Source organism: Amycolatopsis sp. lyj-108 (assembly GCF_046549005.1).
Taxonomy (GTDB): domain Bacteria; phylum Actinomycetota; class Actinomycetes; order Mycobacteriales; family Pseudonocardiaceae; genus Amycolatopsis.
Genome location: NZ_JAJPWQ010000011.1, coordinates 115,009 through 172,679, shown reverse-complemented (window position 1 = coordinate 172,679; position 57,671 = coordinate 115,009). Strand labels below are relative to the sequence as shown.

Sequence of the window (57,671 nt, the reverse complement as noted above, 5' to 3'; positions counted from 1 at the left end):
AGATCTCCCAGGTGGAGACGCTGATCAACGCCAAGGTCAACGTGCTGGTGATCCTGCCGTTCGACGGCAAGGCGCTGACCGCGGTCGGCCAGCAGGCGATGGACGCCGGTATCCAGGTGATCAACCTGGACCGCGTCTTCGACACCCCGCTCGCGTACCGCACCTGGATCGGTGGCGACAACTACCGCATGGGCGTCAACGCCGGGAACTACATCGCCCAGCAGATGAAGGCGAAGAACGTCGCGAGCCCCGTCATCGGCGAGGTCGCGGGCATCGACTCCCTGCCGCTGACCCAGGAACGCAGCAAGGGTTTCAAGGACGCCTTGGCGCGTCAGGGTTTCCAGGTCGGACCGCGGGTATCGGCGCAGTTCACCCCGGAGTCCGGCGAGCAGCAGACCTCGAACCTGCTGCAGTCCGCGCCGAAGCTGGACGCCCTCTGGAACCACGACGACGACCAGGGCGTCGGCGTCATCGCGGCGATCAACAACGCCAACCGCAAGGACTTCCTGATGGTCGGCGGCGCGGGTTCGAAGAACGCGATGAACCTGATCAAGTCCGACGCCGAGCCGCTGAAGGCGACGGTGCTCTACAGCCCGTCGATGGCGTCTTCGGCGATCTCGCTCGCGCGGCTTCTCGGCCAGGGCAAGGGGGCAGGCGACTTCGCCGAGCACGAGATCCCCGCCGAGATCACCACGTACTCCGCGGTGGTCACCAAGGAGAACGTCGACAAGTACATGGACGTCGGCTTCGACTCGTAAACCCGCGTACCCGACAGACGCAAGCGGAGACATAGGAGGGGCATGAGCACGGCAAAGGAAACGATCGGGATCGGCATGGTGGGCCACGCGTTCATGGGTGCGGTGCATTCGCACGCGTGGCGCAGTGTGCACCGGTTCTTCGCGCCACCGCTGATCCCGAGACTCGCCGTGCTCGGCGGCCGTGACGAGGTGCGGACGAAGGCCGCGGCGGAACGGTTCGGCTGGGAAGACGTCGAGACGGACTGGCGCGCGCTGATCGCCCGTGACGACGTCGACCTCGTCGACATCTGCACGCCGGGCGACAGTCACGCCGAGATCGCGATCGCCGCGCTCGAGGCGGGCAAGCACGTGCTGTGCGAGAAGCCGTTGGCCAACACCCTCGCCGAGGCCGAAGCGATGGCCGAGGCGGCGGCGAAGGCGCGGGCGAACGGCGTCCGGTCGATGGTGGCCTTCAACTACCGCCGGGTGCCCGCGCTCGCGCACGCCAGGAAACTGGTCGCGAGCGGGGCGCTCGGCGAGCTCCGCCACGTGCGGTCGGTGTATCTGCAGGACTGGCTGTCCGACGCTCAGGCGCCGATGACCTGGCGGCTGCACAAGGACAAGGCGGGCTCGGGTGCGCTGGGCGATCTCGGCGCGCACATCGTCGACGCCGCCCAGTTCGTCACCGGCGAGACGATCACCGGGGTGTCGGCGCTGACCAACACCTTCGTCAAGGAGCGGCCGGACGGCGACGGCGGCACGGGCCAGGTCACCGTCGACGACACCGCGTTGTTCCTCGGCCGGTTCACCGGCGGCGCGGTGGCGAGTTTCGAGGCGACCCGGTTCGCGCTGGGCCGCAAGAACGCGATGCGGCTGGAGATCAACGGGTCGAAGGCGAGCCTCGCGTTCGACTTCGAGTCGATGAACGAACTGTCCTTCTTCGACGGCGGCCAGCCTGCCACCGAAGCGGGGTTCCGCCGGATCCTGGTCACCGAACCCGAGCACCCGTACGTCGGGGTCTGGTGGCCGCCGGGGCATCTCCTCGGCTACGAGCACACCTTCACCAACGAGGTCGCCGACCTGCTCACCGCGATCGGCGACGGCACGGATCCCGAACCGTCCTTCGAGGACGGGTTGAGGGTTCAGCAGGTCTTGGCGGCGGTCGAGCGCAGCGCCTCCGAAGAGGCGCGCTGGACGGCTGTGCCCGGCGTCACCACGAAGGGAAGTAACTGAGGGAGAGATTCAGCCGAAAGTCGCATGACGGCTATCACTGCGACTTGGTTCGATCCGGAAACGTCCGACCATCCGATGGTGAACACAGTTGGCGTTTTCGGGTTTTGGGAAAGGTGGAGAAATGCCTGCTCACGAGCGTACGGGCATCTGGTTGATCGGGGCGAGGGGGTCTGTGGCCACCACGGCCGCGGTAGGGCTCCTCGCCCTCCGCGCGGGGGTGACGGGCGGTGGCGGCTGCGTCACCGATCTGCCCGCGTTCGCCGGGGTTCCGTTGCCGGGCTGGGACGATCTGGTCCTCGGCGGGCACGACATCGCGCATACACCGCTGGAGAAGCGGGCCGAGCAGCTGGCGCACGCCGGTGTGTTCGGGCACGCGGTGTTCTCCGCGGTCCGGTCCGGGCTGGCCGAGGTGGACGCCGAGATCCGCGACGGCTACCACCCGGCGGCACACACCGGTGCCCAGGCCGACGCGGCCGCCCGGCTGACGGCGGACATCCGAGCTTTCGCCGACCGGCACGACCTCGCGCGGGTCGTCGTGGTCAACGTGTCCTCCACCGAGGCCCCCTGTCCCCACCTGCCCGAACACGACGACCTCGACGCGCTCGAAGCGGCCTTGGCGGACCCGACGCGGGCCGTGCTCCCGTCGAGTTCCCTCTCGGCCTACGCGGCACTGAAGGCGGGAAGCCCGTACGTCGAGTTCACGCCGTCGGCCGGGATCACCCTGCCCGCGCTGCGGCAGCTCGCCGAGCGGGAAGGCCTGCCGTACGCGGGTTGCGACGGCAAGACCGGTGAGACGCTGCTGCGCACGGTCCTCGCGCCGATGTTCAGCGCGCGGGCGTTGAAGGTCCGCTCCTGGGCGGGCACCAACCTGCTCGGCGGCGGCGACGGAGAGACCCTGGCCGACCCGGTGACCGCGAACAGCAAGCTGGAATCGAAGGCCCGCGGGCTCGCGGCGCTGCTCGGCGAGGACGTCACCGCGCCGCTGCACATCGACAACGTGCCCGACCTCGGCGAGATCAAGACCGCGTGGGACCACGTGTCGTTCGAGGGTTTCCTCGGCGCGCGCATGAGCCTGCAGTTCACCTGGACCGGCTACGACTCCGCGCTCGCGGCGCCGCTGATCCTCGACCTCGCTCGCCTGGTCACCACCGCGCACGCCGCGGGCCAGACCGGCGCGCTGACCGAACTCGGCTTCTTCTTCAAGGATCCGCTGGGCAGCGACGAACACCGGTTCGCCGAGCAGACCGCCCGCCTGATCAGCTGGGCGGGAACCCTGTGAAGGCTTACGTGGAACTCGTGCGGGCGCCCGCCGCGCTGACGGTGCTCGGCGACACGGTCGCCGGATCCGCCGCGGCGGGGCTCAAGATGACCGGGCGACGGCTGCTGCTGCCGCTGTCCTCGGTCGCCTTCTACTGGGCCGGGATGGCCCTCAACGACTGGGCGGACCGGAAGCTCGACGCCGTGGAGCGTCCCGAGCGGCCGATCCCGTCCGGGCGGGTGAGTGCCGGCGCGGCGCTCACCACCGGGGCCGCGCTGACCGCTGCCGGACTTGGCCTGGCAGCGCTCGGCGGCGGCCGGCAGGCGATGCGGGTCGCGGTCCCGCTCGCGGGCGCGGTGTGGGCCTACGACACCGTGCTCAAACCGACCCCGGCCGGACCGGTGGCGATGGCGGCCTGCCGCACCCTCGACGTCCTGCTGGGCGCCGGCGACTCTCCGAAGAAGGCTCTCACCGCCGCGGCGGCGGTCGGCGTCCACACGCTCGGTGTCACGGCGTTGTCCACCGGGGAAGTGCACGGCGCGAAACCGGGGACGGCTCGTGCCGCACTGGCCACCAGCTGCGCGGCGACAACGTTGGCATTGACCGGACCGGCACGGGGCGGCTGGCATCGCGCGGCCTCGATGGCGGCGGGTTCGGGTTACGCGGGCCTGGTCGGGAGGGCACAGGCGGACGCCGTCCGTGACCCGTCGGCGAAGTCCGTGCGCTCGGCGACGAAGTCCGGCATCCACGGCATGGTCCCGCTCCAGGCGGCGATCACGGCCAAGGGCTCGGTACTGGGGGCCGTGCTGGTCGCGGCCGCGCTGCCGATCGCCCGCAAGCTGTCGCGGAAGGTGAGCCCCACATGACGTTCTCGCTGGGATACGGCACCAACGGCTTCTCCAACCACCGCCTCGACGACGCCCTCGCGATCATCGCCGACCTCGGGTACACCGGGGTGGCGCTGACGCTGGACCACGACCACCTCGACCCGTTCGCCGACGATCTGGCGCGACAGGTCGACCACGTGGCCTCGCGGCTTTCGGCGCTCGGCCTGAACCGCGTCGTCGTCGAAACCGGCGCGCGGTACCTGCTCGACCCGTGGCGCAAGCACTCGCCGACCCTGCTGTCGGACGACCCCGCGCTCCGGATCGACTTCCTGGAACGGGCCATGCGGATCGCCGGGGACCTCGGTGCCGACTGCGTTTCGTTCTGGTCCGGTGTGTCGATTTTGGACAGCACAGGGGACAAGGATGTCGCTTGGTCCCGGTTGCGCGAGGGGGTCGCGGCGGTACTGGAGCACGCCGCGCGGCTGAACGTGCGGCTGGCGATGGAACCCGAACCCGGCCACCTCGTACAGCATCTGAGCCAGGTCCTCGACCTGCGCAAGGAACTCGGCGAGCCGGAGCTGTTCGGCGTCACGCTCGACGTCGGGCACTGCGTCGCCGTCGAGCCGGTGAACGCGGCCGAGTGCGTCCGCCTCGCCGGTCCGCTGCTGTGGAACGTGCAGCTGGACGACATGCTGCCGAGAGTCCACGAGCATCTGGAGTTCGGCGACGGGCACCTGGATCTGCCAGGGACGCTCGCCGCGCTGGCGGAGATCGGCTACACCGGGCTGGCCGCGGTCGAACTGCCCCGGCACAGCCACGCGGCGCCGGACACCGCGCGGCGGGCTTTCGAGGCGCTCACCGAGGCGATGCCGCAGACGTGGTCGGCCAAGGCGGAACGCCGGATCCGGGAGAAGCCGTCGGTGATCGGCTCGATCTTCCCTGCCGTCGGCCGCGAGGTCGGCCGTGCCGCGCTGCGGCCGGACAGCGATCCGCAGGGCCTGGTCCACGGCACCGTCGACGACCGGGCACGGGTCCGGCTCGTGACTGTCTTGGCGGACGTCCTCGGCGACGCCGCGCTGGCCGCGGAACTGCGCGATCTCTACCGCTACGGCGACGACGCCGAGCGGCGCGGGGTCCTGCGGGCGCTCAACTCACTGGAGTCGCCGGGCGCCGAAGTCACCGATGCCGGGATCAAACTGGTCGAGGACGCCTTGCGCGCCAACGACATCAGGTTGGTCGCCGCCGCCATGGGTGCCTTCGCCCGGTTCCTGGACGACCACACCTGGCGCCACGGCGTCCTCAAATGCGTCTTCGTCGGTGTGCCGCTGGCCGCCGTCGCGGATCTCGAATCCCGCGCGGACGCCGAGCTGAGGCGCATGCTCGCCGACTTCGCCGACGAACGCAGGGCGGCCGGACGTGACGTACCCGCCGACGCCCTCGAACTCCTCAAGGAGAACTAGCCAGTGCGCATCTTCGATCCCCACATCCACATGTCCTCCCGGACCACCGACGACTACGAAGCCATGTACGCGGCCGGTGTCCGCGCGCTGGTCGAGCCGGCGTTCTGGCTGGGGCAGCCGCGCACCAGCGTCGGCTCGTACACCGACTACTTCGACGCGCTCATCGGCTGGGAACGGTTCCGCGCCGCCCAGTTCGGCATCCGGCACCACTGCACGATCGCGCTGAACCCCAAGGAGGCCAACGACCCCCGCTGCCGCGAGGTGCTCGACGTGCTCCCGAGGTACCTGGCCAAGGACGGCGTGGTCGCGGTCGGCGAGGTCGGCTACGACTCGATGACCAAGGAAGAGGACGAGGTCTTCTCGCTGCAGCTCGCGATGGCGCTGGAGCACGACCTCCCCGTCCTGGTGCACACCCCGCACCGGGACAAGCTGGAAGGCACCAAGCGCACCCTCGACGTCGTCCGTGAGGCCGGTGTCGCGCCGGAGCGTGTGGTCGTCGACCACCTCAACGAGGTCACCGTCAAGCTGGTCAAGGATTCCGGTGCCTGGATGGGCTTCTCCATCTACCCGGACACCAAGATGGACGAGCACCGGATGGTCGAGATCCTGCGCCAGTACGGGCTGGACAACATGATCGTCAACTCGGCCGCCGACTGGGGCCGCTCCGATCCGCTGAAGACCGCCAAGACCGGCCAGGCGATGCTCGACGGCGGGTTCACCGAGGCCGACGTCGACAAGGTGCTGTGGCAGAACCCGGTCGACTTCTACGGCCTGAGCGGCAGGCTCACCCTCGACCCGTTGCCCGGTTTCACCGGCGAGGCGGCGACGTTCGAGGGCAACTCGGTCCTGCGAGGTGCCCGCAAATGATCTCCTACTGTACGAACGTCCATCCCGCCGAAGACGTCGACGGCATCGTCGCGCAGCTGGAGCGGTACGCGCTCCCGGTGCGTGAGCGGCTGGGCGCCGATCGGCTCGGCGTCGGACTGTGGCTTTCCGCGCCGGTCGCGCGCGGGCTCGCCGAAGACACCGGTGCACGTAAGCGTTTCCGTGCCGAACTCGACGCCCGCGGGCTTTCGGTGTACACGCTGAACGCGTTCCCGTACGGCGGTTTTCACGACGACGTCGTCAAGCACGCGGTCTACCGTCCTGAGTGGACGAATCCCGACCGGGTCGCGTACACGATCGACTGTGTGAACGTGCTCTCCGATCTGCTCGCCGAGGACGCCACATACGGCAGCATTTCCACCTTGCCGCTCGCGTGGCGCGAGCCGTGGTCCGAGCACGACGACCGCCGTGCGGCCGAGGCCTTCGCCGAGGTCGTCCTGGCGATCGGTGACCGGCCGATCAAGCTGGCCGTCGAGCCTGAGCCCGGTTGTGTGCTCGACACCGTGGCAGACGCGCTCGGCTGGCTTTCCGGCCGCGTCGACCCGGAGTACGTCGGGCTGTGCCTGGACACCTGTCACCTCGCGGTCTCGTTCGCCGACCCGGCGGAGACACTGGCCGCGATCGCGAAGTCCGATGTGGACATCGTCAAGGTGCAGGCCTCCGCCGCGTTGCACGTCGAAGATCCCGCCGAAGCTCGTGAGGCGTTGGCCGCGTTCGCGGAACCGCGTTACCTGCACCAGGTCCGGGAGCTCGGCGCCGACGGTGTCGTGCGCAAGGCCGACGACCTGCCCGACGCGTGGACCGACCTGCCTGGTGACCGGCCGTGGCGCGTGCACTTCCACATGCCGCTGCACCAGGCCCCGGCCGCGCCGCTGTCCACCACCACGGACGTCCTGCGCACCGTCGCCGCCGGGCTGACGGGCGATCCGCATATCGAGGTCGAGACCTACACCTGGAGCGTGCTCCCGGACGCGGGCGACCTCGTCGGCGGAATCGCCGCGGAACTCGAATGGGCACAGGCGAACCTCGTCAAGGAAGGGGTTTCCGCATGAAGCCGCTGGTCGTCATCGACGTCGTCGGGCTGACCCCGAAGGCGTTGCGGGACATGCCGAACCTGTCCGCCGTCGCCCGCGACGGCTGGCAGGCGGAACTGGGCACGGTGCTGCCCGCGGTCACCTGCAGCGCGCAGTCGACGTTCCTCACCGGGCTCATGCCCGCGCAGCACGGGATCGTCGGCAACGGCTGGTACTTCCGCGAGCTGGGCGAGATCTTCCTGTGGCGTCAGCACAACCGGCTCGTCGACGGCGAAAAGCTGTGGGAGACCGCGCGGGCGGCGCATCCCGGTTACACGTCGGCGAACGTCTGCTGGTGGTACGCGATGGGGATGAGCACCGACGTCACGGTGACCCCGCGGCCGATCTACCACGCCGACGGCCGCAAATCGCCGGACGCCTACGTGCGGCCGCCCGAGCTGCACGACCAGCTGACCGGCGCGCTGGGGGAGTTCCCGCTGTTCCAGTACTGGGGCCCGACCGCGTCGATCAAGTCGAGCAAGTGGGTGATCGGCGCGTCCCGGCAGATCCTGCGGGAGAAGCGCCCCGACCTGCTGCTGACCTACGTCCCGCATCTGGACTACGACCTGCAGCGCTTCGGACCCGACGCGCCGCAGGCCGCGTTGGCGGCACGGGAACTGGACGACGCGCTCGCGCCGCTGCTCGACGACGCCCGCAACGCCGGGGGGACCGTGGTCGCGCTCAGCGAGTACGGGATCACGAACGTCAGCAGGCCGGTCGACATCAACCGCGCGCTGCGGCGTGAGGGCCTGCTGGAGGTCTACACCCAGGCGGGCATGGAGTACCTCGACCCGTGGGCGTCGCGCGCGTTCGCCGTCGCCGACCACCAGGTCGCGCACGTCTACGTCCGCGACTCCGCCGACGTGGAGCGGGTTCGCTCGATCGTCGGCGAACTGACCGGCGTCGACGAGGTGCTCGACCGCGAGGCGCAGGCTCGTTATGGGCTGGACCACGAGCGCGCCGGCGACCTCGTCGCGGTCGCCGAGCCGGACTCGTGGTTCACCTACTACTACTGGCTCGACGACGAGCGGAAGCCCGACTTCGCGCGCGGCGTCGAGATCCACCGCAAACCGGGCTACGACCCCGCCGAGCTGTTCTTCGACCCGGAGGACAAGTTCGCCAAGGCGCGGGCCGGGCTCAACCTGGCGAAGAAGTTCGCCGGGCTCCGGTACGCGATGGACGTCGTCCCGACCGATCCGCGCTGGGTGCGCGGCTCGCACGGACGGCTGCCGGACTCCGCCGAGGACGGTCCGGTGCTGCTGTGCTCCGATCCGGCCTTCCAGCCGTCCGGACGTGTGGGGGCGACGGACGTACATCCGCTGCTCCTTTCCCTGCAAGGCCTGAAGTAGAGGAGGTGGCGGGGTGGTGTGGTCGGTGCGTGTCGCGAAAGCCACTTTCGCGACGCCTGACGTCCCGAAAGTGGCTTTCGCGACACCTCGAATCGGCTCAGGCCCAGCGAGCCGCCCGGTCCAGCTGGTCGTGAGTGGCAAGTGACGTTCTAACGACACTTACCACTCACGACCAACGCGCCCCACCACCCACCGCCGCCCTCCCCTCCCACCCCTCCCCCCGGAAAGGACGCTCCACCCGCATCCCCTTCCTTGATCGCCGCCGCTCATCGAAAGGATCGCTACTGCTATGTCCTTGAAACGACGACTAGGCGTGCTCGTCACGTCGATGGTCACGGCTCTGACAGGCGTCGCGCTACCGCTGCAAACCGCATCGGCGCATGAAGCGGCGACGGTGCTCGTGTTCTCCAAGACCGCGGGCTTCCGGCACGATTCGATCCCCGACGGGATCAAGGCGATCAAGGAACTGGGTGCGCAGAACCACTTCGGGGTCGAGGCCACCGAGGACGCGGCGGCCTTCACCGACGCGAACCTCAAGCGCTTCAACGCGGTGGTCTGGCTTTCCACCACCGGTGACGTGCTGAACGCGGAGCAGCAGGCCGCGTTCGAGCGGTATGTGAAGGGAGGCGGCGGGTACGTGGGCGTGCACGCCGCCTCCGACACCGAGTACGACTGGCCTTGGTATGGCGAGCTGGTCGGCGCGTACTTCAAGTCCCACCCGCAGATCCAAAAGGCGGACGTCAAGGTCGAAGACCACGACCACGTGTCCACTCATGCCCTGCCGGAGACGTGGCCGCGCACCGACGAGTGGTACAACTACCGCGAGAACCCGCGCAGCAATGTCCACGTGCTCGCGAGCCTGGACGAGAAGAGCTACCAGCCCGGCGACGGCGCCATGGGCGATCATCCGATCGCCTGGTGCCACGAGAACTCCGGCGGCCGCTCCTGGTACACCGGTGGCGGGCACACCAAGGAGTCCTACGCCGAACCGGCTTTCCGCAAGCATCTGGCGGGAGGCATCAAGTACGCCACCAAGCTGAGCGCGGCAGGCTGCGCCGAGCAGACCGAGGAACAGCCGGTCGACGCGGACTTCGACCAGATCACCCTCGCCAAGGGCGAAGAGAAGACCGGCGAGCCGATCGCGCTTTCCGTGCTGCCCAACCGCGACGTCCTGCACACCTCGCGCGACGGCCGCGTCTGGTACACCAGTTCCGGCGCCACCACGAAGCTGGCCGCGACGATCCCCGTCTACAACCACGACGAGGACGGCCTCCAGGGTGTCGCCATCGACCCGGACTTCGCGAAGAACCGTTGGGTGTACCTGTACTACGCGCCCAAGCTCAACACCCCTGCCGGTGACGCCCCGCAGAACGGCACCCCGGCGGACTTCGAACCCTTCAAGGGCTACAACCAGCTCTCGCGGTTCAAACTCACCACCGACAACAACCTCGACCTCGCCAGCGAGCAGAAGATCCTCCAGGTCCCGGCCGAACGCGGCATCTGCTGCCACGCCGGCGGCGAGATCGACTTCGACGCACAGGGCAACCTCTATCTGTCCACAGGGGACGATTCCAACCCGTTCTCTTCCGACGGCTACACCCCGATCGACGAACGTGCCGACCGCAACCCGGTCTACGACGCGCAGCGCACCTCCGGCAACACCAACGACCTGCGCGGCAAGGTGCTGCGGATCAAGGTCGGGGCGAATGGCAAGTACACCGTCCCCAAGGGCAACCTGTTCCCGCGCGGCACGGCCAAGACCAAGCCCGAGATCTACGCGATGGGCTTCCGCAACCCGTTCCGGTTCGCCGTCGACCGCAAGACCGGCTGGATCCACCTCGCCGACTACGGCCCCGACGCGGGTGCGGCCGACCCCCAGCGCGGTCCCGGCGGCACGGTCGAGTTCAACCTGATCAAGAAGCCGGGCAACTTCGGCTGGCCGTATTGCGTCGGCGACAACCAGCCGTTCATCGACTACGACTTCGCCACCAAACAGTCCGGCGCCGCGTTCGACTGCGCCAAACCGAAGAACACCAGCCCGCGCAACACCGGGCTGACCGATCTGCCGCCGGTCGAAAAGGCGTGGATCCCCTACGACGGCGGTTCCGTTCCCGAGTTCGGCACCGGTCCCGAGTCGCCGATGGGCGGACCGGTCTACCAGTACGACGCGAAGAACCCGTCGCAGACCAAGTTCCCGGAGTACTTCAACGGCAAGACCTTCGCCTACGAATGGGAACGCAGCTGGATCAAGGAGATCACCGTCGGCCCGAACGGTGAACGCGGCGCCATCAAGCCGTTCTTCGACTCGATGGACCTCGTCCGCCCGATGAACGTCGAGTTCGGCCCGGACGGCGCGATGTACGTCCTCGACTACGGCACCGGTTACTTCGGTGGCTCCAAGGAATCCGCCGTCTACCGCATCGACTACACCAAGGGCCGCCGGACGCCGGAGGTCAAGGTGGCGGCGGACAAGACGTCCGGACAGGCACCGCTGACCGTGAAGTTCGACCCGGCCGGGACGAACGACCCCGACGGCCAGGCACTGACCTACGCCTGGGACTTCGACGGCAACGGCACCACCGACTCCACCGAGGCGGCTCCGGTTTCCCACACCTACGCCGCGAACGGCCAGTACACGGCGAAGCTTTCAGTCACCGACTCCACCGGGCTGACCGGGGCCGCGAGTGTGGTGGTCACCGTCGGCAACACCGCGCCGGTGGTCACGCTGAAGACGCCGGTCAACGGCAGCGTGTTCAGCTTCGGGGACACGGTCCCGTTCAAGGTCGAGGTCACCGACGCCGAAGACAACCCGATCGACTGCTCGAAGGTCACTGTCGAGTACATCCTCGGCCACGAGGGACACGGGCATCCGCTCAGCCGCGCGACCGGCTGTGAAGGCACCATCGCCACACCCGCCGACGAGGGCCACGGCGCGGACGCCAACGTCTTCGGCGTCATCAACGCCAGCTACACCGACAACGGCGCCAACGGCGTTCCGGCGCTCACCGGCGAGGCGGAGTCCCTCCTGCAGCCCAAGCTGAAGCAGGCCGAGTTCTACACCCAGTCCAGCGGGATCGAGGTCGTCGGGCACGACGGCGCCAGTGGCGGCAAACGCGTCGGCCACATCGAAGCCGGTGACTGGATCAAATTCGACCCGGTGAACCTCGTGGGTGTCCGCGGCATCGGCTACCGGGTCTCCTCCGGCGGCGCGGGCGGCACGATCGAGGTCCGCTCGGGCGCGGTGGACGGGCCGCTGGTCCAGACGGTCACCGTCGCCAACACCGGCGGCTGGGACACCTATGCCGACATCCCGGCCTCCGCCATCACCGACCCCGGCGGCACCGGCCCGTTGTTCCTCGTGTTCAAGGGCGGTTCCGGCGGCTTGTTCGACGTAGACGCGATCACCTTCGAGGAGAACTGATGAGTCGTCCGATCACCTTGTTCACCGGTCAGTGGGCGGATCTCCCGTTCACCGAGGTGTGCAGGCTCGCGAGCGAATGGGGCTACGACGGCCTCGAGATCGCTTGTTCCGGCGACCATTTCGAGGTCGACCGCGCACTGTCCGAAGAGGACTATGTACCCGGCCGCCTGAAGCTGCTCGCCGAGCACGGCCTCAAGGTGTGGGCCATCTCCAACCACCTCGTCGGCCAGGCCGTCTGTGACGACCCGATCGACGAACGCCACCAGGCCATCATCCCGTCCAGGGTGTGGGGCGACGGTGAACCGGAAGGCGTCCGGCAGCGGGCGGCGAAGGAAATGGCCGACACCGCCCGCGCGGCGGCGAAACTCGGTGTGGACACGGTGATCGGCTTCACCGGTTCGAAGACGTGGAAGTACGTCGCGATGTTCCCGCCGGTGTCGCAGGCGGTCATCGACGACGGCTACACCGACTTCGCGAACCGGTGGAACCCGATCCTCGACGTCTTCGACGAGGTGGGCGTGCGGTTCGCCCACGAGGTCCACCCGTCGGAGATCGCGTACGACTACTGGACCACGAAACGTGCGCTCGAAGCTGTCGGCGACCGTCCGGCATTCGGGCTCAATTGGGATCCTTCGCATTTCATCTGGCAGGACCTCGACCCGGTCGGCTTCATCCTCGACTTCGCCGACCGGATCTACCACGTGGACTGCAAGGACACCAGGAAGCGGTTCGACGGACGGAACGGACGGCTCGGCTCGCATCTCCCCTGGGGAGATCCCCGACGCGGCTGGGACTTCGTTTCGACCGGGCACGGCGACGTGCCTTGGGAGGACTGCTTCCGCGCACTGAATTCGATCGGTTACGCCGGTCCGATCTCGGTGGAGTGGGAGGACGCCGGCATGGACCGGCTCCGGGGCGCGGCGGAAGCCGTGACCTTTCTTCGGGGGCTCCTGTTCGACAAGCCGTCGGCGGCCTTCGACGCGGCTTTCAGCAACCAGAAGTGAGGGCGGTTTCATGTGCGGTGAAGAAGCTGAGCAGTTCCACTCTCGACGGGCGCTCCTCCGCGGCGCGGCGACGGCGGCGGTCGCGGTGGGTGCGGCGGTAGCCCTGCCGGGTTTTGCGAACGCGACCACTGAGACCCAGGGACACGGCCACCACGGTCGAGGCCGTGTCCCGGTGGAGAAGATCAGCATCCAGCTCTACTCCCTGCGCACCGCGTTGCAGGCCGACCTGCCGGGAACCCTGTCCGCGCTGGCGGACATCGGCTACCGGAAGGTCGAACTGGCGGGCACCTACGGCCGCTCGGCCGAAGAGTTCCGCGGTCTGCTGGACAAGAACCACATCAAGGCGACGTCCACGCACACCGGCATCGACGGTGACCTCGACAAGACCATCGCGGACGCGAAGGTCCTCGGGAACACCCGCGCCAACGTGCCGTGGGCGAACTTCGACACCATCGACGGCTGGAAGCAGTTCGCCGTCCGGATGGACACGGCGGCACGGAAGTTCCGCCAGGCCGGTATTCCGCTCGGCTACCACAACCACGCGCACGAGTTCGCGCCCATCGACGGCGTGCGCCCGTACGACGTGCTCACCAGGAACACGAACCCGCGTTACGTGCACTTGGAGATCGACCTGTTCTGGGCGGTGGAAGGCGGGATGGACCCGGTTTCGCTGTACCGGCAGCACTGCCCGCGCGTGGTGCAGTACCACGTCAAGGACCGGACCGCGGACGGGAAGATGGTCGATCCCGGCAAGGGCGTCATCGACTTCCCCCGCATCTTCTCCCACACCCGTCCCCACCTCGCCGAGTACATCGTCGAGCACGACAACCCCACGGATCCCCTGAGCACCGCCCAGACCGGATTCACCTATCTCCGTAACGTCCGCTTCTAGCTGGGGAATCCACAATGGACAAGAACAAACGCGGGCTGTCCCGCAGATCGATGCTCGCGGGTACCGCGGCAGGGGTCATCGCCCCGGTCGTGGTGAGCGCGAGCGCCGGTTCGGCACCGGCCGCCGCGGCCGGGATGACCCGCAACATCACCGTCTACGCCGACTACGTTCCCGGTTCGACCCGGGTCGGTTACGGGCTCGAGCCCGGTAAGCCGACGATCCCCGGGCCGCTCCTGGAGTGCTACGAGGGCGACACGCTGGTGATCGAGCTGGTCAACAACACCGACCAGCGGCTCTCCATTCACCCGCACGGTGTCAACTACGACACCAAGTCGGACGGTTCGCCGTTCAACGATTCCTTCAACAAGCCGTACGAGACCAAGACCTACACCTGGAAGACCCGGACGGCCTACCAGGCGGCCAACGGTTTCTGGATGCCCGGCAGCGCGGGGTACTGGCACTACCACGACCACGCGTTCGGCGGCGACCACGGCACCGTGGGCCTGATGAAGGGGCTCTACGGCGGCCTGATCGTGCGCAAACGCGGGGATCTGCTGCCCAGCAAGCAGTTCACCGTGGTGTTCACCGAAATGTGGATCAACCACCAGGTCGCCCCGAACACGCCGATCTTCGAGGCGAACCTCGGCGAACGCGTCGAGTTCATCTGCATCGGGCACGGCAACCTGATGCACACCTTCCACCTGCACGCGCACCGCTGGGCGGACACCCGCACCGGCATGCTCACCAGCGCGACCGACAACGCTCCGATCCTCGACAACAAGACCCTCGACCCGGGCAACTCCTTCGGGTTCCAGGTGATCGCGGGTGACGGCGTCGGGCCGGGCGCGTGGATGTACCACTGCCACGTCCAGCAGCACTCGGACGACGGCATGTCCGGGGTGTTCCTGGTCCGCAACGCCGACGGCGGGATGCCCGCGGGCGCCCAGGCGGCGATCGACCGCTTCAAGGGACACCAGCACCCGACGTCCACTCCGGACGCCACCGGCGCTTCGACCCACCACCACTAGACTTCGAAAGGAGCGAGAACTTGAGACGAGTATTTTCGCAACGTCGGCTCCGCAGACGTTCGCTGGCCGCACTGGCGGTCGGCGCCGTCGTCACCTCCGGGCTTCCGCTGGCCATCGCACCGGTGACCGCCGAAGCCGCGACGAACGTCCCGATCAACGTCCTGGTCTTCCACGGCACCGCCGCGGACCAGAAGGATCCCGTCCTGCGCGCCACGGACGCGATCTCGAGCCTCGGCCAGGCGAACGGCATCTCCGTTTCGTCCTCTTCGGACCCCGCGGTGTTCACGCAGGCCAACCTCGCGAAGTACCGCGGCGTCGTTTTCCTGTCCGCACAAGGCATCACACTGAACCGCGACCAGGAAACCTCGCTGCAGGCCTACATGAAGGCGGGCGGCGGATTCCTCGGCCTGTCGGACGCCGCGCGGGCCCAGGACGGTTCGCAGTGGTTCTCCGGGCTGATCGGGGCCCGTCCGGTGGGGGCGCGTCCCACGCCGGAGGCGGTCGCCTCGGTCACCGCGAGCGCGGAGAACCCGCCCAACGAGACCAAGGAAAAGCTGGCCGACAACAACGAGAACACCAAGTGGCTGACGTTCCAGCCGACCGGCTGGGTCGCCTACAAGATGGCCGCCCCGGTCGCCGTGAGCAGCTACGACCTCGTGTCGGCGAACGATTTCGCCGGCCGTGACCCCAAGAGCTGGACCCTGCAGGGATCCAACGACGGGACGACGTGGACCGATCTGGACACTCGTACCAACGAGACGTTCGCCGACCGGTTCGTGAGCCGCAAGTTCACCTTCGCCAACACCACGGCGTACGCGAACTACCGGCTGAACATCACCGCCAACGCCGGTGACCCGCTCATCCAGCTGGCCGATTGGAAGCTGTACAAGGACAACTCGACCACCCCGCCGCCGCCGGAGGCTCCGCCGGCCGAGGCGACGGTCGACGTCCTCGACAAGGCGAACCCGGCCACCGCCGGACTGCCGCAGAAGTGGGTCCGCACCGACCGGTGGCTCAACTGGGAGGTCAACCCGGTCGGCACCGTGCACACGGTCGCGCAGGTCGAGGAATCGACCTACAAGCCGGGCGTCGGCGCGAACGGCGCCTTCCACCCGGTCTCGTGGTGCCGCGACTACGACGGCGGCCGCTCCTTCTACACCGGGATGGGCCGGACCGAGGCGAGCTACGGCGAAGCCCAGTTCCGCAGCCACATCCTCGGCGCGCTGAAGTGGACCACCGGCATGGTGCGCGGTGACTGCAAGGCGGGGATCGCGGCCAACTACAAGGTCGAACGCCTGACCGGGATCAACCAGACCGGCCAGCTCGACCAGATGGGCGAGCCGCACGGGCTCACCATCGCGCCGAACGGCCGCGTCTTCTACATCGGCCGCGCGGCCTGCGCCGGTAACTCGGTGCCCGCGCCGAACGACTGGACCAACCCCGAGATCGGCGCCGGCTGCGGCACGATCCACCAGTGGGACCCGGTCACCAAGAAGCCGAAGCTGCTCACCACCCTGAAGGTGATGGGCAACCGCGGCAGCGGCGACGAACTGGTCAAGAACGAGGAAGGCCTCCTCGGTCTCGTGCTGGACCCGAAGTTCAGCGAGAACGGCTTCATGTACGCCTACTGGATGCCGCACGCGTCGGTCGACATCGACAAGCGGATCGGCAAGCGCACGGTCTCGCGGTTCACCTACGACCTGAAGAACCAGACGCTGGACCAGGCGACCCGCAAGGACCTGCTGTCGTGGGACGTCCAGGTCCACAGCTGCTGCCACGCGGGCGGGGGGATGGACTTCGACAAGGACGGAAACCTGTACATCGGTTCCGGTGACAGCAACTCGTCGCAGGGCTCCAACGGGTACTCCGGCAACAACTGGACCCAGGACTACAAGGGCGTCTCGTTCCAGGACGCGCGTCGCACCTCCGGTAACACCAACGACCTCAACGGCAAGATCCTGCGGATCCACCCCGAGGCCGACGGTACCTACACCAACCCGGCGGGCAACCTGTTCCCCGAGGCGAACGACCCCGGGAACAAGACCAGGCCCGAGATCTACGTGATGGGCGTGCGGAACATCTCGCGTCTGCAAGTCGACAAGAAGACCAACTGGCTGACCGCCGCGTGGGTCGGCCCGGACGCGAGCTCGCCGAGCCCGGAACTCGGCCCGGCCAAGTACGAGACCGCCACGATCATCACCGAGGCCGGCAACCACGGCTGGCCGTACTGCATGGGCAACAAGCAGCCGTACCGTGACCGCAGCAGCACCGACGCCGCGGTGCTCACCGGCTGGTACGACTGCGACAACCCGGTCAACACCTCGCCGCGCAACACCGGCCTGGTGAACCTGCCGCCGGTCAAGAAGAACATGATCTGGTACTCGCCGGACGGCGGCGGACCGGTGTTCCCCAACCGGCCCAACAGCTCCGTCCCGACGTACAACGCGGCCGAGGCCACCTACACGCAGCCCTACCTCAAGGGCGGCGGCCAGGCGGTCATGACCGGGCCGACGTACCACCGCGAACTGGTCAACACCAACAGCGGGGTGGCGTGGCCGTCGTACTGGAACGACAAGTGGTTCATCGGTGACCAGAGCAACGGGCAGAACCGGATCGCGGTCACCGTCGACCCGAACGGCGTCCCGAAGCAGGATCCGCCGCTGTTCGCCGAAACCGTGCGGCAGATCATCCCGACCGGTGGCGGCGACACCAAGCTGAACCAGTGGATGGACGCCAAGTTCGGGCCGGACGGCGCGCTGTACGTGCTCGACTACGGCGGCGGCTTCTTCACCCTGACCAACAACCAGAAGCTGCTGAAGATCAGCTACACCGGCGGCGAGGCGACCCCGTCCGCGGCGGCGGCGTCGACCATGGTGCAGAACAAGCCGCTCACCGCGGCCTTCACCGGGTCGAAGTCCGGCGGCGTCTCCTACCGGTGGGAGTTCGGCGACGGCACGATCTCGACCCAGCCCGACCCGCGGCACACCTACCCGCGCACCGGGCTGTACACCGCCAAGCTGACCGTGACCTATGCGAACGGTGAGACGGTGACCGCGCGGAACTCGGTGAGCATCGGGTGTCTCGTGGCGGATTCCGGTGCCACGGTGACCATCGGCGACACCGACACCGGGGTGACCAACCGGAACGCCGGTGGCGGCTGCACGGTCGACGACATGATCGACGACGAGAGCACGTGGACCTCCCACGCCGGTTTCGTCAACCACGTCACCCAGGCCGTGGACCGGCTCGGCGATCTCGGCGTGCTGAACGCGGCCGAGTCGGACAAGATCAACGCCGCGGCCGCCGCGTCGCCCATCGGCAACAAGGGCGTCACCGGCTACGACGCGATCTACGACGGCACGCCCGAATCGTTCCGCAACTGGTCGCAGGCGCCGTCCGGGCAGTTCGCCATCCAGCCGGACGGGTCACTGCGACCGTCGGGCGGGCTGGGCATGCTGTGGTACTCCGCACGGCAGTTCGGCAACTTCTCGGTGAAGCTGCAGTTCAAGGACATCGCGCCGACAGGCAGTGCCAACAGCGGTGTGTTCGTCCGGTTCCCGGATCCGCGCACGCCGGTGGAGCAGCGTCCGCCGGGCAGCTGCGGCACCGTCGGTTCCGCGAAGACGTCGCAGGCCTGGGTCGCGATCTACTGCGGCCACGAGGTCCAGCTGTACGACGGGGCCGCCGGCGAACCGCAGAAGACCGGGTCGATCTACAACTTCGACCCGCGGCCGCTGGACCAGGCGGGCGTGAAGCCGAAGGGGACCTGGAACGAGTACGAGGTCAAGGTCGTCGGGCAGAAGTACACGATCATCCGCAACGGTGTCGTGATCAACGAGTTCGAGAACGCGCCGGGGATCAACTCGTCGCGGGCCGGCGACCCGTCGACCGATTTCCGGCAGTTCGTCAGCGGGTTCATCGGTCTGCAGAACCACGGTGACAACGACCTGATGGAGTTCCGCAACATCCGGGTGCGGCAGCTGTAGCGCGAAAGCCGGCCGGGCGCGCGGGTTTCGCGTGCCCGGCCGGCCTCCCCTGTACGGAAGGTTTCCCTGCGATGTCCCCAAGAACCCTCGTCGCGGCGTTGCTCGCCGCGGCGCTCGCGATACTGGGCATGGTGTTACCGAGCTCCTCCGCCCCCGCCGTCGCCGCCCCTGTCCAGACCCTGGAATGGACCGCGGGCGACAGCACCGACCACTACCTCAGCGCGCCGGCCACCGCGGTGGCCGGCGAGACCACGATCCTGTTCAAGAACACCGAAGCGCTCGGCTCGACGATGTCGCACACGCTGACGTTCGACACGTCGACGCCGGGCTACAACCACGACGTCCCCCTGAACATCGTCGCCAATCCCTATGACGAGAAGAACGGCGAGCACCAGGCGACGGTGACGCTGACCCCGGGGAAGTACCGGTTCTACTGCACGATCCAGGGGCACAGCAAGATGTTCGGCGAGTTCGTCGTCACCGACGGCGGCGGTGCCGACACCACCCCGCCGACGGTGACCGCGAACGTCACCGGCACCAAGGACACCGCCGGGAACTACGTCGGTTCCGCGACGGTGAACCTGGCCGCTTCGGACAGCCAGTCCGGTGTGGACAAGGTCGAGTACCAGCTCGACGGCGGTGCCTGGACCGCGTACACGGCGCCCGTGGTGGTTTCCGCGGCCGGTGCGCACATGGTCCACTATCGCGCGTCGGACAAGGTGGGAAACGTTTCACCGGAGGGGATGTCGTCGTTCACCGTCGTCACCGGGCAGCCCGGTGACACGACTCCGCCGACGGTGACCGCCGAGGTGACGGGGACCAAGGACACCGCGGGCAACTACCTCGACACCGCCACCGTGAAGCTCACCGCGACCGACGCCGGCACCGGCGTCGACAAGGTCGAGTACAAAGTGGACGAAGGCGCGTGGACCGCGTACACCGCCCCGGTCGCGGTCTCCGCGCCGGGGATGCACATGGTCCACTACCGCGCTTCGGACAAGGCGGGCAACGTCTCGCCGGAGGGCATGGCGCACTTCACGATCGTCAGCAGTGACACCACCGCGCCGACGGTGACCTCCGAGGTGACCGGGACCAAGGACACCGCCGGGAACTACGTCGGCAAGGCGACCGTGACCCTCACGGCGACCGACGCCGGTTCGGGTGTCGGCAAGGTCGAGTACCAGTTGGACGGTGGCCCGTGGCTGACGTACTCGGCGCCGCTCGCGCTCACCGTCGTCGGCGCGCACACGGTGAAGTACCGCGCCACCGACAAGGCGGGCAACGTCTCGGCGGAAGGCACGGCGACGTTCACCATCGTCGAAGGCGACGACAGCACCGCGCCCGCCGTTTCGGTGGTGGTGAGCGGTGATCTGGACGGAAGCTGGTCGTACATCGAAGACGCGACCATCAACCTGACCGCGACCGACACCGGGTCCGGTGTGGACAAGATCGAGTACAAATTGGACGGTGGGGCCTGGACCGTCTACACCGCGCCGGTGAAGGTGACCGAGCTCGGCACGCACACGCTGGCGTACCGCGCCTCGGACAAGGCGGGCAACGTCTCGGCGGAACAGGGCGGCGCGTTCACCATCGTCGGCCCGCCGCCGGGCCCGGACGCCTGCCCGGACTCCGACGTCCGTGACACCGTGATCCTCGGCACGGCGGACAGCCAGGTCGAGAACCGCGACACCGGCAACGGCTGCACGATCAACGACGTGATCGACGACGAGTCGGACTACTCGTCGAACGAGCAGTTCGTGACCTACGTGCGGGCCGTGACGCAGGAGCTCCTCGACGGCGAGGTCATCTCGTCCGACGAGCGGAACCTGATCGTCACGGCGGCGATCGACTCCGGCATCGGCGGCTCGACCGCGGAACCGGAGCCGGAGCCCGAACCCGGCAAGACGAAGAAGCCGAAGACGTCGAACCCCGGCATGAAGAAGGTCGTGAAGACGCCTATCCGGGACGTCTGAGCCGGATTCAGGAGGGCTCCATCGGTTACCTTTCTCGCGTCGCGCTCGTCATGTCCATGACGGGTTCGGCGCGAGAAAGGTATCGACATGACCGGCGAAGCCCTGGCCAGCGCGTTCGAGGAGCAGCGCGGGCGTCTGGTGGCCGTGGCACACCGGATGCTCGGTTCGCGCGCGGACGCCGAGGACGCCGTCCAGGAGGCCTGGCTGCGGCTGGCCAGCCAGGACGCCGACACGATCGACAACCTGTCCGGCTGGCTGACCACCGTCGTCGGCCGCGTCTGCATCGACGTCCTGCGTTCCCGCAAGACCCGCCCCGAGGATTCCTACGAGGAGCCGCCCGAGCTGCTCGTGCTCGAGGACTCGCCGGAAGAGGACGCGCTGCTCGCCGAATCGGTCGGCGTGGCGCTGGTGGTGGTGCTCGACACCCTCGGCCCGGCCGAGCGGCTGGCCTTCGTACTGCACGATCTTTTCGGGGTCCCGTTCGCCGAGATCGGCGACATCCTCGGCAAATCCGCCGACGCGGCCAAGATGCTCGCCAGCCGGGCCCGCCGGAAGGTGCGGGGACAGCGCCCGGCCGACGAGCCGCGGCAGCGCGCTGTCGTCGAGGCGTTCCTCGCAGCCGCGCGCGAAGGAGACTTCGACGGTTTGATCGAGGTGCTCGACCCCGACGTGACGTGGCGTTCGCGGAGCAGGCACGGCGAGGTCGTGCGGCTCGGTGCGGCCGAGGTGGCCACGCGGGTCCAACGCGGGGCGCGCGCCGCCGTCACCACCCGTCCCGCGCTGGTCGACGGCAAGGCGGGGATCGTGTCGTGGAGCAAGAGCGGCAAGCTGCTCGGCGTGATGTCCTGCACGATCGTCGACGGCCGCATCGTCGAAATCGAGTCCGTGAGTGACCCGCGTCGCCTCGCGGCCATGGGTGTTACCTCTCGGGAGTCCTCCTCGTCGAAGTAAGTGAACACCGACGAGAAGGAGAAATCCCATGCAGGCACGGCTCGAATTCCTCAAGACGGCTCTCGCGCCGAAGCTGGTGAAGCACCTCGTTTCGGCCGCGAAGGTCCTCGACGGCAGCGAACTTCCTTTGGCGACAAGGGAACTGGTGAACATCCGGGCCAGCCAGATCAACGGCTGCTCGGGCTGCCTCGACATGCACACCAAGGACGCGGCGCACGCGGGGGAGACCACGACCCGGCTGAACCTGATCGCGTGCTGGCGCGAGGCGACGGTCTTCACCGAGGCCGAACGCGCCGCGCTGGAACTCACCGAACAGGGCTGCCGTCTCGCCGACGGCAGCGGAGTCACCGACGAGGCGTGGGCGGCCGCCGCCAAGCACTACGACGACGAGCAGCTCGTGGCGCTGGTGACCCAGATCGCGCTCATCAACACCTTCAACCGGCTCAACGTCATCACCCGGCAGCCGGCGGGCGACTACACGCCGGGCCAGTTCGCGGGGCACTGATGGACACCGCACTGTGGATCGTCGCCTGGCTGCTTGCCGTCATGTATCTCGTGTCCGGCGTCGGGAAACTGTTCCTGCGAAGGGAAACGATCGCCAGGGCGGGATCGGCCGCGGGATGGGTGCTGGAGTTCGGATCCGGCACGGTGAAGTTCATCGGGCTGGTCGAGATCCTGGGCGCGGCCGGCCTGATCCTTCCGGCCTTGCTCGACATCGCGCCGGAGCTCGTGCCGCTGGCGGCCCTCGGTCTGGCGCTGGTCATGGCGGGCGCCGTGGTCGTGCGCCTGCGTCGCCGCGAGCCCATGATCGCGCTGCTGGATCTCGCTTACCTCGCGCTGTGCGCCTTCGTCGCCATCGGACGCGCCTGAAGTACATGAAGGCCCCCATCCTGTACCTAGGCGCAAGGATGGGGGCCTTCATGTACTTACGGGCTCAGGAGCGCTGCTTCGACCGTCCGAGGATTCGACGGCGGCCGTGGCTGTTGGTGCGTTCCTCGTGCAGTTCCTTCAGCGACAACATCATCGCGTCTTCCTGCTTCATCAGCGGGTCGTTGCGCAGGTCCTTCCAGACCGACACGCACAACCCGACCATCACGAACACGAACGGCACCGCGATCAGGATGGTGAGATTCTGCAGACCGGTCAGCGCCTTGTTCCCGCCGACCAGCAGCATCACCGCCGCGACGGCGCCCATCAGCACGCCCCAGAAGATCACGACGGTCTTCTTCGGATGCACGCTTCCGCGCTGGGACAAGGTGCCCATCACCACCGACGCCGCGTCGGCACCGGAGACGAAGAAGATGGACACCAGGATCATCACCAGTATCGCGATCGGGATGAACCACGGCAGGGTCTCGAGCAGTTCGAACGTCGCCGACTGGGCACTGCCCGCGCCCGCGATGTCCGTCCCGGCCCGTTGCCTGCTGATCGCCGCGCCACCGAAGATCGCGAACCAGATCAGGCTCACGATGCTCGGGATCGCGATGACCCCGAAGATGAACTGCCGGATGGTGCGGCCGCGGGAGATCCGCGCGATGAACATGCCCACGAAGGGCGTCCACGAGATCCACCACGCCCAGTAGAAGACCGTCCAGCCGCCGAGCCAGGTCTGCATCTCGTCGCCACCGGTCATCCCGGTGCGGCCGGACATCTCGGCCAGCTCGCGGAAGTAGTCGCCGATCGCGCCCGGCACGATGTTGAGGATCAGCACGGTCGGCCCGACCACCAGCACGAACACCGCGAGCACCGCGGCGAGCACCATGTTGATGTTGGACAGCCACTGGATCCCCTTGGCCACCCCGGAAACCGCCGAAGCGATGAACGCGATGGTGAGGATCGCGATGATCGCGACCAGCAGGCCCTTGCCGGGGTCGTCGATCCAGCCGACGGCGCCCATCCCGCCACCGACCTGCAGCGCGCCGAGGCCGAGTGACGCGGCCGAACCGAACAGGGTGGCGAAGATCGCCATGATGTCGATCGCCTTGCCCAGCGGGCCTTCGGTGCGCCGCTTGCCGATCAGCGGCGCGAACACCGAACTGATCAGCTGGGTGCGGCCCTTGCGGAAGGTGCTGTAGGCGATCGCGAGACCGACCACCGCGTAGATCGCCCACGGGTGCACGGTCCAGTGGAACAACGTCGTCGCCATCGCGGTGTGGACGGCTTCGTCGGAATTCGGGGCCGCGGTTCCCGGAGGCGGGCTCGCGAGGTGGGAGACCGGTTCGTACACCCCGAAGAACATCAGGCCGATGCCCATGCCGGCGCTGAACATCATCGCGATCCACGACGACGTCCGGAATTCGGGCAGTTCCTTGTCCCCGCCCAGCGGGATCCGGCCGTAGCGGCTTATGGCCAGACAGACCGCGAAGAGCACGAAACCACTCGCTGTCAGCACGAAAGCCCAGCCGCCGTACGGGATCACGGCGTCGTTCAACAGAGTCGACGCGACACTGGCGAGGTTTTCCGGGGCCAGCACACCCCAGACGATGATCGCGAGCGCGAGTGCCGCGGCCACACCGAAAACGGTCCGGTCGGTCTTGGCGGGGCGTTCGGAGGCGAGGTCGAGGGGGACGTGCTCATCGGGCGGATGGCCCGGGCCTGTCGTATCCGGTGCGTGGGCGAGGTCTGTCGCGGTCTCCGCGCCTACCTCTTCTTCCGCTTGTTTACCGTCCTGCGAACTCATGTTCAGCCACGCGCCGATGACAGCGCGATCTCCTTCCGCCCGAGTTAACCCGTTTGCACCACTGCACCCTAACCAGAAAACTGGTAACCGGCAGAAAATGCGGGGCAAGAGGTTTAAACCGGTATATGCGGTTTGACCTCGGCGGATGCGGGCTTCGTCAGCGGCCCCGGCGGGGAACGTGTCTCTCGTGACACCGGGTCATCGACATCGTGGCCTTCGAAATGGCTTCAGACTGTGGTGCCGCCCCTCCAGAAGGGCCTGGTGAGCGGGTCGCCACCGGCGACGTCCGGCCGTCCTTGCCGCGTGTGGTTGCGGTTCAGGAGGTAGGTGACGAGGGCGATCAGGGCGAGGGTCACGATGATTGCGGTCATGGCAGTAAGTTTGCGCCACGAGACATCCTGCCAGAAGTGGCAGTTCTGTCGTTGTGCGTCAAGATCCTGCCAGCTATGCTCGGACCATGCTGAAGAGCGTCGCCGTGGTGCTGATGGACGACTTCGCCCCCTTCGAGTTCGGTGTCGTCTGCGAGGTGTTCGGCTACGACCGCACCGATGACGGAGTGCCACTGCTCGACTTCCGCGTGTGCGGGGAGCGCGCGGGGGAGCCGCTCAGCCTCGGCCACGGCGTCAAGGTGACCCCGGAACACGGTCTCGAAGCGACCGAGGACGCGGACCTCGTCGTCGTCCCCGCCTGCGACGTGCGCGACGAGTATCCGCCCGCGGTCCTCGAAGCACTTCGCGCGGTTTCGGCGCGGGGAGCCACGCTGCTTTCGGTCTGCACCGGCGCTTTCGTGCTGGGCGCCGCCGGCCTGCTCGACGGGCGGCGCTGCACGAACCACTGGCGGCACAGCACCAGGTTCCGGAACCGGTTCCCGTTGGCGCAGCTGGATCCCGACGTCCTCTTCGTCGACGACGGCGACATCATCACCAGCGCCGGAACGGCCGCAGGCATCGACGCCTGCCTGCATCTGATCCGGCGCGAACTCGGCTCCGCCGCGGCCACCGCGATCGCCCGGCGCATGGTGGTGCCGCCGCAGCGCGAGGGCGGGCAACGTCAGTTCGTCGAGGTGCCGATCCCGGAGTGCACCGGTGACAGCCTCCAGCCGGTGCTCACCTGGATGCTCGACACCATCGCCCACGACCACTCCGTCGCCGATCTCGCCGGCCGGGCCCGGATGTCCGAGCGCACCTTCGCCCGCAAGTTCGTCGCCGAGACGGGCACCACTCCGCACCGATGGCTTTCGACGCAACGGGTCCTGCACGCGAGGTCGCTGCTGGAGGAGACGACGATGGGCATCGACGAGGTCGCGCGCCGCTGCGGTTTCGGCTCGGGAGCCTTGCTGCGCCACCATTTCCACAAGGTCGTCGGGGTCTCCCCGCAGGACTACCGCCGGACCTTCGCGCCTCAGCGCGTCTGAAGGTCTCCCGTCAGAGGGTGAACACGGTGACGTATTCCGCGTCCCGCACGACGTAGCCGAACCGGGTACGGAGTTCGCGGACGACCGCCCGCATGTGTTCGGCGCCGTAGACCACGCCGATCGTCACCGGTTCGTGCCCGCGCTGTTCATGCAGTCCGGCCAGCGCGTCCACGAGGAGTTTGTCCCGACTGCCGACGATCAGGTCGTCGAATTCGGGCATGGCCCCGGCGGAATCGACCCAGGAGTCGTCTTCGTCGTCGACGGTCATGAACCGCGCCAACATGCCGCGCGTGCCGAAGCCCCGCAGGAACGTGCCCAGTGCCGGCGCCAGGAGGGACACCATCAGCCGGTCACCGAGCGGGACGCGGCGCCAGCCCTCGGAGAACGCCGGACCATCGAGGTCGGGACGGATCGTCGGCACGGTGAAGCTGTCGGCCTTCAGGTCCTGCACCACGAGCCCGAGGCGTTTGTTCCGTGCCGCCAGCCGGTAACTCGCGGTCATCCGGGACACCGAGCCGGCGTCACCGACTCCTTCGGCCACCACCACGTCGCAGTCGTTCGCCTGTCGCCGGACCGCGTCGAAGTAGGCCTGTGTTCCGAGGTGCACCATGGGGAACAACCGGAAGCGAAGCGCCGATCCCTTGGCACGGAGGGTCAGCACCACGGCGCGGACACCCAGTTCGTTCACCACGATGATCTCCATGGCGCCTCCTCCCTGTGCTGGGAGAACGCGCCGTGGGGCGGGAAGGTTGCCCCGGTCTAGTCCTTCGGCGCCTTGTTGAAGAAGCCAAGGGACTGGGCGAAGACCGCCGCGCCCACCATCACGACGCCCGGCAGGGTCTTGACCCAGAAGGCGTCCGCCTCGAGCGCGACCAGCAACGCGATCATCCCGCCCCCTAGCACGAGCAGTACGAGCGCTCCCAGTGCGACGCGGGGCTTCGAGACCATGGTTCCTCCAAAGTGAGTTCGGAAGAGCAAGCCTCACGATGGCGCCCAGCCGGGGCGAGGTCATTTTTACCGCGTCGGGCGAACGGCACTGTGACCACCGAGTTTGCGCCGTCACCGGATCCGGGCATACGATCAGGGCAGTCGTACAGGACGAACGCCCTAGGAGGCGATGATGGCAGGATCCCCGGCGGCGGAACGTGGTCAGGCCGTGCGGCGGCGGTTGCTCGAAGCGGCCGTCGCGCTCGTGCCCGAACTCGGCTGGTCCGCGGTCAGCACCCGGATCCTGGCCGACCGCGCGGGGGTCACGCCGAGCGTCGTGCACTACCACTTCCCCTCGCTGCAGGCCTTGCTGATCGAGGCCGTACTGGGGGCGATGCGCGAGGTCGCCGTCGCCTTCGAACCGGCACTGGAAACCGTCGGGACGCCCGCCGGCGCGGTGGACGCGCTGCTGGCGTCGGTCGGCGAGTACTCCGGCACCGACCCGATGTCGTTGCTGTTCGCCGAGGCCTACCTCACCGCGACCCGCGACGACACCTTGCGTGAGGGCATCCGTGAAATCCTCGCCGGTATGCGCACCCGTTTCGGCGGCTGGTTGGCGGAACGTGGCGTGGCCGAAGCCGAAGACACGGCCGCGGTGCTTTTCGCCGCGGTGGACGGGCTTCTGCTGCATCGCGCGCTCGGCCCGGAGCTCGGCCGCGACATCTCTCCGTCCGTCCTGCGCAGACTGGTCGGCTGAACCGAAAGGGAGGAACCCCGATGAAGGTGGCGATCTGCGGTGCCGGGATCACCGGACTGGCGTTGGCGCACCGGCTCGCGGCGTCGGACGTCGACGTCGTGGTGCTGGAACGTGCCACGGGTACGCGGGAGCAGGGCTACATGATCGACTTCTTCGGCCCCGGCTTCGACGCGGTCGAGGAGATGGGCCTGCTGCCTCAGGTCGAAGACGTGGCATACCAGGTGAACGAAGCGAGTTTGCTGGACGAACGTGGCCGCCGCCGGGCGGCGATCGACTACGTCCAGTTCGCCAAGTCGGTGCGAGGCAGGCTCCGCAGCATCATGCGCCCCGACCTGGAACGCGTCCTGCGTACGGAACTTCCGTCCACAGTGGACGTCCGGTTCGGCGCCGGCGTCACAGGCGTCGATGACCTCGGTGACCGCGTGCGGATCACCCTGGCGGACGGCGAGACGCTCGAAGCCGACCTGCTGGTCGGGGCCGACGGAATCCATTCGACCGTGCGACGGCTGGTCTTCGGTGACGAAAGCCGGTACTTGCGTTACCTCGGTTTCCACACGGCGGCCTTCGTCTTCGAGGACGAAGAGATCCGCGCGCAAGTGGGGGAGCGGTTCTGCCTGACCGACACCATCGGAAGACAGATGGGCTTCTACGGTCTCCGCGACGGCAAACTCGCGGCGTTCGCCGTACACCGCACGACGGATCCGACCCTGCCCGATGACGCGCGAGCGGCACTCCGCGCGAACTACGACTCGCTCGGCTGGGCGGTGCCCAAGGCCCTCGATCTTTGCCCGCCTCCTCGCGAGGTGTACTACGACCAGGTCGCGCAGATCGAGATGCCGTCCTGGAGCCGCGGCCGGGTCGTCCTCGTCGGCGATTCCTGTTACGCAGTCTCCCTTCTCGCCGGCCAAGGCGCTTCGCTCGGGATCGCGGGCGCGTTCGTCCTTGCCGAACAACTCACCCGATCACCCTCGATCGAGACCGCCTTCGTACAGTACGAAAAGCTGGTCCGCCCGGTGGTGAAGGAGAAGCAACACGTCGCCCGCCGGGGCGCCCGATGGTTCCTGCCCGCGAACCGGTTGCTGCTTCAGGCACGCCGGTTTTTGCTTCGCCTGGCACGCCTTCCCGGTCTCGAACGACCACTCGCGGCCGCCGTCACGGGAAAGTCGACGGCGCTGGTGACGAACCTGAGGCGAGGGACCGAAATCCGAAGCCGATGATGGCGCCGTTGAGCTCGGTTCCCGGACAGGTGGCTGAGGCTCGGTTGCTCGTTGGCGCGATGGGCCGAGGATGCGGGCTCGTTGTGGGCTCGGTGTCGTTTAGCCGACCCGGTTTCTGGACGGGTAGCTGAGGTTCGACAGCTCGTTTCGGCGGCTGGTTCACAGGGGGCGGCCTAAATCCGTAGGTGCATGGTGTTTCTCCTTGGTGTTCCGGTGGGGTCGAGGTAGGTGGGGGCGGTGAATTCGGGCAAGCCGTCTTGGGCGATCTGGACTTTCCATTCACTGTGGTGGATGAGCCGGTGGCGTTTGGTGCACAGGAGCACTAGATTGTCGATCTTCGTTTCACCGTGGTGACGCCAGAAGACGATGTGGTGGGCGGTACAGCGGGGCACGGGCATGTCGCAGCCGGGGAAGGCGCAGCCGCCGTCGCGGAGGGTGAGGGCGTATTTTTGGGCGAGGGAGACGGTGCGTTTGGAGCGGCCGATGTCCAAGGGTTCGCCTGCGGTGCCGAGGACGCCGGGTCGGACGCGGGCGTCGCAGGCGAGGATGCGGGCGTCGGTGGCGCTGATCGGTCCGACGAGGTCGAGGTGTGCTTCGCCTAGATCCCGCATGAGGTCCTCATACGACATGGTGACCAAAATGTGGGTCGCCTCGCCTGCCTGGCCGGGGAGGTTGCGGCTGGTGGTCTTCAAGCGGACGTAGTCGGTGAAGGCATCCCCGTAGCGTTCATCCTGAGTACGGGAATCCCGGACGCCGTCGATGGCCTTGTGCGGCTTGGCCATCGGATCCAGATCCGACTTCAACCGGGCATACGTTTCCAGGTCAAGCCTGGCCTTGAGGCCGAGGGTGCCGTCGCGGTGTTTGACGAACCGCATCTCTGGTCGGGTGTCCTTCGGATCCTCGTTGCGGGGTTCTTTGCCGTCGGGGTCGAGTTCGTCCAGCAGGCGGCGTCCGGCGCGGGCGATCTGCCGCGGCCCGGCGTGACGAGCCAAATCGACCAGGATCTTCTCCCCGGCTCGGACATCCTCCTCGGGCACAGTGGAGGGGATGCGGGCGAGGGTGCGGATGATCGCGTCGATCTGCGAACCGCCGATCGCGCCCTCCACGGCGGCCGCGGCCGTCAATGGTGCTAGGGGTGGTTCGGGGTCTCCGCCGATAGCCGGGCCGGGATGCAGGGCCAGGACGCGGTCGGCGCGGGCACTGGCTTCCTTGTCCGTCACGTGGAAGTCCTCGAAGATCAGCGCCGCCAACGTCGAATGGACCGCTGCATCCGCGTACCCCGCGGGAATTGATTTCCGCCAAGATTGCGTTCTGTTCCGCATCCGCTCGTCGTTTGATGATTTCGAGTTCTTGTTTGCGGGCGTGCAGCGTCGCGGTGTCGACGCGCCACCACTCGGTGGGCGTCGTCGGGGTTGCGTCGTTGCTGGCCACGACCCCCACGATACACCGAATCGAACAGACGTGCGAGCACGAACGGCCTAGCGTGAAAGAATCCGAAATGCACATGCAGATAAAGCGGCGAAGCGGCTTAAGAACGCGAAGGCGCTTAAGTAGCGCTTCGGAGAAAGCGGGAGTAGTGGCGTCCCCGATCACCATGTCGGACGAGCCGACACGCCTCCGTCCACGGTCAGGTTGTGCCCCGTGATCCACGCCGCGAGCGGCGAGGCGAGGAACAGGCAGGCGTTCGCGACGTCGTCGGGCGTGCCGAGTCTGCCCAGCGGCGCGGCCTGGTGCCAGCGCCGGACGCCGTCCGGCCAGGCGTCGCCGAGTCCGGGGCGGTCGATCAGGCCGGGGGAGACGGCGTTGACGCGGATGCCTCGCGGGCCGTATTCGAGTGCGGCGGCGCGGGCGTGCATGACCAAGGCGGCCTTCGCGCTGCTGTAGTGCGCGTGTCCCGGCGCGGGCTGGGCCGCTTCGATCGAGGCGATGTGGACGATACTGCCGTCGTTCATCACTTCGGCCGCGGCTTGCGTGCAGGAGAACGCGCTGGTGAGGTTCGCGTCGAGGACCGCGCGCCAGCTTTCCGCCGACATTCCGGGCAGGGGTTCGACAGGCTGCACACCGGCGTTGTTGACCAGGGTGTCCAGTTGTCCGGTCCAGGCCGCGGCGGCGGCCACGAGACGGTGGCATTCGCCGTCGTCGGTGAGGTCGGCGGCGAAGGTCTCGGCGGTGCCGCCCGCCTTCTGGATCCGGTCGACGACGGCGAGCGCGGATGCCTCGTCACGGTGGTAGTGCACGGCGACGGCGCTGCCGGCTTCCGCGAAACGCAGGGCGATGCCGCGGCCGATACCGCCGCTGGCGCCGGTGACGAGGGTGGTGGTGCCGGTCAGGTCGAGCATCGAGGTCCTTTCCGCAGCGCGAGCACGGCCGCGACGACGACGAACACCATGCCCGCGAGGACGTAGCAGTTTCCCAGCCATTGCTGGGCGGTCGTCCAGGTCTGGCCTGGCCGGTCGAACGCGGGGAAGTACCGGAACGGTGCCGCGACGAAGATCGCGGCGACGACCCCGGTGACGGCGAGCCAGACCACCGGACGGCGCCTGAGCACCGCATAGGCGGCGGTGGTGAACAGCGCCGGAGCGATCCACACCCAGTGATGCGACCACGACGTCGGCGAGATCAGCAGGGCGAACGTCGCGTTCAGCAGTAGCGCCGGCACGATCGCCGAGCGGTACATGGTCAGCGTCACCAGCACCAGCAGCACACAGGTGAGCACGATCCACAGCGGCTTCGCCGAGTCGGCGCCGAACCGCGCCAGCACGGCCTGCAGGGTCTGGTTGGTGTGGAACGAGGTGCCGCTGATCCCGGACGCCCCGGCGAGCCCGCCGAACCAGTAACGCGCGGAGGCCTCCGGCGCGACCGCGAACGCGACGGCCGAGGCAGCCACGAAGGTGCCCATCGCGGTCAGCGCGCCGCGGAAGTCCTTGCGTATCAAGAAGAACAACAGGAACGCCATCGGCGTCAGCTTGATGGCGGCGGCGAGACCGACGCCGATGCCGCGGTAACGGCCCCGCGCCAGCAGGCAGTCGGCCGCGACGAGGCCCATCAGAAGCAGGTTGATCTGGCCGAAGCCGAGCGTCTGGCGGACCGGTTCGAGGAAGAGCGCCGGAGTGATCGCCAGCGACGCGACGAGCATCGCCTTCCGCCGGTCCCCGGACGGCCACAGCGTCCGGGTGATCGCGTAGAAGGTGATCCCCAGTGCGCCCAGGCTGAGCGCGAACAGCAGGAGCACCGCGCCGGTCCACGGCACCAGCGCCAGCGGCGTGAGCACCAGCGCGGCGAACGGCGGATAGATGAACAGCAGCGGGATACCGGCCTCGGAAAGCGGCAAGGCGCCGTAGAGGTCGCCGCCGTTCCACAGGGTGTCGACGCCGAATCGGTAGATCTCGAGGTCGCTGTGGGAATCGCCCGCCGTCGCCCAGGCCACGGCACACGCCAGTGCCAGTGCGGCGAACGCGCCGAGCGACCACCGGGCCCGACCGCGCGACTTGGTGGGAGACATCGCGTGGTGACCCTTCGGACGTGCGTCGATGATCTCGACTGTACCGGTCGGGCGAGAAGCGACTTCCGTCGGCAGTCAGCGCACCACGCATTGGTCTAGACTTTTCCTTCCCAGTGTGGTGAAAGGGACGGACCATGCGCGGAACGACGGTGTTGCCCAGGACGCCCTGCCTGAAACCGAAGGCGGGGGAATTGCCGCTGCATCGGCTGGAAGTCCGCGCGCCGGACGCCCTGCCGTTCACGGTCGGCACCTTCGACACGATCGGGCCGATGTCGCGGGCGGCGTTCCCGCATCGGCACACGTTCTACGAAATAGTCCACGTCACCGGCGGCACCGGTGATCACGTCATCGATTTCACGCGCTGGGAATTGGGGCCGCCACAACTAGCGGTCATAACACCGGGGCAGGTGCATCATTGGGATGCCCGCGATCTCAGCGGATTCGTCGTGTTGTTCACCGACGATTTCCTGCTCGAACATCCGGCGGATCGCGAAACCCTGCGACGGCTGAGCCAGCAGCCGTGGCGGCTCGACGAACGCGCGGCCGAGGAGACGGCCCGGCTGGTCGCGGAATTGGACGAGGAATTCCGTTGCGGCGGGCAGGGGACCGATTCGGTGCTGCGAGCCCTGATGCACGTGCTGATCGTGCGGGCGGGACGGCTCCCGGGGCTGGCGGATCCACGTCCGCCGGCCAGGGCTCAGGCGGTGGGCACGGAATTCGCCCGGTTGCTCGGGCGTCCCGACCTCGGGCTCTGGTCGGTCGGCGCACTCGCGGAACGCATCGGCGTCACGCCGGGATATCTGACCGACGCGGTGAAAACGGCGACCGGCCGGACGGCGGCACAACTGATGCGCGAGGCGAGGACGCGGGAAGCGAAACGGTTCCTGCTCGGCACGGATCTCACCGTCCGGCAGGTCGCGAGCCGGGTCGGATTCGCGGATCCCGCGTATTTCTGCCGGTTCTTCCGGCGTGAAACGGGACTGAGCCCCGGCGATTATCGCCGGACCGGTGACGCGGCCCCGGAGATTCACCACGACTGACCAAGTCAGTCCATCGTCCGCAGCTGATCTTCTCCATACCGTCGGGGGTGATTCCCGAAGCCCCCACGAGGAGCAGGTATGGACGAAGAGAACAAGCTCAGCCGAAAGACTGTGCTGAAGGCGGCACTGGCCGCCGGAGTCGCCGCCCCGGTCGCGTTGATCGGCGGCCCCGCGCTCGCGCGCACCACCGTCGCGAGCGGCCAGGCACCCGAGCTGACCCCGGCCTGTGACGACGGAGACGACCCGACCCCGCCGCAGACCGAAGGTCCTTACTTCAAGCCGAATTCCCCGCAGCGGACGTCGCTCGTCACGCCGAACACGCAAGGGACGAGGCTCACCGTCTCCGGCTACGTCTTCGGTCTCGGGTGCCTGCCGATCGCGCGGGTGCTGCTGGACTTCTGGCAGGCCGACGTCAACGGCGCCTACGACAACGTGGGGTACACCTTCCGCGGTCACCAGTTCACCAACGACCAGGGCGCGTTCTCGCTGAGCACGATCGTGCCCGGCCTGTACCCCGGTCGTACGCGGCACATCCACGTCAAGGTCCAGGCCCCCGGCAGGCCGGTGCTGACCACGCAGCTCTACTTCCCCAACGAGCCGCGCAACAACACGGACTCGATCTTCGACCCGCGGCTGCTGATGACCGTGCGGGACGCGCCTCCCGGCAGGCAGGCCGCGTTCGACTTCGTGCTGAACGTGCCGCAGACGTCGACCACCCGGCCGACCAGTACGACGCCGACGACGTCGACTTCGACCTCCAACCCGCCCGGCGGGACGACCTGGGCCGCAGGAACCGGCTATTCCGCGGGTACCCGGGTCACCTTCAGCGGTCGCGGTTATGTGTGCTTGCAGGCGCACACGGCCCAGCCCGGCTGGGAGCCGCCGTCCACACCCGCGTTGTGGCGCGCGGAGTGACGGACAGCCGCTGCGGAGGGAGATAAACGCGGGTGGACTCCCGCCGCCGGGACCCACACCCCGGCGGCGGGGTCCACCCGCTTTTCGCGGGGGCGGGGTTTTCCTCACCCCGAATAGGAGCAAACGTGGCGTGGTCGGTGCCGGTGGTCGTGAGTGGCGATTCGGGTTCTATTGAGAGGTAAGGCAAACGTGTCGTGTCTCGAGTGAGGCGGGGGCTGGGTGACGCGACACCGCCCTCGCGTGCAGACCCGGATCTCGCGTGTTCACAGACGCGACTCGCGTGTTCAGGCTCCGCACCACCGAGTGCGGCATCCAGATACGCGAGTTACGTCCCCAAGCACGCGAGTCACGCCCTGCGTGAAGTACCAGCCGCCGAGGCCACAGTCGCCCCACTGCCACCAGGGACCACATCCGACGGTAGCGAAAGCCTCCTTCACTACCCTCAGAGTAGGCAAGGAGGCCCTCACTACCAGGAGAACGCCGCCACTCACGACCCCCTCGCGCCTGACCAGGGCCGAAGGCTCCTTTCGCCGCATCAGACGCGGCGAAGGGAGCCTTCAGCCCACGGCGGCGTCGCCCGCGAACAAGACACGTTTGACCTTCTTCTCGATACCTCGACGTACGCACCGCTCAGCCACTCGCCCGCACCATCGGCACCCTGTTCCCCGTCGATCCGGCCGACATCTCGCTCGGGCGCTCCTACGACGTCGACATCCACCTGCACGACGTCCGTCAGGCCGATCTGAGAAGGTAGTGACGTCGCGCCCGTTTAGGGGTTTTTAACCCGGTTCACCTGGCGGTCGACGGCGGATCTCGGTAGTAGTCGAAGTGTTCCGGCACTTCTTTTCCAGTACCCAGCGGAGGAAATCCCTGATGTTCAAACGGATGCTCAGCGCCTTCGGGGTCGGCGGCCCGTCCGTCGACACCGTGCTCGACTCACCGCACGCCGTTCCCGGCGAGGTGATCACCGGCCAGGTCCGCATCCAGGGCGGTTCGAGCGACGCCCAGATCGAGGAGATCCTGCTTTCGCTGGTCACCAGGGTCGAGGTGGAGCGCGGCGACCACGAGCGTGCCGGGACCGCGGAGTTCCTGCGGGTCAGCGCGGGCCGCAAGGTGAAGGTGACGGCGGGGCAGCTGACCACCATCCCGTTCCAGCTCGCCTTGCCGTGGGAGACGCCGATCAGCGCCGTCGGCGGACGGGAGCTGCCGGGCATGGTCGTCGGTGTGCGGACCGAGCTCGTCATCGCCGGCGCGCCGGACAAGGGCGACCTCGACCCGGTGCTGGTCGGCCCGCTGGATTCGCAGGACCGGGTGCTGGAGGCGTTCGGCGAGCTGGGCTTCTCCTTCCGCAGTGCCGACGTCGAAGCCGGGCAGCTGCACGGCGTCCGGCAGGAACTCGGGTTCTTCCAGGAGATCGAGTTCTTCCCGCCGTCGCGCTACGCCGGCCGCGTCAGCCAGGTGGAGCTGACCTTCGTCGCCGGCCCCGACGACCTCGTCGTGGTGCTGGAAGCCGACCGGCGTGGCGGCATGTTCCGCTCCGGCGGTGACTCCTTCGGCCGCTTCCACGTCTCGCACGAGGAGGCCCTGCGCACCGACTGGGCCGCGGCCATCGACGGCTGGCTGGCCAAGGTCGCCGAGTCCGGCGGCGGGCATGCCATGTTCGGCGGGCACCAGGAGCACTACGACCACGACCACCACGGACATCACGGTCACCACGGCAGGCGTGGTCCCGGGATGGGCGGCATGGTCGCCGGTGCCGCGGCGGGAGTGGTCGGCGGCATGATCCTCGGCGAGGTGATGGAGGACGCCTTCGACGGCGGCGAGGGCTTCGAAGAGTGATCCGGCCGGCTGGGCAACACCTGCAGCGGTGTTGCCCAGGGGTCACTTCGCGGTCAAGGGCGCCAGAGCGGCGTCGACCGCGTCGGTGAGGCGGCGCGGATCCGCCTCCGCCCTGGCCACCACGTGCAGGCCCTGCATGACGACGAGCAGGAGCCGTGCCTGCGTCCCGCAGTCGACGTCCGCGCGGATCTCGCCGGCGCGCTGTGCGGCTTCGAGCCCTTGCGTGATACCGGTTTCCAGCGCTTCGAATCCACTGTGGACGATCGTCCCGGCGGCTTCGTCGGCGGGGAGCAGTTCGGCGGCGGTGTTGCCCAGCAGACACCCGCGTCCCGGGGTTTCCCGCGCCGCTTCCAGGACGCTGAGCAGCAGCTCGCGCAGATGTGCGAGAACCGGGCCTTCGGCGAGAGCGTCCGCCTGGTTCGCGGTGCCGGCCGCGTAGCGTTCCAGTGCTCGCAGGAAAAGCGCGTGCTTGTCGCCATACGCGGCGTACAGGCTTCCCGGCAGGATGCCGAGCTCCTCCTTCAGATCCCGCATCGACGTGGCCGAGTAACCCTGCCGCCAGAAGACGTCGAGCGCTCCTCCGATCACCTGGTCCTCGTCGAAGGATCGCGGCCTTCCCGTACGTGGCATGGCAGCATCCTACGACTTCTTGACAGTGCGTTCAAGAAGTGTACCTTGACTTCTTGTTCAGATGTTCAAGAAGTCGTACGAGGAGTTCACATGGGTCGCTTCTTCCTGCACGTCAACGTTTCGCTCGACGGCTACATCGCCGACACCGCGGGCGACATCGACTGGCGGTTCGCCGACGACGAGTTCCAGGCACACATCGACGAGCTGCTGGAGTCGCTCGACGGCATGGCCTTCGGCCGCAAGGCCTACGAGGAACTCGCCGGTTATTGGCCGACCGCCGGGGACGAGGTCTCGGCCACGCAGCGGCGCCGGATGCACGAACTCCCGAAGTACGTCCTGTCGCGCACGCTCCGGAACACGACCTGGCATAACTCCCACCTGATCGAAGACGCTTCGGCGCTCGCCGGTCTCGAAGGTGACGTCGCGCTCTTCGCCGGGGGAGGGGCCGCGACGTCCGCCGCCCGGCTCGGGCTGCTCGACGAAGTGCGGCTCGTGGTGAACCCGGTGCTCCTCGGCGGCGGGACGCGGCTGTTCGGCGGTGAGTACGCGAAGACGGCGCTCACGCTCGTCGATGAGCGCCGGTTCGCTTCGGGTGCGCTGTTGCTCACCTATTCCGTCGCGCGCTAGCGCCGGTCGGGCTCAGGTGTACCAGGTGGGTTCCGGGAGTTCGTTCAGCAGCGCGTAAGCACCGACTTCGCGGCGTTTGTAGGCCACCGGGTCGTGGAGAGAGTGTGCGTGCGCAGATTCCGCCAGAACCGGTCCAGGCCGAATTTCGTGGCGCTCGCGCCGGCGCCGGTCAGCTCGAAGACCTTCGTGCCGATTTCCAGTCCGGTGTCGATCACCCGCTGTTTGGCGGCGGCGATGAGGACCGCGACCTCGCCGCGTGCAGCACGGCCGAAATCGCCGCTCCGGCCTTGTCTGCCAACGCTTCGGTCGCCCACAGCTTCGCAGGGATGTTGAGTGTGCTGTAGGTCAGGGGCCGGAACTTCTTGTCGACGTAACTTGCCGCGCTATCCCACGGGACGCGCACGCCGGTGAGGGTGATGCTGCCCGATTCGGTGAGCCGCTGGCCGATGTTGTCCCAGTCGTCATGGAAGGAAATACCGTCCTGTTCGGACGGAACGATGGCGAAGACGTGGTCATCTGTGCCTTCTCGGTCGTGGTCATGCTGCATTCCGTTCTGTGCGAGGGCGAACGGGAATTCCGGGCAGGGCGGAGCGCCCGGAATTTCCGGGTGTTTCTCGGAAAGAGACCGCGGAAACTGGTTCAGGCCGTACAGCGGATGTCGTCCATGCGTCCGGGTAGAGCAGTGGTGCTACAGGGTGCCAACGAACGTCCGCGCTCTGAGACCGGGCCCTCGCGATCAGAACCAGTGCAGGCAGTGCGGCGATCGTTCGGCGCGGAAGAGGGCGTCGGCGAGCGCCGCCGCGTCCGCGCGATGGGCCTTGATACGCCCGGCCCGCACGAGCGTGCTCGGGACCGTGCCGCCGAGGTAGATCGAGCCCAGATCGCTCACGTCCAGGGACAGGTCGGGTTCGGCGTCCGTCGGAACGCAGTACGCCTCGCCGCCTCGGATGGCGAGCAGATAGCGGCCGTGCTCGCCGAGCGCGGGGTCGTCGACGTCGAGGACGAGTTCACCGTCGGTGGACCAGCCGCGGGCGGTGAGCGCGCGAGGGATGTCCAGCAGCCGTACCCAGAGCCAGTCCATGTCGCTGCCGACTTCGCCGGCGCGGAAGTCCTCGAGCTGCCACCGCAGCGGATGGTCGGGCGGGCAGTGCTTGAAGACGACCTCGGTGATCAGGTCGTGACCGAGCACGAATCGCGCCAGGGCCGTGGACACGTCGTCGTCGACGGCGATGGTCTCGTCGACGGTCAAGGTGCTGGGCTCGGTGAGGAAATAGGAGGCGTAGCCGTCCGGGACGCCGTCGGCATCGCGGTGCACGGCGATGTACCGCGATGCCAGGGAGATCGGCGGCTGTCCGGCCCCCGCGGACCACCAGTGGGGTGGGCGGGACAGTGCGCCGGGCCGGGCCCGGCGGTACCGGTCGTAGATCTCTTCCAGCATCTCGCCGCATTCGGTGCGGCGCAGCACCTCGATCGAGCCGCCGTCCGTGTGGGGGACGGCGAAGGCGGCCTGATGGCGTCGCACCGTCATGCGCCGGGTGTAGGTCGCCGGTCCGTAGCCGAACCGGCGGTAGATCAGAGCCTCCGACGCCAGTAGTACGGAGAGGAACTCGCCCCGCTCCCGGAACTCGGCGAGCTGATGCCGCATCATCGCGCTGAGTACGCCTCGCCGCCGGTGCGAGGGCAGGACGCCGACGGCGGTCACCCCGGAGACCGGGACGACGACCTCACCGGGAAGGGTGAGCTCGAAGGAATACGCGGCGGCCGTGCCGACGGGCCGCCCGTCCGCCATCTCGGCGAGCAGGCCGCGGTCCATCTCGAGAGCGGACCAGGTCTCGGCGGAGGTCTCCGGGAACCGGGCGAACGCGGTGAACATGGTGTCGACGAAGACGGCGCGGTCCTCGTCGGTCGTGGAGCGGATCTTCATGAGCACAGTGCATGGGGGTTCCCCGGCGGCGTCAAGCGATTTGTGGTGGCGCTCGGACTACCTAATGATCTTCGGCGCATACTCAAAGATCGTCTCCGGCCGTCATGGAAATAAACAGGTAGCCCGCGCGTACTTTCGTCGGTTCCTGGCTTCCCTTGGCACGACACAGAATCAGCGCGTTCGTCCCCACTGACGCGGCCGGGATCCGGCCGCAGAAATGAGTCGGAACATGCGACTGCGCTCCCTCGTCCTGCTGGCAGGCACCGCCTTCATGGCGCTGCTCGGCTCGACCGCCCCCGCCGCGACCGCCGCCGAGCCCTCTGGCGTGCAGCCGATGATCATCGGCGGCCAGTACGCGCAGAGCGGACCCTGGGCGGCCCGGCTGTTCGTGAACGGCCAGCAGAACTGCAGCGCGACGATCATCGCGCCGCAGTACATCCTCACCGCCAAGCACTGTGTCGCGAGCAGCGGCAGCTACACCTTCCGGATCGGCAGCCTCGACCAGCAGAGCGGCGGCACCATGGCCACCGCGGCGAGCATCACCCGCCACTCCGGCGCGGACCTCGCCATCGTCCGGCTGACCAGTTCGGTCAACGCCACCTACGCGCCGCTCGGCACCACGAGCAACGTCGCGGTCGGCCAGAACGTCCAGGTCTACGGCTGGGGCGCGACCAGCCAGTGCGGTTCGGAGATCAACTGCCAGTCCCGTTACCTGAAGGTCGCCACCGTCCGGGTGAACTCGGTCAACTGCAGTGACTACAACGGCGGGGTCGCGGTCTGCGCGAACCGCGTCGACGGCATCACCGCCGGCGGCGACTCGGGCGGCCCGATGTTCTCCGGCGGCCGCCAGGTCGGCGTCGCCTCGACCAGCGACCGGTCGAACAACACCGCCTACACCAACATCACCCGGTACCGCAGCTGGATCCAGCAGGTCGCCGGCGTCTGATCGATTCTCGTGAGTGGTGGGGACGGTCGAAGCCGGCCGTCCCCACCACTCACACTCCCGCTACCTGCAATTTGTCAATTGACACTCAACTCGGAGCCGCTCGACGCGATAATGTGGCAGTCGGCGCCGGTGGGCAGGCGCCGCGGACCTTGGGAGGGGGCCGATGGCGCGACCGACGCAGGCTCTCGACCGCACGATCGTCGTGGTGGACGTCGTGGGATTCACCGCCCCGGACCGGAACCGCCTCGACAAACTCGCCGTGCACCAAGGCATGTACGAAGTGCTGAAGACCGCCTTCGCCGAAAGCAATGTCGATTTCGATTCCTGCGCACACGAAGATCGCGGCGACGGCGTGCTGGTCCTGCTTCCGACAGGAACGACCAAAGGCCTGATCCCCGACCTGCTGCCGGATCGCCTCGCGGTCGCCCTCCGCCGGTACAACCACACGCGGACACCGCAGGCGCAGATGCGGCTGCGGGTGAGCCTCAACGCCGGTGAGGTGCTGTACGACGGGAAAGGGTGGGTCGGCGACGCGGTCGACACCGCGTTCCGCATTCTGGACGCGCCACTGGCGAAGGAGGTGTTCGCGAAATCCGATCGGATGATCGCTTTCATCTCGTCGGAGCGTTTCTTCACCGACGTCATCGAAAAGGACCCGGGCCTGTTGCCCGAGTTGTACCGGTCGATACCCGTCTCGGTGAAGACTTTCACCGGAACGGCTTATTTACGGTTGCACGGTGACGTCGCGACGGCCGCCGCCGAAGACAAGGCCGACCTGGACAACGCGGTTCTGGAATTGATCCCCCGCAAGGATTTGGCGGACCTGCGCCGGCATTTGACCCGGATGGAGGTACCGCATCTGCCGGTCATGATGAGCAGGGCACTCGGCCCCGCGGCCGCGTTGCCAAGGCTGGAGGGCATCACCGACGCCTGGGCCGCCTTTCACCTGCTGACCGACTACAACGCCGGCCCGGACGGCGTCCCGCCCGCGCTCGCGTTCCTGCGCCTGCTCGCGGAAAACGTGGCGGGCGAGCCGGGTGCCGAGATCGCGGGCCGGGTCACCGACCTGGCACGATCGTTGCGGCTCGTTCCCGCGCTCGGACATCAGCGGGCGAGCAAGCCCATTCCGGAACGACCCCCTTTGCATTTGATGATCATGCTCGATCCGGTCACCGCCGATCCGTCGCGGTGCACTCTCGCGTTCTGGAGACAGGACGATCCGGAGAGCTGGCCGCCGGCACTCGGTGGGGTGCGGGAAATCGGAATAGACGAGGTCGAGTTCAGGGTCGATGACGTCATCCTGGAGACTGAGAGTGTCTGGTCGGGCCAGAGCATGTCGGCGTCGGTGGAATTCCTCCTGCCGAGGACGTTGATCAATTTGCCGGTGCAGCGGTGGGCGAAGGAACATGGCACCGGCCATCCGCAGCCGTTGCGCTACGGGTACCGCCTCGGAATACGGTCGTTGGAGAGGATGCGGGCGAAGCATTGGCATCGCGCATGGAACTATCGCTGGGATTCGATGGTGGAGCATCCCGCCGCCGACCGGTTGCACTATTCCGGAGTCGCGGAGGATCACCCGATCGACGCCATACTGAGCGACGACCACTGGGTCGGCCTGGTATTGGCGAAACCTCCATCGCCCCAAGCGGAACGGGGTGCGCTGCCGGACGAACTGACGACCGCCCTCCGCAGCGGCCTGCCGGTGGTGCTCTGGCATCCGGACGCGGAACCGGAGAACCTGCGCGAGTTGCTCGACTGGGTATTGGCCGCCGAGAGCGGTTTCAACGAGCTTCCGGATCGCCGCAAACTGGCGAATTCCGGCGCGGCCGTACCGTTCAAGAATTCTCTGGCTCACGATCTGGTGGTAATGTGGGACGACCCGAAACGTGTGATCGTTCTGGACCAGCCGTTGACCCCGACTCGACTGTAAGGGGATGCCGCGGATGAGCGGGAACGATCAGGACGTGGCAGCGGACGGCCGGACGTCGCAGCTCGATGCACCCGATTGGTGGATTTATCGGGGCACTGGAAGGCCCATTCACGACATCGATCTCGCGCAATTGCTGCCCGCGCCGCCGCCGTGGCGGTCGTATCGCGGGGATCCGCCACCGGAGCACGACGTGCCACCACCGGACGACGGTGAGGCGGAACGCCGGCTCGGCACCGCGTTCACGCTTTCAGAGAAAGATGCCGACGCGAGCGAACTGAACATGGTGAACGCCGCCCTCTATCTGCGGCGTCCCCTGTTGGTCACGGGGAATCCGGGAACGGGGAAGTCGAGCCTCGCCTATCGGATCGCCAGGGAATTGGGGCTCGGCAGGGTGCTGCGCTGGGCGATCACCAGCCATACCGCGCTGAGTTCCGGGCTGTACGGCTATGACGCGATCGGCCGGGTCCAGGCCGCGGCGACCAGTCAGGCGCAGCGCGGCGGCGAGGCCGAGGAGCCACCGATCGGCGATTTCGTGCGGCTCGGTGCGCTGGGCACCGCCTTCCTTCCCGGCAAACTGCCGCGGGTGCTGCTGATCGACGAGCTGGACAAATCCGAAGCGGATCTGCCCAACGATCTTCTGTCGATCTTCGAGGACGGCGAATTCTCCATCGAGGAATTGGCCCGCGTGCGCAACCGGCATCCCGAGGTCACCGTGCACACCGCGGATCCGCAGCGCACCGCCGTGGTCCGTGACGGCCGGATCGCCTGCCATGCTTTCCCGATCGTCATCATGACCAGCAACGGGGAACGGGAGTTCCCGCCCGCGTTCCTGCGCCGCTGCCTGCAGTTGCGGATCGAGAACCCGGATCACGACCAGCTCGCGGCGATCGTGGCGAGCCATCTGGTCGGTGAGAACGGCGAACACCGGGACAGGCTCATCCGCGAATTCGCCGAACGGAGCAAGGCGGAAGGTGGTCTCCCGACCGACAGGCTGCTCGACGCCGTTTATCTGGCGACGTCGGGTGCGTACCAGCCGGATCAGGAGGCTTGGCCGCGGCTGGTGGACGCCCTTTGGCAACGACTGACGGTGCGGTGACATGAACGGGCCGGGCGGTGTGTCCGACTCGCGTTCCGCGTCGGTGGCGGAGCAGCGGAGGGCCGGTTTGCCCCAGGGGGTCAGGCGGGTCGAATTCGAGGACCTGAACTGGACCGACGTCGCGGACATCGTGTGGCTGGCCGCGGCCATCACGCCGCGGCAGGCCGACGACGGATCCGCTCCGCCCGAGGAACCGGAGCCGGAGCCCGAGCGCACGCGGATCCGCAACGCGCCCTCCGAACGCGGGGAGATCCCGGAACTTCCCGAGCACGGGTTGTCGCGGATCACCGACGTCCCGGTGCCGGACGAAGAAGTCGCTCCCTTGGTCGAGATCGAGGCCGTCGCCGGTGAGTTGCCCGAACCCGCGGTGGACGGCACGGGGCCCGGGGGAGTCGTGGTCCTCGAATCACTCGCGTACTTCCGCGCGCTGAGAACCTTGAAACGGGAGACGGTCTCGCGGCGACACAACAATGTGGTCCTGGACGAAGTGGCGACCGCCGTCCGGGCCGCGGAGACCGGACGGTGGTGGCCGGTCACCCGGTCGCGGAAAGAGCGCTGGCTGGATCTGACCCTCGTCCTCGACAACGGTCCGTCGATGGCCTTGTGGCGGCCGCGGGTGTCCGCCTTTGTCGAAGTGCTCCGGCAAGTGGGTGCTTTCCGAACCATTCAGGTCCGGCTGTTGGAAACCGCGAAGGACAACGAGGAGGATTTCGTTCTTCGCGGTGGCACGCCGGGCGCATCCGCCCGCGACCCGAACGAGATCCTCGATTCGTCGGGACGGCGCGCGGTATTGCTGCTGACCGACGGTGTCGGGGACGCCTGGCAGAAGAAGGACGCGCTGTACCCCATCTTGGCGCGATGGGGACGGACGATGCCGGTGAGCATCGTGCATCTGCTCCCGCAGTGGCTGTGGGGCCGATGCGGGATGAACCCCCACAAGGCCCGGCTGAGAGTCCCGAACGCGTTGGCGCCCAACGGTCGTTGGGTGTGCGATCTCGCGGACGCCTGGCTCGAACCCGGCTCCGAGGTGCCCGATCACCTCGTCCCGGTACCGGTGCTCGAACTGCGTCCACGGTCGCTGGGCTGGTGGGCCGGACTGATGACCGGCGAAAACGCCGACGCCGTCGAAGGAACGGTCCTGTTCGCCTCGGAACGGATCTCCCAGTCCGATTCCCCCGACCGGCCGGTAACTTTGTCACCCGCCGAAAGAGTGCACAGATTCCGCAGTGTTGCGTCGCCGCCGGCGCTACGCTTGGCACAGTTACTCGCGGCGGTACCGGTCCGTCTCGACGTGGCGAGGCTGGTGGGACAGCGGTTCGTGCCGGAAGCGGGAGTGGAGCACCTCCTCGAACTTTTACTTTCGGGGATGATGTACGCTCCCGCACTCAGGGAGGGCAAGTCCACTTGGGACACAGACGGGGTCTTCGCTTTTCCCGAGGCAGTCCGGGAATTGCTGCTCAGCGGCGCGCGGCGGTCGGAAACGGCCAAGGTCGTCCGAGTGGCCGCCACTCATTTCGGTGACCGGATCAGGTTGCTCGGTCACCTCCGGGACGCCATCGCCGACCCGAACAGCACACCGGACCCAGACCTCACCCGCGAGTCCCCGGCCGATGTGGAGCTCGAAAGCGCGCTCATGCGCGCCCTTTCCGGACCCTATCTGTCCCGGGCCGACCGGCTGCAGAACGCGGTACGACACCAAGTCGTCGTCGCACCCCTACCTGGACCAATAAAAAAGACTGTGAGCCCAATAATGCCTGAGACGGTCGAACGTCCACCTGCCTCAACGTCAGTGTCACAGGGACGCTCGCCTTATCTCAGTGAGACCGAATCGAACGAGCCGACGACCCGGATGGTGCACCCTTCGGCCTCGGAAACCTCCCGGCACTTTCCCGACCGTCAGGCCGATGACCCGCCGATGGTCTTCGGGAACGTCCCCCCGCGCAACCCCAACTTCACCGGTCGCGACGAATTGCTGGACCAGCTCACCAAGCGGTTGAGCAGTGGGACCACCGCCGTGCTCCCGTCGGCACTGCACGGTCTCGGTGGTATCGGGAAGACCCAGATGGCGGCCGAGTACATCTATCGGCATCTGCAGGATTACGACCTCGTCTGGTGGATCGACGCCGCGCACACCACCCAGATCCGGGCCGGTCTCACCGAACTCGCGGGGATCCTCGGTCTCCAAGGCGCGTCCGAGGCCAGTGTCGCGGTCCCGGCGGTCATCGAGGCGCTCCGGACCGGACGGCCGTTCCGCCGCTGGCTGCTGGTCTTCGACGCCGCGGAAAGCCCGGATACCGTGCTGCCGTTCTTTCCGCGCAACGGACCCGGCGAAATCCTGATCACCTCACGGAACTCCGATTGGGCGGGTATCGCGCGCCCGCTGGAGCTGGCGGTGTTCAAACGCGAGGAAAGCGTCGAGCTGCTCGGGCGCCGTGGCCCGGAGATCGACCCGGCCGATGCCGACGAACTCGCCGAGAAACTCGGCGACCTGCCCTTGGCCGTCGAGCAGGCGGCGGCCTGGCGCGCGGTGACCGGGATGCCGGTGCAGGAGTACCTGCGCCTGTTCGACGAGTCGGTCGAGGAAATCCTCGACACCGCCTCAGCGCCCGACAACGAGGTCTCCGTCGCCGCGGCGTGGAACGTTTCGTTCGAGGAACTGAAGACCCGCAACCCGGCGGCTCACCAGATCCTCCACATCTGTGCTTTCTTCTCCCCGGAGCCTATTTCGCGTGACTTGCTCACCGGCGTCAACCGGGTGTCGATCTCCCCGGAACTCGACGCCGCGCTGCGTGATCCGATCAAGCTCGCCCGCGCCATCCGCGACATCAACCGGTACGGCCTCGCGAAGATCGACCACGGCAACAACACCCTCCAGCTGCACCGCCTGGTCCAGCTGGTCTTGCGCAACCGGGTCATGGCCCGTCAGGTGCACGCCCAGATGCAGCACGGTGCCCACCAGTTGCTCGCCGCGCTGGACCCGAACGACCCCGAGTCGAGCAGGCACTGGTCGCGCTACCGGGAACTGCTGCCGCACGCCTACGCGGCGAACATCCTGGGCTGCGACGACGACTGGCCGCGTCAGCTCTACATCAACCTGATGCGCTACCTGTTCGAGTACGGCGACCACGAAGAAGCGGCTCGGCTCGGCCTCGAAGCGCGGGAGCGGTTCACCAAGGTCCTCGGCCCCACCCACCCGCAGACACTCGAGGTCTCGTCGAGGCTGGGGCTCTATCTGTGGGCGATCGGCCGGTACTCCGATGCCGCGGAACTCAACCAGCGCACTCTCGCGCTACGCCTTCAGATATCCGGTGAAGAGAACGAGGAGACCTTCGCTCTCCAGCGCAACATCACGATCGACCTCCGGGCACAGGGCGACTTCGCGGCGGCGACGAAACTGAGCGAGGAGGTCTATCAGAAGGCCAAGCGGATGTTCGGTGAAGACGACCCGGAGACGCTTTACGCGGCATATCAGCATGCGATCAGCCTCCGGCTGGGCGGCGCCTACCGTGAGGCATTGGAACTGGATCAGGACACCCTCCGGCGGCGGATCGAGGTCCTCGGCCGCGATCACGTCCGCACCTTCAGCGCCAACAGCGCGAGGAACGTGGACCTGCGCGAGGCGGGCGAATACGGCCAGGCCCGGATCCAGCAGGAGAGGCTCACGGAGAACTTCATCGCCCGCTTCGGTGCGGACCAGCTGGACTCGGCCGGCAACTCGCTCCTGCTTGCGGTGGCTCGGAGGAAGGACGGCGACCACCCGGGGGCGCTCAGCCTGTCCACAGAAGTTCTCAAGAGGTTCCGGCTCGCTTATGGCAACGACCACGGAACGACGATGGCCTCCGCGCTGGCCCATTCGATCGATCTTCGTCACTCGGGTGACCTGGCCGCGGCGAGGAAGCTCGGTGAGGAGACCTTCGAGCGCTACCGGCGTGGTCTCGGCGAGCATCACCCGCATACCCTCGCGGCCAACGCCGACCTCGCGGTGACCCTGCGGCTGCAGGGCGACCCCGCCGCCGCCCGCGTCCTCAACGAGCGCGCCCTCGAGCAGTTCCGTGCCACCATCGGCCCGGACCATCCCTATGCCATCATCGCCACGATCAACCTGGCGAGTGATCTGTCGGCGCTGGGCGAACTCGACAAGGTGGTCGAGCTGGGGCGAGACGCGGTCGAGCGCGGCACACAGGTGCTCGGTGAGGAGCACCCCACCGTCCTGGCGGCGTCCTTCAACCTCGGATTGGATCTCGCCGCGCTCGGCCGGACGGAAGAGGCCGCACCGTTGCGTGACCCGATCCTGGCGCGGTATCGCCGGATCTTGGGCGAGGCCCACCCGGGAACGCAGGCGGCCGGTCGCGGTGCCCGAGCCAACTGTGACATCGACCCGATCCTGATGTGACTCAGCCCGGTACGAGTTGCCCGATCCAGGCGGCGAGCTGTTCCACGGTCGGCGGCCGGGGACCGGATCGCAGGCTTCGATGGACCGCGCGGACGAGTTCGGGGCAGTGCAGCAAGGCGCGGGCGGCGGGATGCGGGCCTCGTGCGGACAGTGCGAGGCCCAGCCCGACCAACGAGTTCGGCCGGTCCGGATCCGCGGCGAGTTCCCGCCGATAACCCTGGACGGCTGACAGGAGATCACCTGCGGTGTATGCGTAGTCCGCGGCGGTGGCGCCGGGCACCGTCGGTCCTCGTCCGTCCGGCGGCAGCGCCGTGCCGCCGACGGCGAGCCGGATCAGGTCCGTTCTGGCGTTGGACCAGCCTCCGTCCGGCACCGGCGTCGGAGGAAGGTCGGTCGCGTCGAAGGTGGCGGGCGGCCTGGGCCTTCCGCTGAGCCACCCGGCCGCCAGTTCGGCGACCACGGAGGGGTCCGGACGGAGGTGGCGGGCGCCCCAGCCCGCGAGGTGATCGCGGCGGACGGCGGTCGCGAGCTCACTCGCCTCCGTCGATACGGGCTCGTCCTGCCAGGGCCCGAGGCAATCGGCGATGTTGTCGAGGAAGCGGCGCCCGGCGTCGGTCAGGGTCGCGTCCGCGCGCAGCACCTGCAGGGTGCGCCAGGTCTGCGCACGCCAGTACGCGAATTCGAACTCGGAGCGCCGCGGGTTCTGCCCGGCACGAGCCAGTGCGCGCCAGAAGGCCGCGACCCCGAAAAAGGCGTAGACCCCTTGCAGTGCGCCGCTCAAGGGGCGCGGATCATCCCGCCAGGCCACGTAGATCCGCTCCCGTGGGTCCGGCTCGTACAGTTCGACGAGGTGCAACAGGCCGCCGAGCACGATGTGCTGGAATTCGTGGATCAGCGTTTCGGCCAGGGACGCGCCGTCGGTCGGCAGTCCGAGGACGGCGCTGCCGAAAGCTTCCCCGGTCGACGCGCTCGGATTTCGGAAGAGTACCTGGGGTTTCGGAACCAGTGACGCCAATCCCACCGGCATGACGCGGGCCAAACCGGGCAGATGGGTGGCGACCAGACGGCAGGCTTCGTCGATCAGCCGTTGCCAATCGGCCAAGTCCTTGCCCGGCAGCCGTTCCGGCGGGATCGGTTCGTAGAGCCCGCGATAGGGATCGAGGTCGTCCAGCCGTAGCGAGAACCGGTGCGCGCCGACCTGACTCCGTACCCGCCGGATTCCCCACCAGCCGGCCGCATCGGCCTCGGGCATGTCCGGCAAGTGCACCGTCGCGTCGGCGCTCGACACGGAGTACCGGCCGTTCACGCCGCGCACGACAGCCGAAGTGAACGTCCCTTCGCCGGGAAACCTGGCCAGGCCGAGCGAAGGGAGCATGACATCCCCGTGCCATGCGGGAACGACGGTTTCGAAGTCGAGTTCCGCCCGGATCGCTGCGGCTGCGGCGATCGCGTGTGCGTGCCCCAGGTGCATCCACAAAGGACCGACGCCGTCGATTCCGTTGCGCAGAAGCCGGGTCGTATAGCCTGCCCAGCTGCCGGTGTACGGATTGGTGAGCATCCTGTTCACGGAGCGGGGTGCTCGTGCTTCGGCACGTGCGAGGAGCTCCCAGGCGGAATCCAGCGGTGGCAACGGTCCCGAATGATCCGGTATCTTCGTGGCTTCGGTCAGCAACGAGTGGATCAACAGTTTGCGTCGGCTCCGCTCGGCTCGGCGCAGACGGCGAGCCATGTCCTCGTCACCGTCGAGACGTGCGAGCGCGTCGAAGTCTCGCCATGACAACCGGTGGAACGCGGGACGAGACCCGGCTGATGGCGGCATCAGTCGATCCGCTCGCCGCCCCCGGCGCCGCCGTTATCGCTTCTGTAGCGTGCGCGGACGAGAGTGGTGCGTTCGACGACATGGCGCGCTGATCGCCGGAAGGCTTCACCGTCCAGCTCTCGTAACGCGGTGAACGAGACCGCGTCGAGATCGATCAACGCCGATTCGATGTCCGGTTCGGTGCTTGCCGAGAAAGAACTCATCGTGCCGATTCCCTCCACCCCGTGAAACGGTTGCGAGAGTTGAACCTCGACAAGGATAGCCGAGATTTCGGGTTCGCTCAGGCCTCATCCGCAGGTGGTGGCCGTCCGGCGGCCAATTCCCGTAGTGCGCGAGGGCGGGTGATGGTGACGCGCTGGCGCGCGGTGCGCACCACCCCCAGCCGCCGGAGTTCTTCGAGCCCCCGGATCAGAGTGCTGCGCGAGACTCGCGCGAAGCCCGCCAATTCCCCTTGGTTGAAGCGAAGATCGACCTGCTTCCCGTCCGTCCAGTCGACTGAGTGCTGCAGCGCCAGTTCCAGGAGGACCGCGGCGAGGCGTTGCGGGAAGTCCGGCCCGCCGGACTCGAGACGCAGCCTGTCGGACTGCTGCAGCCTGATCGCCGCGTTACGGAACATTTCCTCCGCGATCCGCGGCTGCGCGCGCAGCACGCCGAGGAACTTCTCCCTCGGCACGACGAGCGTGTGCACCTCGTCTATCGCCGACATCGTGGCGGACCGGGGGAGTCCGCTGATCGGGGCCAGCTCGCCCACGATTTCCGCGGGTCCGCGGGCGGCGAGCGGGGCGTCCTCGCCGCGATAGTTGGTGGCGCTGATCTTCACCCAGCCGTGCAGGACGACGAACATACTGGTGGGTGGACTGCCCTGGAGGGCGAGGATCTGGCCCGGCCGCCACACTTTCAGGTGGCCCGCGCGCCGGAGGGCGGACTGCTCCGCCGGGGTCAGCCGTCGCCAGGTTCCGAGCCCCCCGTGCTCATCCGCGGCGGAACCGGTCATCCTGGCCCACCGGTTCCCCGGAAGTCGGACTCGCGCCGTTTTCTTTCGCGCTGTGTTCCATTTGACGCATCAGCCGCTCCCCCGACTCGCCAGCATGGTCAGTGGGCAGAAAGACCCGGAAGTTTCGAACCGCAACCGGTAATTGTGCCAGGCAAGAGGTGACTTCACCAGGCCTCGGGCCGGCGACGGGGGAGGGCATCATGCGCAGTGCCGAAAGTGTCATGGGACGGCCGAAGGATCACCGCCACCTGCCTGCCGAGGAGAACCCGCGGACGCCCAAGGCGTTCGGCCGAAGACCGGCCTTCTTCGCGCCGCATCCGCCGCTGATGTCCGGAGGGTGGTATCAGGGCGCCGATCACGAGGTTCTCGGGCCGGGGCGGTATCCGGTTCCCCGTCCGCAGGCGAAATCGGTGAAGGCGGCGTTGTTGTGGGCTCTCTTCCTGGGGCCGTTGGGGTTTTGTTACGTGTCGCCCGTCGGCGGGCTCATCGCGACGGCGGTTTCGGTCACGGCGATCACTTTCGGAGGCGCCCCGTTGGTGGCTGTCATCTGGCCGGTCGTCATGGTGCTTTCGCTGGTGACCTTGTCCCGGCGGTCAGGCGACGACACGAGATGACGTCCGGCCGATTCCGGCCGGGTGAATCGGGTGGGGGCCGTTCGAGGGGGGCGGCCCCCACCACGGGTCATTCGCGAACAGGAGGTTTCCGATCCTGCCCGATGCGGGCGCCTTGCGAGGCGACGCGCCAGGTTTGGTCAGCCGGCGGTCGCTCTATTGAGGGATAGGGCAAAGGTGCCGAGTCGGGTGATGGGTCCGTGAAGGCCTTCTTCCCTACCTTGAGGGTAGGGAAGGGGGCCTTCACGGATTGAAGCACCATCCGAAAGTCGCGTCCTGTTGCTCCGATCATGCAGCCCCGGGGCGGAACCCTTGAACCCATCCGGCACCTATGCTTCTATCTGCTCGATAGTCGCAGCAAAGGTGCAGTTTCGAGCACCTTCGAACGGGTTCAACGCAAATCCTGGAGGGCTCCGTGCGCCGTCGTACCCTGCTGAAGGCCGCTGGTGCGGCATCCGCCTTCACGTTGCTCCCGGCGAGCGTCCGGGAGGCGCTCGCCGCCGAAGCGCCGACGGGCGGACTCGACGTCATCGAGCACGTCGTGGTGTTCATGCAGGAGAACCGGTCGTTCGACCACTATCTGGGGACGCTGCGCGGGGTGCGGGGCTTCAATGATCCGGCCGCGATCAAGCTGCCTTCGGGTGCTTCGGTGTTCCAGCAGCCCGACGGCGCGGGCACCTTGCTCCCGTACGCGATCGACGACCAGTTCATGGCCGACGTCGACCACAGCTGGTCCGGCGGGCATCGGGCGTGGAACAAGGGCAGGCACGACGCGTGGCGCGCGGCCAAGGGTGTTCGCTCGTTGACCTATCACACGCGTTCGGCACTGCGGTTCTATCACGAGCTGGCCGACGCCTTCACCGTCTGCGACGCCTACCACTGCTCGGAAATGGGGCCCACCAACCCGAACCGGATGTACCTGTTCACCGGCAAACTCGGTTTCGAGCCGGACGGCACCACGCGCGCCATCGGCAACAACGCCTGGCAGAACCCCGGGCACACCGGCTACACCTGGAAGACCTACGCCGAGCGTCTCCAGGCCGCGGGCCGCAGCTGGCGGGTGTATCAGGAATGGGACAATTACGGCGACAATTCGCTCGACTATTTCAGCAGCTTCCTGGCCGTCGGCACCAAAGCGCTGTCGAAGGTGAAGGACTCCGCCGGAAAAGCCTTCCCGAAGCTGGAGTACTTCTACTACGCACTGGATTCGGCTTCGGCCGCCGAACGGACCCGGCTGCTCGACGGGCTGGCCGCCGGCGTGGCGACCCTGACCGCGGCCGAGCGGGCCCTGTACGACCGCGGGCTGGCCCGGGTCGCGCCGAAGCAGTTGCCGAGTGCCTTCAAGGCCGATGTCGACGCGGGCAGGCTGCCGTCGGTGTCATGGATCGTCGCGCCGGAATCGCAGACCGAACATCCCGCGTGGGGACCCAATACCGGGGCCGATCTGGTCAAGTCGATCCTCGACACGATCGCCTCCAAACCCGAGGTGTGGAACAAGACGCTGTTCCTGCTGACCTACGACGAAGACGGCGGCTTCTTCGATCACATGCCGCCGCCCGCGCCGCCCGCCTCCGACGCGGAGGGCAAGAGCTCCGTGGCCACGACCGACGAATTCGTTTCCGGTGAGCCGATCGGGCTGGGCGTGCGGGTGCCGATGTTCGTCATCTCGCCGTGGAGCCGCGGTGGGAAGGTGTGCTCGGAGGTCTTCGACCACACCTCGGTGCTGCGGTTCCTGGAACAGTGGTGTGGCGTCGCCGAACCGAACATCTCGCCGTGGCGGCGCACCGTCTGCGGGGATCTGACGTCGGCGCTGGACACCACGGCGCCGAGCGCGACCTATCCGGCGCTGACCAAACCGGTGCCGACGAGCGGGCCGTGGAACACCCAGCCGCAACCGCCTTCCGTGCAGAAGCCTCCCGTGTCGGAGACGGGGGTTCGCCCGGCGAGGCCGTTGCCCTACCAGCTCGCGGCTTCGGGGCGAGTGACGGCCGAACGGTTCTGGATCGACTTCGCCAACACCGGAGCGGCGGGCTCGCATTTCTACGTGTACGCCAACGCGCACCGGACCGACGGGCCGTGGCGTTACACCGTCGCTGCGAACGCGACGCTCTCGGACTATTGGCAGGCGGGTTCCCCGGACGGTGCGTACGACCTCACTGCGCACGGCCCCAACGGTTTCGTGCGGCGGTTCGCGGGCAACCGGATCATCGCGACCACCGGCGGCAAACCGAATCCGGAAGTCGTGCTGCGACAGGGTTCCGGTGTCGTGTACCTGAAGATGACTAACGCGGGTGCCGCGTGCGAGCTCACTGTGCGCACCGGCAACCGGGGCGGCGGACCGTGGACGTACTCGGTCGCGTCCGGCGCGACGGTCGAGGACTGGTTCAGCACCGAAGGCGGCATGAGTGGTTGGTACGACCTGACCGTCCAGGGACCGGATGGCTTCCTTCGCCGCTTCGCGGGCCATGTCGAGACCGGCGCCGAAACCATCAGCGACCCGGTCATGGGCTCGGGGCCGCTCGCCGCCACCGTCCGCTCGGCCGACAGCCAGGAGACCGTGGGCGAGTCCGGTGCCGCCACGAACGCCGTCGACGGTGATCCCGCCACCCATTGGCACACCAAATGGTCCGGCGGGGAAGACCCGCTGCCGCACGAACTGCACCTCGATCTGGGCGCCACCCGCACCGTCACGGGCCTGGCGTACTTGCCGCGCCAGGACGGTTCGGACCACGGCCGTGTCGGCGGCTACGAGGTCTACCTGAGCACGGACGGTTCGGGGTGGGGAAGTCCTGTCGCCACCGGCACTTTCCTCGATGACGCGGCCCGGAAGACCCTTCGGTTCTGGCCGGCCCGGGCCCGCTATGTGCGGTTCCGCGCCCTCACCGAAGCAGGCGGTCGCGGCCCGTGGACGTCGGCGGCGGAAGTCACCCCACTCGGCTGGACGTGAAGGCCTTCAATCACGCGAGTTACGCCTCCAATCACGTGTGTGACGTGAGGGATCACGCGCCGCCAATGCGGTCCTTGGTACGCCGATCCGGCGAGAGGTCGCTCGGTCTTGTATCGTGTACTTGATACAAGACCGAGGAGGTCGATCGTGCCGTTCGACAACGTGCCGGCCGTGGCCCTGATCATGGGCTTGTTCGGGCTGGCGATCCTGGTTTTGCTGTGGCCGGGCGAAAAGCAGGGAACAAAGGTGCTGCGGCGGTGGGGGGTCGACGATCCTTCGCCGTCCGACGTCGCCGAAGCCGTGCGCTACCTGCGCCGACGCCGGTTCTGGTATCCGTGGCTGTTCCTCGGGTTGCCGGTGCTGGCCGAACTCGCCGGGATCCGGGGTGACAGCACGTCTGTCTTCCTGGCCACACTGCTCATCGGCGCGCTGATCGCCGAGGTTCTGGCGCAGCGACCGCAGGAACGGGCGCGCCGCGAGGCCGGGTTGGAGCGGCGTGCCGTGCGCGGGCTCGTTCCTGACTGGGGGCTGGCCCTTTACGCGGTGATCGTCGTGGCCGCGGTGGTCTGGCTCGTGGTCCATCGCTGGTGGACGTTGCTCGGGGTGGCAGTGGCCGTTTCCGCGGTGACGTGGCTGATCATCCTGCTCGCCGTGCGCCGACCGTCCACAGGGGACAGTGCGGCGGACGGCGCGCTGCGTGTCCGTAGTGCGCGGGTGGCCGCGGGGCTCGGGCTCGCCGCCACCGTGACGCTCGCGATCCCGGAGGTGACGAACCTGGTTTCGTGGATCCTGGTCGTCGCCGGGCTCGCCGGCTGGTACCACCTCGCCCACCGCTCACGCGCGGAAGTCGTCCGGTGCCGTTGAAGGTCGTCGTCGACACGGACCTCGGCATCGCGCCGTGGCGGCAGGTCCGGGATCAGCTCGTCCATTTGATCACCACCGGCGCGCTGGCCCCGGGCACCCGGTTGCCGCCCATCCGGCAACTTGCCAGGGATCTGGCGCTGGCCTCGGGCACGGTGGCGCGGGCCTACCGGGAGCTGGAAGAGAACGGCTGGGTGTACACCGCGCGTGCCAAGGGGACGGTCGTCGCCGAAAGCGCCGACCGCCCGGAAAAAGCGACGCTCCTCAAGACGGCGGCGGACGAATACGCCCGCGCCGCAAGGGAACTCGGCGTCGAGCCCGGCGACGCGCTGGACGCCGTTGCCGTCGCGCTCGAATCACTCGAGTGACGTGTCGCCGAAGTGTTCGAGCAGTAGCCGTAGGCCTCCGATCAGTTCGGCCCACTGCGCCGGTTTCAGTTCGGGGAGAAGGCGGGCCTCGTTCTCCAGGTGGAGCTCGAAAACCTCGTCTACGACCTGACGTCCCTTGCCGGTCAGCCGGATCTTGACCGAACGGCGGTCTTCGCTGTCGCGCACCCGCTCGACCAGGCCCTTGGTCTCCATGCGGTCGATGCGGTTCGTGATCGCCCCCGACGTGACCATCGCGGCCTTGAGCAGCGCGCCCGGCGTCAGGCCGTCGGCGTCCCCGGAGCGGCGGAGCGTGGTGAGCACGTCGAACTCCCACGATTCCAGGTCGTGCTCGGCGTTGAACTCCTTGAGCTTCCGGTCGAGGATCCGCGAAAGCCGCTGGACGCGCCCGATCACCTCGGCGGGCCAGAGCTTGTCTTCGAGGTCCGGCCGCTCGTGTCGCCAAAGCCCGATCACCGCGTCCACCGCGTCGGCCACGATGCGCCTCCAATCATCTCAACATTAAGAGACTTGACATTGACAGAAGTCGCTGCTGTTATCTCAACGTTGAGATTATCAGTGAGGAGACATCATGGCGATCACCGTCGAGCGGTCCGTGACGGCAACCGCGAAACCGACGCTCACGGACGTCGGACTGGCCGCGTTGGCACCGGCGAGCTGGGGCACCGTCTACGTCGTCACCGCGACCCTGCTGCCTCCGGACCGGCCACTGCTGGCCGCCGCGCTGCGGGCGCTTCCGGCCGGGCTGCTCCTCCTGGCCCTGACCAGGCGGCTCCCGCACGGGTCGTGGTGGTGGAAGACGGCGGTGCTCGGGATGCTCAACTTCGGCGCCTTCCTGCCGTTGATCTTCCTCGCCGCGTACCGCCTTCCCGGCGGCGTCGCCGCGACCCTCGGCGCCCTGCAACCACTGCTGGTGGCGTTGCTCGCGCTGCCGATGCTCCGGGTCCGGACACCGGCGCCGATCGTGCTCGCCGCGATCGTCGGCGCCGGTGGTGTCGCCCTGCTGACCCTTTCGGCGGAAGCCCGCCTCGACCCGCTCGGCCTGGCCGCGATGCTCGCCGCCGTCGGACTCATGGCCGTTTCCTTGCTCCTGACCAAGAAATGGGGCCGACCCGGGCATCCGCTGGCGATGACGGGCTGGCAGCTCACCTTGGGCGGCGTCGTCCTCGCCCCGGCGACGCTCCTGTTCGAAGGCCTCCCGGATTCGCTGACGACCGCGAACCTGCTCGGCTACGGCTACATCGGCATCGTCACCACCGCGGTGGCCTATCCGCTGTGGTTCCGCGGCATCGACCGCCTCGCTCCGACGTCGGTCTCCCTGCTGACGCTGACCAACCCCCTCGTCGCCACGGCCGCCGGCTTCCTGGTGCTCGGCCAGACCCTCACCGGCTGGCAGCTCACCGGATTCGCCGTCGCCCTCACCGCTTTGACGCTCAGCCAAACCCTCAAGACTCCCAGGTGACCGGCAGTTCGTGGACACCGTAGATGTTCATGTCGGTCTTGAGCTTGACCTCGTCGGCGGGGACGGCGAGCGCGAGGGTCGGGAAGCGGCGCAGCAACCCTTCGAAGCCCGCGCGCATCTCGACCCGCGCCAGCTGCTGGCCGAGGCACTGGTGGATGCCGTGCCCGAAGGACAACAGGCCGCGGGCGTTGCGGTGCAGGTCCAAGGCGTCGGGGTTTTCGAACCGCCGCGGATCGCGGTTGGCGGCCAGCAGCGAGATGATGACGGTCGACCCCGCGCGGATCGTTTCGCCGCCGAGTTCCAGGTCTTCCGTGGCGTAGCGGAAGAAGATGTCGGCGACGGACAGGTAGCGAAGCAGCTCCTCGACCGCGCTGGGCAACAGCTCCGCGTCGGCACGCAGTTCGGCCAGCTGTTCAGGGTGCTCCAGCAGCGCGAAGGTGCCCAGTGACAGCATGTTCGCGGTGGTCTCGTGGCCCGCGAGCAGCAGCAGGAAAGCGGCTCCCGCCAGCTCCTCGATGGTGAGGTCTTCGTGGCGGCCCAGATCGGACAGGATGTCGTCGCCGGGCGTCTCGCGTTTGCGCGTGACGAGTTCGGTGAGGAAGGTGTTCATCCCGATGAACGCGGCCATCTTCTCCTCCAGCGTCTGGTCCCTGACCATGAGCTGGGCCGAGTCGGCC

General features: G+C 67.9%; 46 protein-coding genes and 2 pseudogenes (2 of these 48 only partly in view). 33 read left to right on the top strand and 15 right to left on the bottom strand.

Features of this window, described 5'->3' with window-relative positions; genetic code table 11:
• From ACLJO0_RS33170 to ACLJO0_RS33090, 17 genes are all read left to right on the top strand, one after another.
• On the top strand, window positions 1–758 hold the 3' portion of the coding sequence (locus ACLJO0_RS33170) for a substrate-binding domain-containing protein (RefSeq protein WP_410582911.1). 295 nt of this gene lie to the left of the window's left edge; only the last 758 of its 1,053 coding nucleotides appear in the window; the start codon falls outside the window, past its left edge; its stop codon occupies window positions 756–758.
• A gap of 42 nt (window positions 759–800) precedes the next feature.
• A complete protein-coding gene (locus ACLJO0_RS33165; RefSeq protein WP_410582909.1) occupies window positions 801–1,970 on the top strand; it encodes a Gfo/Idh/MocA family protein in 1,170 nt (389 codons plus the stop codon).
• A gap of 121 nt (window positions 1,971–2,091) precedes the next feature.
• Window positions 2,092–3,249 (top strand): inositol-3-phosphate synthase, encoded by a 1,158-nt coding sequence (locus ACLJO0_RS33160; protein WP_410582907.1) that lies wholly within the window; start codon window positions 2,092–2,094, stop codon window positions 3,247–3,249.
• Entirely contained in the window at window positions 3,246–4,094 is an 849-nt protein-coding gene (locus tag ACLJO0_RS33155) for an SCO3242 family prenyltransferase (RefSeq protein WP_410582905.1), read from the top strand. Before ACLJO0_RS33160 ends, ACLJO0_RS33155 begins: the two co-directional genes overlap by 4 nt.
• Window positions 4,091–5,515, top strand: a complete 1,425-nt coding sequence (locus ACLJO0_RS33150; RefSeq protein WP_410582903.1) for an EboA domain-containing protein — start codon at window positions 4,091–4,093, stop codon at window positions 5,513–5,515. The genes ACLJO0_RS33155 and ACLJO0_RS33150 overlap by 4 nt, the downstream gene beginning before the upstream one ends.
• A gap of 3 nt (window positions 5,516–5,518) precedes the next feature.
• On the top strand, window positions 5,519–6,382 hold the full coding sequence (locus ACLJO0_RS33145; protein WP_410582902.1) for a TatD family hydrolase: 864 nt from the start codon (window positions 5,519–5,521) through the stop codon (window positions 6,380–6,382).
• Window positions 6,379–7,452 carry a metabolite traffic protein EboE gene (eboE, locus tag ACLJO0_RS33140; RefSeq protein ID WP_410582901.1) on the top strand — a complete coding sequence of 358 codons (1,074 nt, stop codon included), beginning with the start codon at window positions 6,379–6,381 and terminating at the stop codon, window positions 7,450–7,452. The genes ACLJO0_RS33145 and eboE overlap by 4 nt, the downstream gene beginning before the upstream one ends.
• A complete protein-coding gene (locus ACLJO0_RS33135; protein ID WP_410582899.1) occupies window positions 7,449–8,822 on the top strand; it encodes an alkaline phosphatase family protein in 1,374 nt (457 codons plus the stop codon). The genes eboE and ACLJO0_RS33135 overlap by 4 nt, the downstream gene beginning before the upstream one ends.
• Window positions 8,823–9,150: 328 nt before the next feature.
• Window positions 9,151–12,243, top strand: a complete 3,093-nt coding sequence (locus ACLJO0_RS33130) for a ThuA domain-containing protein (RefSeq protein WP_410583128.1) — start codon at window positions 9,151–9,153, stop codon at window positions 12,241–12,243.
• Complete coding sequence (locus ACLJO0_RS33125) at window positions 12,243–13,247, top strand: sugar phosphate isomerase/epimerase family protein (protein WP_125796266.1); 1,005 nt, start codon at window positions 12,243–12,245, stop codon at window positions 13,245–13,247. Before ACLJO0_RS33130 ends, ACLJO0_RS33125 begins: the two co-directional genes overlap by 1 nt.
• A 10-nt stretch (window positions 13,248–13,257) precedes the next feature.
• Window positions 13,258–14,139 (top strand): sugar phosphate isomerase/epimerase family protein, encoded by an 882-nt coding sequence (locus tag ACLJO0_RS33120; RefSeq protein ID WP_410582897.1) that lies wholly within the window; start codon window positions 13,258–13,260, stop codon window positions 14,137–14,139.
• Between the two features lie 14 nt (window positions 14,140–14,153).
• Window positions 14,154–15,167 carry a multicopper oxidase domain-containing protein gene (locus tag ACLJO0_RS33115; protein WP_410582896.1) on the top strand — a complete coding sequence of 338 codons (1,014 nt, stop codon included), beginning with the start codon at window positions 14,154–14,156 and terminating at the stop codon, window positions 15,165–15,167.
• Window positions 15,168–15,187: 20 nt separating this feature from the next.
• Complete coding sequence (locus ACLJO0_RS33110; RefSeq protein WP_410582895.1) at window positions 15,188–19,153, top strand: ThuA domain-containing protein; 3,966 nt, start codon at window positions 15,188–15,190, stop codon at window positions 19,151–19,153.
• Between the two features lie 71 nt (window positions 19,154–19,224).
• A complete protein-coding gene (locus tag ACLJO0_RS33105; RefSeq protein ID WP_410582893.1) occupies window positions 19,225–21,126 on the top strand; it encodes an OmpL47-type beta-barrel domain-containing protein in 1,902 nt (633 codons plus the stop codon).
• Window positions 21,127–21,213: 87 nt separating this feature from the next.
• Complete coding sequence (locus ACLJO0_RS33100; protein ID WP_410582892.1) at window positions 21,214–22,077, top strand: sigma-70 family RNA polymerase sigma factor; 864 nt, start codon at window positions 21,214–21,216, stop codon at window positions 22,075–22,077.
• Window positions 22,078–22,105: 28 nt separating this feature from the next.
• Entirely contained in the window at window positions 22,106–22,582 is a 477-nt protein-coding gene (locus tag ACLJO0_RS33095; protein ID WP_410582891.1) for a carboxymuconolactone decarboxylase family protein, read from the top strand.
• Window positions 22,582–22,947, top strand: a complete 366-nt coding sequence (locus tag ACLJO0_RS33090; RefSeq protein ID WP_410582890.1) for a DoxX family protein — start codon at window positions 22,582–22,584, stop codon at window positions 22,945–22,947. The genes ACLJO0_RS33095 and ACLJO0_RS33090 overlap by 1 nt, the downstream gene beginning before the upstream one ends.
• A 64-nt stretch (window positions 22,948–23,011) precedes the next feature.
• Here the strand turns inward: ACLJO0_RS33090 and ACLJO0_RS33085 are convergent, their stop codons facing one another.
• Together ACLJO0_RS33085 and ACLJO0_RS33080 are read right to left on the bottom strand one after the other, a co-directional pair.
• A complete protein-coding gene (locus ACLJO0_RS33085) occupies window positions 23,012–24,757 on the bottom strand; it encodes a BCCT family transporter (RefSeq protein ID WP_410582888.1) in 1,746 nt (581 codons plus the stop codon).
• A 227-nt stretch (window positions 24,758–24,984) separates the two neighbouring features.
• The gene (locus tag ACLJO0_RS33080; protein ID WP_199749137.1) at window positions 24,985–25,128 is read right to left on the bottom strand and encodes a hypothetical protein; all 144 of its coding nucleotides are present in this window, start codon (window positions 25,126–25,128) and stop codon (window positions 24,985–24,987) included.
• Between the two features lie 86 nt (window positions 25,129–25,214).
• Here ACLJO0_RS33080 and ACLJO0_RS33075 point away from each other — a divergent pair, with 86 nt between their 5' ends.
• Entirely contained in the window at window positions 25,215–26,171 is a 957-nt protein-coding gene (locus tag ACLJO0_RS33075) for a GlxA family transcriptional regulator (protein WP_410582886.1), read from the top strand.
• Between the two features lie 10 nt (window positions 26,172–26,181).
• On the opposite strand, the gene ACLJO0_RS33070 is transcribed toward ACLJO0_RS33075, so the two are convergent.
• Both ACLJO0_RS33070 and ACLJO0_RS33065 read right to left on the bottom strand, forming a co-directional pair.
• The gene (locus tag ACLJO0_RS33070; protein ID WP_410582884.1) at window positions 26,182–26,874 is read right to left on the bottom strand and encodes a hypothetical protein; all 693 of its coding nucleotides are present in this window, start codon (window positions 26,872–26,874) and stop codon (window positions 26,182–26,184) included.
• Window positions 26,875–26,930: 56 nt separating this feature from the next.
• Window positions 26,931–27,119 carry a hypothetical protein gene (locus ACLJO0_RS33065; RefSeq protein ID WP_125796257.1) on the bottom strand — a complete coding sequence of 63 codons (189 nt, stop codon included), beginning with the start codon at window positions 27,117–27,119 and terminating at the stop codon, window positions 26,931–26,933.
• 172 nt (window positions 27,120–27,291) lie between these two features.
• Here ACLJO0_RS33065 and ACLJO0_RS33060 point away from each other — a divergent pair, with 172 nt between their 5' ends.
• On the top strand, window positions 27,292–27,855 hold the full coding sequence (locus ACLJO0_RS33060; RefSeq protein WP_410582883.1) for a TetR/AcrR family transcriptional regulator: 564 nt from the start codon (window positions 27,292–27,294) through the stop codon (window positions 27,853–27,855).
• 20 nt (window positions 27,856–27,875) lie between these two features.
• Entirely contained in the window at window positions 27,876–29,072 is a 1,197-nt protein-coding gene (locus ACLJO0_RS33055; protein WP_410582881.1) for an FAD-dependent monooxygenase, read from the top strand.
• Between the two features lie 173 nt (window positions 29,073–29,245).
• Here the strand turns inward: ACLJO0_RS33055 and ACLJO0_RS33050 are convergent.
• From ACLJO0_RS33050 to ACLJO0_RS33040, 3 genes and pseudogenes are all read right to left on the bottom strand, one after another.
• Window positions 29,246–30,503: pseudogene (locus ACLJO0_RS33050) on the bottom strand (DUF222 domain-containing protein).
• A 158-nt stretch (window positions 30,504–30,661) separates the two neighbouring features.
• Entirely contained in the window at window positions 30,662–31,411 is a 750-nt protein-coding gene (locus tag ACLJO0_RS33045) for an SDR family NAD(P)-dependent oxidoreductase (RefSeq protein WP_410582880.1), read from the bottom strand.
• Entirely contained in the window at window positions 31,399–32,574 is a 1,176-nt protein-coding gene (locus tag ACLJO0_RS33040) for a glycosyltransferase 87 family protein (RefSeq protein ID WP_410582878.1), read from the bottom strand. Before ACLJO0_RS33040 ends, ACLJO0_RS33045 begins: the two co-directional genes overlap by 13 nt.
• A gap of 134 nt (window positions 32,575–32,708) precedes the next feature.
• Here ACLJO0_RS33040 and ACLJO0_RS33035 point away from each other — a divergent pair, with 134 nt between their 5' ends.
• The 3 genes from ACLJO0_RS33035 to ACLJO0_RS33025 all read left to right on the top strand — a co-directional run bounded on the left by ACLJO0_RS33035 (window position 32,709) and on the right by ACLJO0_RS33025 (window position 36,368).
• Window positions 32,709–33,614 (top strand): AraC family transcriptional regulator, encoded by a 906-nt coding sequence (locus tag ACLJO0_RS33035; protein WP_125796251.1) that lies wholly within the window; start codon window positions 32,709–32,711, stop codon window positions 33,612–33,614.
• Window positions 33,615–33,692: 78 nt separating this feature from the next.
• A complete protein-coding gene (locus ACLJO0_RS33030) occupies window positions 33,693–34,529 on the top strand; it encodes a carbohydrate-binding protein (protein WP_410582876.1) in 837 nt (278 codons plus the stop codon).
• Window positions 34,530–35,402: 873 nt separating this feature from the next.
• A complete protein-coding gene (locus ACLJO0_RS33025) occupies window positions 35,403–36,368 on the top strand; it encodes a sporulation protein (protein ID WP_410582875.1) in 966 nt (321 codons plus the stop codon).
• Between the two features lie 42 nt (window positions 36,369–36,410).
• On the opposite strand, the gene ACLJO0_RS33020 is transcribed toward ACLJO0_RS33025, so the two are convergent.
• On the bottom strand, window positions 36,411–36,998 hold the full coding sequence (locus tag ACLJO0_RS33020; protein ID WP_410582874.1) for a TetR/AcrR family transcriptional regulator: 588 nt from the start codon (window positions 36,996–36,998) through the stop codon (window positions 36,411–36,413).
• 90 nt (window positions 36,999–37,088) lie between these two features.
• Here ACLJO0_RS33020 and ACLJO0_RS33015 point away from each other — a divergent pair, with 90 nt between their 5' ends.
• A complete protein-coding gene (locus tag ACLJO0_RS33015) occupies window positions 37,089–37,625 on the top strand; it encodes a dihydrofolate reductase family protein (protein ID WP_410582872.1) in 537 nt (178 codons plus the stop codon).
• Window positions 37,626–37,637: 12 nt separating this feature from the next.
• Here the strand turns inward: ACLJO0_RS33015 and ACLJO0_RS33010 are convergent.
• Both ACLJO0_RS33010 and ACLJO0_RS33005 read right to left on the bottom strand, forming a co-directional pair.
• Window positions 37,638–38,151 (bottom strand): annotated as a pseudogene (locus ACLJO0_RS33010) (monooxygenase); the annotation flags it as partial.
• A 210-nt stretch (window positions 38,152–38,361) separates the two neighbouring features.
• Window positions 38,362–39,549, bottom strand: a complete 1,188-nt coding sequence (locus ACLJO0_RS33005) for a GNAT family N-acetyltransferase (protein WP_410582871.1) — start codon at window positions 39,547–39,549, stop codon at window positions 38,362–38,364.
• 229 nt (window positions 39,550–39,778) lie between these two features.
• Between ACLJO0_RS33005 and ACLJO0_RS33000 the strand changes: the two genes are divergently transcribed.
• From ACLJO0_RS33000 to fxsT, 4 genes are all read left to right on the top strand, one after another.
• A complete protein-coding gene (locus ACLJO0_RS33000) occupies window positions 39,779–40,495 on the top strand; it encodes a S1 family peptidase (protein ID WP_125789798.1) in 717 nt (238 codons plus the stop codon).
• 163 nt (window positions 40,496–40,658) lie between these two features.
• Window positions 40,659–42,425 carry a hypothetical protein gene (locus ACLJO0_RS32995; RefSeq protein ID WP_410582869.1) on the top strand — a complete coding sequence of 589 codons (1,767 nt, stop codon included), beginning with the start codon at window positions 40,659–40,661 and terminating at the stop codon, window positions 42,423–42,425.
• A 13-nt stretch (window positions 42,426–42,438) separates the two neighbouring features.
• Window positions 42,439–43,521: an AAA family ATPase gene (locus ACLJO0_RS32990; protein ID WP_410582868.1), complete on the top strand. Its 1,083-nt coding sequence runs from the start codon at window positions 42,439–42,441 to the stop codon at window positions 43,519–43,521.
• 1 nt (window position 43,522) lies between these two features.
• The gene (gene fxsT, locus ACLJO0_RS32985; RefSeq protein WP_410582866.1) at window positions 43,523–47,914 is read left to right on the top strand and encodes an FxSxx-COOH system tetratricopeptide repeat protein; all 4,392 of its coding nucleotides are present in this window, start codon (window positions 43,523–43,525) and stop codon (window positions 47,912–47,914) included.
• Window position 47,915: 1 nt separating this feature from the next.
• Here fxsT and ACLJO0_RS32980 read toward each other — a convergent pair whose 3' ends face one another.
• Genes ACLJO0_RS32980 through ACLJO0_RS32970 form a run of 3 tightly spaced genes read right to left on the bottom strand, consistent with a single transcriptional unit; the run spans window position 47,916 to window position 50,727 of the window.
• The gene (locus tag ACLJO0_RS32980) at window positions 47,916–49,733 is read right to left on the bottom strand and encodes an HEXXH motif domain-containing protein (protein WP_410582864.1); all 1,818 of its coding nucleotides are present in this window, start codon (window positions 49,731–49,733) and stop codon (window positions 47,916–47,918) included.
• Entirely contained in the window at window positions 49,733–49,954 is a 222-nt protein-coding gene (locus tag ACLJO0_RS32975) for a hypothetical protein (protein WP_125800299.1), read from the bottom strand. The genes ACLJO0_RS32980 and ACLJO0_RS32975 overlap by 1 nt, the downstream gene beginning before the upstream one ends.
• A gap of 59 nt (window positions 49,955–50,013) precedes the next feature.
• Window positions 50,014–50,727: a Crp/Fnr family transcriptional regulator gene (locus ACLJO0_RS32970; protein ID WP_125796238.1), complete on the bottom strand. Its 714-nt coding sequence runs from the start codon at window positions 50,725–50,727 to the stop codon at window positions 50,014–50,016.
• Between the two features lie 200 nt (window positions 50,728–50,927).
• On the opposite strand from ACLJO0_RS32970, the gene ACLJO0_RS32965 reads away from it, so the two are divergent.
• From ACLJO0_RS32965 to ACLJO0_RS32950, 4 genes are all read left to right on the top strand, one after another.
• Window positions 50,928–51,341 carry a hypothetical protein gene (locus tag ACLJO0_RS32965; protein ID WP_410582862.1) on the top strand — a complete coding sequence of 138 codons (414 nt, stop codon included), beginning with the start codon at window positions 50,928–50,930 and terminating at the stop codon, window positions 51,339–51,341.
• 412 nt (window positions 51,342–51,753) lie between these two features.
• A complete protein-coding gene (locus tag ACLJO0_RS32960) occupies window positions 51,754–54,285 on the top strand; it encodes a phosphocholine-specific phospholipase C (protein WP_410582861.1) in 2,532 nt (843 codons plus the stop codon).
• Window positions 54,286–54,432: 147 nt separating this feature from the next.
• Complete coding sequence (locus ACLJO0_RS32955) at window positions 54,433–55,149, top strand: hypothetical protein (RefSeq protein ID WP_410582860.1); 717 nt, start codon at window positions 54,433–54,435, stop codon at window positions 55,147–55,149.
• The gene (locus ACLJO0_RS32950) at window positions 55,140–55,514 is read left to right on the top strand and encodes a GntR family transcriptional regulator (RefSeq protein ID WP_410582858.1); all 375 of its coding nucleotides are present in this window, start codon (window positions 55,140–55,142) and stop codon (window positions 55,512–55,514) included. Before ACLJO0_RS32955 ends, ACLJO0_RS32950 begins: the two co-directional genes overlap by 10 nt.
• Here ACLJO0_RS32950 and ACLJO0_RS32945 read toward each other — a convergent pair.
• A complete protein-coding gene (locus ACLJO0_RS32945) occupies window positions 55,503–56,009 on the bottom strand; it encodes a MarR family winged helix-turn-helix transcriptional regulator (RefSeq protein ID WP_410582857.1) in 507 nt (168 codons plus the stop codon). The two genes, ACLJO0_RS32950 and ACLJO0_RS32945, sit on opposite strands and share 12 nt — an antisense overlap.
• 94 nt (window positions 56,010–56,103) lie before the next feature.
• On the opposite strand from ACLJO0_RS32945, the gene ACLJO0_RS32940 reads away from it, so the two are divergent.
• Complete coding sequence (locus ACLJO0_RS32940) at window positions 56,104–56,994, top strand: EamA family transporter (RefSeq protein WP_410582856.1); 891 nt, start codon at window positions 56,104–56,106, stop codon at window positions 56,992–56,994.
• Here ACLJO0_RS32940 and ACLJO0_RS32935 read toward each other — a convergent pair.
• Window positions 56,978–57,671, bottom strand: partial view of a cytochrome P450 gene (locus ACLJO0_RS32935; RefSeq protein ID WP_410582855.1) — the 3' portion only. It continues 524 nt past the right edge of the window; only the last 694 of its 1,218 coding nucleotides appear in the window; its start codon lies beyond the right edge, outside the window; the stop codon is at window positions 56,978–56,980. The two genes, ACLJO0_RS32940 and ACLJO0_RS32935, sit on opposite strands and share 17 nt — an antisense overlap.

Excerpts from the sequence above, each read along its gene's own strand:
- ACLJO0_RS32980 (WP_410582864.1), bottom strand. The coding sequence starts at position 49,733 with ATGCCGCCATCAGCCGGGTCTCGTCCCGCGTTCCACCGGTTGTCATGG.
- ACLJO0_RS32965 (WP_410582862.1), top strand. The coding sequence starts at position 50,928 with ATGCGCAGTGCCGAAAGTGTCATGGGACGGCCGAAGGATCACCGCCAC.
- ACLJO0_RS32970 (WP_125796238.1), bottom strand. The coding sequence starts at position 50,727 with ATGACCGGTTCCGCCGCGGATGAGCACGGGGGGCTCGGAACCTGGCGA.
- ACLJO0_RS33105 (WP_410582893.1), top strand. The coding sequence starts at position 19,225 with ATGTCCCCAAGAACCCTCGTCGCGGCGTTGCTCGCCGCGGCGCTCGCG.
- ACLJO0_RS33040 (WP_410582878.1), bottom strand. The coding sequence starts at position 32,574 with ATGTCTCCCACCAAGTCGCGCGGTCGGGCCCGGTGGTCGCTCGGCGCG.
- ACLJO0_RS33150 (WP_410582903.1), top strand. The coding sequence starts at position 4,091 with ATGACGTTCTCGCTGGGATACGGCACCAACGGCTTCTCCAACCACCGC.
- ACLJO0_RS33075 (WP_410582886.1), top strand. The coding sequence starts at position 25,215 with ATGCTGAAGAGCGTCGCCGTGGTGCTGATGGACGACTTCGCCCCCTTC.
- ACLJO0_RS33005 (WP_410582871.1), bottom strand. The coding sequence starts at position 39,549 with ATGAAGATCCGCTCCACGACCGACGAGGACCGCGCCGTCTTCGTCGAC.
- ACLJO0_RS32990 (WP_410582868.1), top strand. The coding sequence starts at position 42,439 with ATGAGCGGGAACGATCAGGACGTGGCAGCGGACGGCCGGACGTCGCAG.
- ACLJO0_RS33130 (WP_410583128.1), top strand. The coding sequence starts at position 9,151 with ATGGTCACGGCTCTGACAGGCGTCGCGCTACCGCTGCAAACCGCATCG.
- ACLJO0_RS33025 (WP_410582875.1), top strand. The coding sequence starts at position 35,403 with ATGTTCAAACGGATGCTCAGCGCCTTCGGGGTCGGCGGCCCGTCCGTC.
- ACLJO0_RS33095 (WP_410582891.1), top strand. The coding sequence starts at position 22,106 with ATGCAGGCACGGCTCGAATTCCTCAAGACGGCTCTCGCGCCGAAGCTG.
- ACLJO0_RS33100 (WP_410582892.1), top strand. The coding sequence starts at position 21,214 with ATGACCGGCGAAGCCCTGGCCAGCGCGTTCGAGGAGCAGCGCGGGCGT.
- ACLJO0_RS33020 (WP_410582874.1), bottom strand. The coding sequence starts at position 36,998 with ATGCCACGTACGGGAAGGCCGCGATCCTTCGACGAGGACCAGGTGATC.
- ACLJO0_RS33055 (WP_410582881.1), top strand. The coding sequence starts at position 27,876 with ATGAAGGTGGCGATCTGCGGTGCCGGGATCACCGGACTGGCGTTGGCG.
- ACLJO0_RS33000 (WP_125789798.1), top strand. The coding sequence starts at position 39,779 with ATGCGACTGCGCTCCCTCGTCCTGCTGGCAGGCACCGCCTTCATGGCG.
- eboE (WP_410582901.1), top strand. The coding sequence starts at position 6,379 with ATGATCTCCTACTGTACGAACGTCCATCCCGCCGAAGACGTCGACGGC.
- ACLJO0_RS33045 (WP_410582880.1), bottom strand. The coding sequence starts at position 31,411 with ATGCTCGACCTGACCGGCACCACCACCCTCGTCACCGGCGCCAGCGGC.
- ACLJO0_RS33070 (WP_410582884.1), bottom strand. The coding sequence starts at position 26,874 with ATGGAGATCATCGTGGTGAACGAACTGGGTGTCCGCGCCGTGGTGCTG.
- ACLJO0_RS33060 (WP_410582883.1), top strand. The coding sequence starts at position 27,292 with ATGGCAGGATCCCCGGCGGCGGAACGTGGTCAGGCCGTGCGGCGGCGG.
- ACLJO0_RS33115 (WP_410582896.1), top strand. The coding sequence starts at position 14,154 with ATGGACAAGAACAAACGCGGGCTGTCCCGCAGATCGATGCTCGCGGGT.
- ACLJO0_RS33035 (WP_125796251.1), top strand. The coding sequence starts at position 32,709 with ATGCGCGGAACGACGGTGTTGCCCAGGACGCCCTGCCTGAAACCGAAG.
- ACLJO0_RS33165 (WP_410582909.1), top strand. The coding sequence starts at position 801 with ATGAGCACGGCAAAGGAAACGATCGGGATCGGCATGGTGGGCCACGCG.
- ACLJO0_RS33120 (WP_410582897.1), top strand. The coding sequence starts at position 13,258 with ATGTGCGGTGAAGAAGCTGAGCAGTTCCACTCTCGACGGGCGCTCCTC.
- ACLJO0_RS33125 (WP_125796266.1), top strand. The coding sequence starts at position 12,243 with ATGAGTCGTCCGATCACCTTGTTCACCGGTCAGTGGGCGGATCTCCCG.
- ACLJO0_RS33030 (WP_410582876.1), top strand. The coding sequence starts at position 33,693 with ATGGACGAAGAGAACAAGCTCAGCCGAAAGACTGTGCTGAAGGCGGCA.
- ACLJO0_RS33080 (WP_199749137.1), bottom strand. The coding sequence starts at position 25,128 with ATGACCGCAATCATCGTGACCCTCGCCCTGATCGCCCTCGTCACCTAC.
- ACLJO0_RS33160 (WP_410582907.1), top strand. The coding sequence starts at position 2,092 with ATGCCTGCTCACGAGCGTACGGGCATCTGGTTGATCGGGGCGAGGGGG.
- ACLJO0_RS33085 (WP_410582888.1), bottom strand. The coding sequence starts at position 24,757 with ATGAGTTCGCAGGACGGTAAACAAGCGGAAGAAGAGGTAGGCGCGGAG.
- ACLJO0_RS33015 (WP_410582872.1), top strand. The coding sequence starts at position 37,089 with ATGGGTCGCTTCTTCCTGCACGTCAACGTTTCGCTCGACGGCTACATC.
- ACLJO0_RS32940 (WP_410582856.1), top strand. The coding sequence starts at position 56,104 with ATGGCGATCACCGTCGAGCGGTCCGTGACGGCAACCGCGAAACCGACG.
- ACLJO0_RS33090 (WP_410582890.1), top strand. The coding sequence starts at position 22,582 with ATGGACACCGCACTGTGGATCGTCGCCTGGCTGCTTGCCGTCATGTAT.
- ACLJO0_RS33065 (WP_125796257.1), bottom strand. The coding sequence starts at position 27,119 with ATGGTCTCGAAGCCCCGCGTCGCACTGGGAGCGCTCGTACTGCTCGTG.
- fxsT (WP_410582866.1), top strand. The coding sequence starts at position 43,523 with ATGAACGGGCCGGGCGGTGTGTCCGACTCGCGTTCCGCGTCGGTGGCG.
- ACLJO0_RS32995 (WP_410582869.1), top strand. The coding sequence starts at position 40,659 with ATGGCGCGACCGACGCAGGCTCTCGACCGCACGATCGTCGTGGTGGAC.
- ACLJO0_RS33135 (WP_410582899.1), top strand. The coding sequence starts at position 7,449 with ATGAAGCCGCTGGTCGTCATCGACGTCGTCGGGCTGACCCCGAAGGCG.